The following is a 57,671-nucleotide window of genomic DNA, read 5'->3' as shown; positions in this document are numbered from 1 at the left end:
TGCACCGGGACGAACCGGTCCGGGCCGGTGATCAGGCCGATCCGCCGGTGCCCGAGCGCGACCAGGTGGGCGACGGCCAGCTCGGCCGCCTCCCGGTCGTCGCAGGAGACGAAGGGCGCGCCGATGCCGGGCACGTACCCGTTGATCATTACGACCGGCAACGGCCGGGCGAGCAGCGCCCGGTAGCGGTCGTGGTTGGCGGCGGTGTCGGCGTGCAGGCCGGAGACGAAGACGATCCCGGAGACCTGCCGGTCCAGCAGCATCTCCACGTACTCGTCCTCGGTCACGCCGCCGGCGGTCTGGGTGCAGAGCACCGGGGTGAACCCGCTCTGCGCCAGGGTCGACTCGATGACCTGGGCGAAGGCGGGGAAGATCGGGTTGTCCAGCTCCGGCACCACCAGGCCGACCAGCCCGGCGCTGCGCTTCCGCAGCCGGGCCGGGCGCTCGTACCCGAGCACGTCGAGGGCGGTGAGGACGGCCTGTCGGGTCTCCGGGGCCACGCCGGGGCGGTCGTTGAGCACCCGCGACACCGTGGCCTCGCTGACTTCGGCCTGCTGGGCGATGTCGGACAGTCGAGCGCGCATGGCGGCACTTTAGCCCACCGGCAAGTTCTTGCGGGGTGCTCTGCAAGCCCTTCCATTACTTGCAACGTCTTGCTAACGTCCCCGCAACATGCGAGAGCAGCGGCGCAACATCCCTGCGCCGGATGGCAAGAACTTCCAGAGGTTTCCACTGGCGGGCCGCCCTTCCCCCGGCGGACCCGCCATGACGACAGGAGCACCGATGCGCATCCGTACCGCGGGTGTGGTCGCCCTCTTCGCCCTGGCGCTCGCCGCCTCAGGCTGCGGTGGCGACAGCGACGAGCCGGCCGCGAAGGACACCCCCAAGGCCGCCGGCGGCAAACTGGTGATCTGGGCGGACGACAAGCGGACCGCCGCCCTCAAGCCGTTCGCCGCGAAGTTCGGCCAGGAGAACGGCGTCAGCGTCGAGGTCCAGGCCGTCAGCAAGGACCTGCAGACCAACTTCGTCACCGCGTCCCAGCAGGGCAGCGGCCCGGACGTGGTGGTCGGCGCGCACGACTGGATCGGCAACCTGGTGCAGAACGGCGCCATCGACCCGGTGCAGCTCGCCGCCGAGCAGAAGAGCGCCTTCAACGCGACCGCCATCAAGGCTGTCACCTTCAACGGCCAGCTCTACGGCGTGCCGTACGCGCAGGAGAACCTGGCGCTGATCCGCAACACCGAGCTGGCCCCGGAGGCGCCGAAGACCATTGAGGACATGGTCGCCGCCGGCAGGACGCTCAAGGCGTCCAAGAGGGCCACCGAGACGCTCTGCCTCCAGGTCGGCCAGAACGGCGACGCGTACCACATCTACCCGCTCTACACCTCTGCCGGCGGTTACCTCTTCGGGACCGGCGCCAACGGGGACTACGACCCGAAGGACCTGGGCGTGGGCAAGCCCGAGTCCATCGAAGCCTTCAAGAAGATCGGCGCGCTCGGCGAGAAGGGCGCGGGGGTGCTCAAGCGCTCCATCGCGGACACCAACTCGATCGCCACCTTCACCGGCAAGAAGTGCGCGTACCTGATCTCCGGACCGTGGGCCGTGGCCGACGTCAAGAAGGCCAACATCAAGTACGACGTCTCGGCGATCCCCGGCTTCGCCGGCGGCAAGGAGGCCCAGCCGTTCGTGGGTGTGCAGGCGTTCTACGTCGCCGCCAAGGGCAAGAACAAGGCGCTGGCCCAGGAGTTCGTGGCCAACTACACCACCACACCCGAGCTGGCCGTCGCGCTGTACAACGCCGAACCCCGGCCGCCGGCGCTGACCGCCGCCCTCGACCAGGTCAAGGGCACCGACCCGGACCTGGCCAAGTTCCAGGAGGCGGGCAGGAACGGGCAGGTGCTCCCGGCCATCCCGGCGATGGCAGCGATCTGGGACCCGTTCGGCAAGGCCGAGGCCGCCGTCATCGGTGGGGCCGACCCGACCAGCACCATCACCGCCGCCGGCAAGACCATCTCCGGCCAGATCAAGTAATGAGTACGCCGCTGTCCGGCCCGGGGTCTGCCACGCAGGCGCCGGGCCGGGAGCCCGCCGGCTCCCGCCCTGCGCGCTGGCGTCCGTCGCGCACCCGCGACGACGCGCCGATCACACTGACCGGGCTGGCCGGCAAGGTGCTCCTGCTCGGCCTGACCGCAGGTGTCGCGGTCTGGGCGGCGTTCCCGCTCATCGCCGCCGGAATGTGGGCCGGCCTGGCACTGCTGGCGGCGTCCACCGCCGGGCTGTTCTACCTGTACCTCACCCGTCGACACATCCCCGCCAAGTACCTGGTCCCGGGCACCCTGTTCCTGATCGCCTTCCAGGTCTTCCCGGTGCTCTACACCGCCAGCACCGCCTTCACCAACTTCGGCGACGGGCACCGGGGCAGCAAGGACGACGCGATCGTCGCCATCCAGTCCTCGTCGGTCACCCAGGTCCCCGGGTCCGCCGAGTACGCCCTGTCGATCGCCACGAAGGGCGACCCGGCCACCGGTGCGTTGGTCTTCCTGGTCACCGACCCGGGCACCGGCACGGTCTCCGTCGGCGACACCCACGGGCTGCGCCGACTCGACCCCGCCGACGTCACTGTCGCCACCGGTGGCCGGGTCACCGCCGCCGACGGGTACACAGTGCTCAACGTCGGCCAGGCCAGCTCGCGCAGCAAGGAGATCACCGACCTGGTGGTGCCCACAGCCGGTGGCGCGCTGCGCTCCAGCGGTCTGTCCCGCGCGTACGAGGGCAGGGCGGTGCGGGCGTACGACGCCGGCTGCGACTGTGTCCGGGACGCCGAGACCGGGCGGACCTGGACCGCCGGCGACGAGGCGGGTGCCTTCGTCGCCGCCGACGGTGAGCGGTTGGCCCAGGGCTGGAAGGTCAACGTCGGGCTGGCCAACTTCACCCGGGTGCTCACCGACGAGAAGATCTCCGGCCCGTTCCTGAGCAGTCTCATCTGGAACTTCGCCTTCGCCATCGGCTCCACCGGCGGCACGTTCCTGCTCGGCATGCTGATCGCCCTGGTCCTGCACTCACCCCGCATGCGCGGCACCAACCTCTACCGGGTGGTGCTCGTCCTGCCGTACGCCATGCCGTCGTTCGCGATGCTGCTGGCCTGGCGGGACATGTTCAACGCCGACTTCGGACTGATCAACAGTCTGTTCGGGGTGAATGTGGACTGGTTCGGGCAGGCGTGGTCCGCCCGCTTCGCGGTCATCCTGGTGCAGCTCTGGCTCGGTTACCCGTACATGTTCCTGGTCGCCACCGGAGCGTTGCAGGCCATCCCGCGCGAACTGACCGAGGCGACCTCGGTCGACGGGGCCTCGCCCTGGCAGTCCTTCCGCGCGGTCACCCTGCCGTTGCTGCTGGTCGCGCTCTCCCCGCTGCTGATCTCGTCGTTCGCCTTCAACTTCAACAACTTCAACGCGATCTACCTGACCACGGAGGGCGCTCCCTTCCCCGCCGACAATCCGGCGAACGGCGCCACCGACCTGCTCATCACGTACACCTATCGGCTGGCCTTCGGCGGGCAGGGCGCCCAGTTCGGGTTCGCCGCCGCGATCTCACTGTTCATCTTCGCCATCGTCGCGGTGGTCTCCGCGGTCAGCTTCCGGCGGACCCGCAAACAGGAAGAGGTGTACGCGTGAGCGCGAAGCTCAGCCGGACCGGCCGGCGGCGTAACCGCTGGTTCGCCCAGGTCGGCTGGCGGCATCTGGTGGCGCTGCTCGGCGTGCTGTTCAGCCTGTTCCCGATCGTGTTCGTGCTCTCCGCCGCGCTCAACCCGCTCGGCACGTTGTCCACCACCGAGTTGGTGCCGACCGGCGGGGTGTCCCTCGCCAACTTCGGTGGGCTGTTCGAGCGAACCGCCTTCGGGCGATGGTTCCTCAACTCGCTGTTGATCGCCGGGGTGGCGTCGTTCGCGTCGGTGTTCCTCTCGGCGCTCGCCGCGTACGCCTTCTCCCGGATGCGGTTCCGTGGCCGCCGGGTGGGGCTGCTCTCGCTGCTCCTGATCCAGATGTTCCCGCAGTTCCTGGCGATCGTGGCGATCTACCTGATCTTCGGCACGATCACCGATCTGTGGCCGTCGATCGGCTTCAACACGTCCTGGGGCCTGCTGCTGCTCTACCTGGGTGGCGCGCTCGGTGTGAACACCTGGTTGATGAAGGGCTTCTTCGACACGTTGCCCCGGGAGTTGGACGAGTCGGCGACCATGGACGGTGCCTCGCACGCCCAGGTCTTCTTCCGGATCATGCTGCCGCTGGTGGCACCGATCCTGGCGGTCGCCGGGCTGTTGGCGTTCATCGGCGCCATCAACGAGTTCCTGATGGCCAACGTCTTCCTCACCAGCACCGACTCCAAGACCCTGGCGGTGGGGATGTACGGCCTGTTGGAGGGCAACGAGCGCAACAACAACTTCGGCATCTTCGCGGCCGGCACCCTGTTGACCGCGATCCCGACGGTGCTGGTCTTCCAGTTCCTCCAGCGGTACATCGTCTCCGGGCTGACCTCGGGAGCCGTCAAGGGTTGACACCCGGGGGGCGGCCGATCTCCGGCGGTGCGAGGTAGGGTGCTTCGGCGTCGCGTCGACGCTGCTCCGCGAGAGCGGGTCAGCGAACGCGTGCCGCCCCTGCTTCACTAGCCGCTGGTGGTGCGCCGCCCTTCATCCGCCGTCCGGTGCTGCTCCCGGGGAGACTCTCGTGCAACTGTCGATCTTGATGCCGGTCTACAACGAAGCGGAACGCGTCGCGGAGGCCCTCAAGCAGGCCCTCGCCGTGCCGTACCCGTGTGAGATCGAGATCGTGGTGGTGAACGACGGCAGTACGGACGAGACCGGGGAGATCCTCGCCGGGATGGACGACCCGCGGCTGCGGGTGGTGACGCACCCGCGCAACGCGGGCAAGGGCGCGGCGATCAAAACGGCAGTGGACAGCGCCCGGGGCGAGTACATGGTGATCCTGGACGCCGACCTGGAGTACGACCCCCAGGACATCCCGAAGCTGCTGGCGCCGGTGCTGGAGGGCCACGCGACAGTCGTCTACGGCAACCGCACCTTCGGCAGCCACAGCGCCTACAGCTTCTGGTACGTGGTCGGAAACCGGGGAGTCACCACGGCGGCGAACGTTTTGTTCAACTCCTACATCGGCGACCTGGAGACGTGCTTCAAACTGATGCCGGTGGAGCTGTACCGATCGCTGGACATCCGGTCCCGTGGGTTCGGCATGGAGGCCGAGGTGACAGGCAAGCTGCTGCGGCGGCGGATCCGCCCCTACGACGTGCCGATCACCTACCGGGCGCGGGGCCGCGACGAGGGCAAGAAGATTACCTGGCGGGACGGGGTGGAGGCGCTGTGGATCCTGGGCCGGGAACGAGCCCGGCGTCGTCCCGGTGGCATCCCCGCCAAAACGCTCGCTGACCGATGACGACCACGAAGCACCGGGACCCGACCACCATCGCCCGGGTCGTCGTCGCGCTCCTCGGGGTGGGCTGCCTGCTCCTGACCGTTCAGGGCGCGGTGCAGGCCACCAGCCAGGGCGTCGCCCTGATGAGTGACCGGGAACACGACCTCCACGCACTTCAGCGCCACGTCGACGTGGAGACGCTCTGGCGCCAGTTCGTCGAGCAGGTGCCCCCCGGCAGCCGGATCTCGCTCATCCCGACCCGGACCAACAAGGACCTGTGGCATCAGCGGTTGAGTGAGCTTGCCGCGCTGCGCGGATGTGTGGTCGTCCAGGGAATACAGCAGGACTACTCGGTGGGCGTCGCCTCGGTGCACCGGAAGCGGCCGACGAGCGCCGGCGTGCGGCTGGTCGTACGGAAGGTCGACTGAGACATGGATCCCACCGCGGTCGTCGCCGGACTCGCCCTCCTCGTCGCTGGTTTCCCGCTGGCCCTCGCGATACTGCGCAGCCCCTACCTCGCACTGCTCCTCGCGCCCCTCATGGCGGCGCTCCTGAGCACTGTCGCGGTGGTCCTGATGCTTGTCGTCGGCGGTCCGCTGCCGCTCTGGATCGCCCTGGTGCTGGCCGTCGGGGCGGCCTGCGCCTGGTGGTTGCTGCGCCGCCCCGGCGAGCCGGTGCCGTACGGAGGGTGGTCGCACGCGCTGCTGATCGCTCTACCTCTGCTCCCGCCGTGCCTCATGATCTTCGAGCCGGCCTCCCGCTGGGACGCGCACTCCATCTGGTGGCTGCACGCCGGCTACTTCGCCAACGGGAGCGAGTACGCGCGGGCGGCGATCGGCAGCCCCGCCTTCGTTTTCTCGCACACCGACTACCCACCGCTCGCCTCCGCGCCCGTCGCCGCCGTGTGGAGTGTCGTCGAGCCGGACTTCCGTACCGCCCAGCTCGTTGGCGCGCTGGTCACCGTCTCCGCTGTCGCGATGCTGGTCCACCTGGTCCGGCGGGCGCTGGCTCAGGTGTCCGCGCGGGTGGCCTGGGCACTGGCCATCGCGTTGGGCCTGGCAACCTGGTCGGGCGTCACGTACGGGGTGACCGGCGGGCTCGCCGACGCGCTCTGGTCCGCCGCCTTCGCCGGCGCGGCGGTGGCCCTGCTGCTCAGTCCGGATCCGCTGCGCCGACCCCTGTTGCCGCTGTTGCTGCTGACCGTTGCGGCGCTCAGCAAGAACGAGGGGCTGATCGCCGTCGTGGGCCTCGCCGTGCTTGTCACAGTGCGGGCCCGCGCCGACCTGCGGCGAGCCGCGCTGGTCTGGCTGCCGGTGCTGGCCGGGGGCGCCTGGGCGGCGCTGGTCCGCCTACTGGATGCCCAGTCGGACATCACCAGTGGCAGCCCGGTTGACCGGGGCGCGGACGCGGTGGAGCGGCTCGACCTCACCGTCGAGGCGTTGTGGGACGTGGTTGGCCTGCTGGTGGTGGGCGCCGCCGTGGTGGCGCTGCTCGGCACCGTGTTCCTGCGGGGGCGTCGGCAAGCCGCCGGGTTGGCGGCGGACGGCTGGGTGTGGGCGGCCAACGGCTACTACCTGGCTGTTCTGGTCGGGACCTACGTCTCCGGCCCGAACGACATCGAGTGGTGGCTGGCGACCTCGGTGGATCGGGTGACGTTGCCGGTGACGCTCCTGTCGGCGGTGAGCCTTGCCGGATGGGTGGCTGTCGCGTTCGGCGGTAACAGCCGGGCGGAGTCGCGATCGGTGGACCAGCCCCGTGAGCCGGCCCTGTCGGGTGCCACCCCGACAGCGACCGGTTGATCGACTGATCCGCGCCCGTCGGCGGTTCCCACTACTACAATCCGTCGTTCATGGGGGAGGATGGCGACCGTGGAAGCTCTCAGACTCATCCTTCTCTACGTCCATCTGATCGGGTTCGCCCTGCTGCTCGGTGGCTCGATCGCCCAGTACGCCAGCGGCCGGCTGCGGATCAACCCGGCCATGCTGTGGGGCGCGGTGATCCAGCTGCTGACCGGGCTCGGCCTGTCCGCGCCGCTGCGCGACGGCGACGAGCCCGCGCCGGCAAAACTTGTGACGAAGCTGGTGATCGCACTGCTGATCTTCGTCATGGTCTTCTTCTCGCGGAAGAGGGACGTGGTCAACCGCGGTCATTTCCTCGCGATCGTCGGTCTGACCCTGGTCAACGCGGCGGTCGCGGTCTTTTGGCGGTAACGTCCGAGGAGGAAAACGCCTCCAGAAAACGGACGTTGCGGACGCTGCGGTGCTCGGTTACCAGCACGAAGAGTGACGTGCCCCACGCAAGGGTTACACCCGGGTAACAGGCGCTCAACAGTCGTGCACGATTGTCGGCCGGTGGGTGGGCGCGGGCGTACGCTCCCGTCCGTAACGTGGGACAGCCGGCGGCATACCGCAGGTCGGCTGATGGGCTGCCACCGCATTAGGCGCGGTGTGCAATGGGAAGGAGACGTCTTGCGTTCGGTGCGTGGGATGCGGATCGCCTCGATCTTCGCGGTGGGTGGGCTCGCGCTCACCGCCGCCGCTTGTGGCGAGGCCCCCAAGGATGACAACAACGCCGGCAGTGGCGCCAAGAAGTTCAGCGCCTGCATGGTGACCGACGTCGGCGGCATCGACGACAAGTCGTTCAACACCTCGGCCTGGAAGGGTCTGCAGGAGGCCAAGGCCGCCAACGACAACATCGACATCAAGTTCGTCGCGTCGAAGGCCGAGGCCGACTACGAGCCGAACCTGACGCAGTACGTCAACCAGAAGTGCGACTTCATCCTGGCGGTCGGTGGCCTGATGGCCAACGCCACCTCGAAGATCGCCAAGGCGAACCCGAACCAGGAGTTCGGCATCGTCGACGCGAACCCGGGTGACGCCAACGTCTACCCGATGCAGTTCGACACCGCGCAGGCCGCGTTCCAGGCCGGTTACCTGGCCGCCGGGATGAGCAAGAGCGGCGTTGTGGGCACCTACGGTGGTCTGCCGATCCCGCCGGTCACCATCTTCATGGACGGCTTCGTCGACGGTGTGACGTACTACAACACCACCAAGAAGAAGAGCGTCAAGGCGCTGGGTTGGAACAAGGAGACCCAGAAGGGTTCCTTCACCAACGACTTCGCCAAGCAGGACGAGGGCAAGAAGGTCTCCGACGCGCTGGTTGCCCAGGGCGCGGACATCATCATGCCGGTCGCCGGCGGCTCCGGCCTCGGCACCACCGCCGCGGCCAAGGCCTCGGGTGGCAAGTACAGCACCATCTGGGTGGACGTCGACGGCTGCGAGAGCACCCCGGACTGCTCGGCGATCATCACCACCGTGGTCAAGAACATCCCGGAGGCTGTCAAGGAGGCCGTGCTCAAGGCCGCCGCTGGCGACAAGCTGCCCGCCAACCCGGGCTTCGTCGGCACCCTGGCCAACAACGGTGTCTCGATCGCCCCGTACCACGACTTCGAGAGCAAGGTTCCGGCCGAGCTGAAGGCCGAGGTCGACAAGATCAAGGCGGACATCGCCGCCGGCACCATCACCGTCACCTCGAAGGCCCAGCCGACCAAGTGACAACCGCCCGGCTGCTCCGGTGAGATCATCGGGGAGGTCGGCGGGGGACAGGTACGACCGATCGGCCGCTTCGGCCCGCGGGTGACCGTGGGGTCGGAGCGGCCGATCGCGCACCACGTCAGCCGGGCCGGTCCGGCCAGGTTGACGGCAGCTAGGCTGCACCATCGCTCGCACTCCAGGAGGTTGCGCTGAGACTCGAACTGCGCGGCATCACCAAGCGGTTCGGTGATCTGGTCGCCAACGACCACATCGACCTGACGGTGGAGCCTGGAGAGATTCATGCCCTGCTCGGCGAGAACGGCGCGGGCAAGTCGACCCTGATGAACGTGCTCTACGGGCTCTACCAGCCGGACGAGGGCGAGATCCTGGTCGACGGCGAGCCGTTGAAGCTGAAGGGCCCGTCCGACGCGATCGGGGCCGGGATCGGCATGGTGCACCAGCACTTCATGCTGGTGCCGGTCTTCACCGTTGCCGAGAACATCATGCTCGGCGCCGAGCAGGTCCGGGGCGGCATCGCCGGTTTCCTGGACCGGCGGCGGGCCCGGCGCGAGGTCACCGAGGTGTCCGAGCGCTACAACCTGCGGGTCGACCCGGACGCGGTGATCGAGGACCTGCCGGTCGGCATCCAGCAGCGCGTCGAGATCGTCAAGGCGCTCACCCGCGATGTCGACCTGCTCATCCTGGACGAGCCGACCGCCGTGCTCACCCCGCAGGAGACCGAGGAACTGCTGACGGTCATGCGGTCGCTCAAGGCGGCCGGCAAGTCGATCGTCTTCATCACCCACAAGCTCGGCGAGGTCAAGGCCATCGCCGACCGGATCACGGTGATCCGCCGCGGCAAGACCGTCGGCACCGCCTCGCCGGACGCCAGCCGGGACGAGCTGGCCGCGTTGATGGTCGGTCGCAACGTCCGACTCACAGTGGACAAGGAGCCGGCTACTCCCGGTGAGCCGGTGCTGGAGGTGACCGGGCTGGTCGTCGACGACGACCGGCAGATCCGGGCGGTCGACGGGGTGGACCTGACCGTGCGCGCGGGCGAGGTGCTCGGCGTGGCGGGCGTGCAGGGCAACGGTCAGACCGAGCTGATCGAGGCGATCATGGGCCTGCGCCCGGTGCTCGCCGGCACGGTCAACCTGGCCGGCGACCGCATCGACGGCTGGAAGCCCAAGAAGGTGCTCCGCGCGGGCGTCGGCTACGTGCCCGAGGACCGCAGCGTGGACGGCCTGGTCAAGGAGTTCAGCGTCGCGGAGAACCTGGTGCTGGACATCTACGACCGGCCGCCGTTCGGTTCCGGGCTCGCGCTCAAGCCGGACGCGATCGCCGCGTCGGCGAAGGAGCGGATCGAGCAGTTCGACGTCCGTACGTCATCGGCCGACGCGGCCGTGGGCACCCTCTCGGGCGGCAACCAGCAGAAGGTGATCGTGGCCCGGGAGCTGTCCCGGCCGCTGAAGCTCTTCATCGCCGCCCAGCCGACCCGTGGCGTCGACGTCGGGTCGATCGAGTTCATCCACAGCCAGATCATCCGCGAACGGGACATCGGCACCGCCGTCATGGTGGTCTCCAGCGAACTCGACGAGGTGATCGGGCTGGCCGACCGGATCGCGGTGATGTACCGCGGTCGCATCATCGGCATCGTCGGCCCGGACACCCCGCGTGAGGAGATCGGCCTGCTGATGGCCGGCATCAGCCCGGACGCGGCCCACGACGCCACCGAGGCGACAAGCGAGGGCCCGGCGACCGCCGATGGCTCCGCGAGCGAGGACAAGGCATGAGCGAGCGCCAGCGGGCGAATCATCGTTGTCGGGGTGTGGTGCCTCAGGGCGTCATGCAGCGAAGCGGAGTGACGGCATGACCAACCCCAACCCGCAGTCCGGCTCGCCGGACAAGGAGCCGGCGAGCGAGGCGCAGGCGGCGCAGAACGCGCTCGGCAACACCGAACGGGCCGAGGTGGCGACCGAGCCGGACCGTTCGGTGACGAAGCCAGACCCGGAGCCGGAGTCGAAGCCGAGCCTGGGCCGGTTGTTCCTGGACAACCTCTGGGCGGCCAACACCTTCACGGTGACCCTGCTGTCGCTGGTGCTGGCGATCGTGGTCGGCGCGGTGTTGATGATCATTTCTGATCCCGACGTGCTCTCCACCTACTCGTACATCACCTCCCGCCCGTCCGACGCGATCAACTCCAGCTGGACGCTCGTCAGCGAGGCGTACGCGAACCTGTTCAAGGGCTCGATCTTCGACCCGGAGGCGTTCTCCGGCTGGTTGGACGGCGCCAACGGCTGGCAGGCAGTGCTCGCGCCGATCTCGGAGACGCTCACCTACGCGGCGCCGCTGGTCTTCACCGGCCTGTCGGTGGCGCTGGCCTTCCGTGGCGGCCTGTTCAACATCGGTGCCCAGGGCCAGGCCACCATCGGCGTGATCATGGCGGCGCTGGCCGGCTTCCTGCTGCCGCTGCCGCCGGGCCTGCACCTGCTGGTGGCGGTGCTGGCCGGTGCTCTGGGTGGAGCGATCTGGGGTTTCATCCCCGGCATCCTCAAGGCCCGTGCCGGCGCCCACGAGGTGATCAACACGATCATGCTCAACTACGTCGCCACGTACTTCCTCACCTGGTTGATCGTGCAGAACGGTGTGCAGGACCCGACCCGTACCGACGCGATCAGCAAGGCGGTGGACAGCTCCGCCCAGCTGCCCCGCCTGCTCGGCGACAACCTGCGGGTGCACGCCGGCATCCTGCTCGCCGTGCTGGCCACCTGGGCGGTCGCCTGGCTGCTCAACCGCTCGACGCTCGGTTTCGAGCTGCGCGCGGTCGGCGCCAACCCGGACGCCGCCCGGACCGCCGGCATCAGCGTCACCCGGACGTACATCCTGATCATGGTTTTCGCCGGCATCCTGGCCGGCCTCGGCGGCTCGAACATGGTGCTCGGCTCCACCGCCAGCGCGCTGACCCCGCTGGTGGTCGCGCAGATCGGCTTCGACGGCATCCTGGTGGCACTGCTGGGGCGGGTGAAGCCCTGGGGGGTGCTGCTCGCCGCGCTGCTGTTCGGGGCGCTGCAGGCCGGTGGCAACCGGATGCAGTCGTACTCCGGGATCTCGCTGGAGCTGGTGACAGTGCTCCAGGCGCTTATCGTCATCTTCATCGCCGCGCCGGCACTGGTGAAGGCGATCTTCCAGCTCCGGGCCGCACGTGCCGCCCGGTTGCAGACGAGCCTGGCGAAGGGCTGGTAATTCATGTCCACCATGGCTGTCCCCGACATCGCCGTCGCCCCGGTCGACGAGTGCTTCTGGACCCGCAGCCGCAAGGTCGGCCTCACGTTGCTGGGGCTCGGCCTGCTGTCCGCGGTGCTCTTCGGCGCGCTCGCCACCGACCAGCAGGCCCGGTTCACGCTCAGCGACGACGCGGCCGGCGCCGCACTGGAGATCAACGGCACGATCGGGGCGATCCTGTTCGGGATCATCACGATCGCCGCCGGCGCGGCGCTGCTCGCCGGGGTGCCGAAGCGGTGGTTCCTTCCCGTGCTCGGCGTGGGGCTCGTCGGTTTCGTGCTGTCGTTCCTCTGCTGGCAGGTCTCCGCCGCGCCGGCCGGGCAGAACTTCATGCCGCTGGTCAACATCATCCGGGGCACGTTCATCCTGGCCCTGCCGCTGATCTTCGGCGCGCTCGCCGGGGTGCTCTGCGAACGCTCCGGCGTGGTCAACGTGGCCATCGAGGGCCAGTTGCTGATGGGCGCGTTCAGCGGCGCCCTGTTCGGCAGCATCTCCGGCAGCGTCTGGGTGGGCCTGGTCGCCGCCGCCATCGGCGGCGCGTTCATCTCGCTGCTGCTGGCCGTCTTCGCCATCCGCTACCTGGTCGACCAGGTCGTCATGGGCATCGTGCTGAACCTGCTGGCGGTCGGCGTCACCGGCTTCCTCTACGAGCGGCTGATGCAGACCGACGCGGCGAAGTACAACAGCGCGCCCCGCTTCAGCAACTGGGAGATCCCGCTGCTGAAGGACATCCCGGTGCTCGGGCCGGCGTTGTTCCGGGGCAACATCTTCCTCTACCTCGGGCTGCTCCTGGTGCTGGTGATCCACATCGGGTTGTTCCGTACCCGGTGGGGGCTGCGGACCCGTTCGGTGGGCGAGCACCCGATCGCCGCCGACACGCTCGGCGTCAAGGTGCTGCGGGTCCGCTACCGCAACGTGCTGCTGGCCGGCGTGGTCGCCGGCATCGGCGGGGCGTCCTACACGCTGGCGCTCTACTCGTTCACCAAGAACATGATCGGCGGTAAGGGCTTCATCGCCCTGGCCGCACTGATCTTCGGCCGGTGGAACCCGACCGGCGCGCTGCTCGCCGCGCTCTTCTTCGGTTTCGCCGACCAGCTCGCCACCTACCTGGGCGCGATCAGCAGCTCGATCCCCAGCCAGTTCCTGGCCATGCTGCCCTACCTGGCGACCATCCTGGCCGTCGCCGGGCTGGTCGGTCGGGTCCGGGCACCAGCCGCCGACGGCAAGCCGTACATCAAGGGCTGACCACCATCACCACAGACCGCTGCGCGCCGGGCCGGGGACCGGCCCTGCCCGCTTTTGACCCGGCTACTTCGGCAGAATGATGGCATGACGGACATTGACTGGGCGCAGTTGCGCGCCGCCGCCACCGACGCGATGCGGCACGCGTACGCGCCGTACTCGACGTTCCCGGTCGGCGCGGCAGCGCTTGTCGACGACGGCCGGGTGGTGGTCGGCTGCAACGTGGAGAACGCCGCGTACGGGGTGACGCTCTGTGCCGAGTGCGGAGTCGTGTCCAGCCTGCACGCCACCGGTGGCGGTCGGCTCGTCGCGCTCTCCTGCGTCGACGCGACCGGCGAGCCGTTGATGCCGTGCGGCCGCTGCCGGCAGCTGCTCTGGGAGCACGGCGGGCCGGAGTGCCTGATCGAGAGCAAGACCCGGCCGCTGCGGATGGCCGAGCTGCTGCCGCACGCCTTCGGCGTGGAGGACCTGGAGGCGGTCACCGGGGAGACGCCGGTGCCGGTGGTCCCGGAGCGGCTGGCTGCCTGGCGCGGGCGCGGCACCGTCTTCGTGCACCCAGACATGTCCGCTGGTCAGCAGGTCTGGACGGCGTACTGGGAGCGGTCGGCCGGCGACGACGCCGGCGCCGAGACCGGGGTGCTGGAGGAGGCGCCGAGCTGGAACGACCCGGCCGAGGCGATCACCTGGGGTCTGGCCCGGACGCCCCGGGTGGTCGTGGTGGACGCGACCGGCACCATCTTCTGGGCCGGTGAGGGTGAGCCGCCTGCGGAGATCCCGGCGCGCTGGTCTTGAGTGGTTGAGGTTGGGGGGCGGGGGCCGACCGTGCCCGGCTCCGGGCGGTCAGGCTTGATCCCTCCGCCGGCCCCGGCCCCGTGGTGGTCACCGGCCGTGGGTCGGGATCTGCAATTCGACTAGGAAGATCTTCTGATGGCTTTTGCTGCTGTTGACGTTATTCGGGTGAAGCGGGACGGCGGGGTGCTGTCGGACGCGCAGATCGACTGGGTGGTCGACGCGTACACCCGGGGGGTTGTCGCCGACGAGCAGATGTCCGCGCTGGCGATGGCGATCCTGCTCAACGGCATGACCGGGCCGGAGATCGCCCGGTGGACCGCCGCGATGATCGCCAGCGGCGAGCGGTTGGACCTGTCGGCGGTACGCCGGCCGACCGTCGACAAGCACTCCACAGGCGGAGTCGGCGACAAGATCACTCTGCCGCTCACCCCGTTGGTGGCGGCGTGTGGCGCTGCCGTACCGCAGCTGAGCGGCAGGGGTCTCGGGCACACCGGCGGCACGCTGGACAAGTTGGAGTCCATCCCGGGTTGGCGGGCCACTGTGAGCAACGACGAGTTCATCGCCCAACTGGACGAGGTCGGTGCGGTGATCTGCGCGGCCGGTGCCGGGCTCGCCCCCGCCGACCGCAAGCTGTACGCGTTGCGCGACGTGACCGGCACCGTGGAGGCGATCCCGCTGATCGCCAGCTCGATCATGAGCAAGAAGATCGCTGAGGGGACCGGCGCGCTGGTCCTCGACGTCAAGGTCGGCTCGGGCGCCTTCATGAAGTCCGTCGACCAGGCCCGCGAGTTGGCGCGCACCATGGTGGAGCTGGGCGGTGCGCACGGTGTGCGGACGGTTGCCCTGCTCACCGACATGTCCACCCCGCTCGGCCTGGCGATCGGCAACGCGGTCGAGGTCACCGAGTCGGTCGAGGTGCTGGCCGGTGGTGGACCGGCCGACGTGGTGGAGCTGACCCTCGCGCTGGCGCGGGAGATGCTCGACGCCGCAGGTCTGCCGGACGCCGATCCGGCGGCGGCGTTGCGCGACGGCCGGGCCATGGACTCCTGGCGGGCGATGATCCGGGCGCAGGGCGGCGACCCGGACGCGCCGATGCCGACGGCCGCCGAGGTGGAGGTGGTCCGTGCCGACCGGGACGGGTACGTCGCGGCCGTCGACGCGTACGCCATGGGGGTTGCCGCGTGGCGGCTCGGCGCGGGTCGGGCGCGCAAGGAGGACCCGGTCAGCGTGCCGGCCGGTGTGGTGTTGCACAAGCGGCCGGGTGACGAGGTGCGGGCCGGTGACCCGCTCTACGAGCTGCGTGCCGAGGACGCGACGCGGATTCCGGCAGCGCTGACCGAGGCCGCCGACGCGGTGCGGATCGAGTCGACGGCCCCGGCGGCGACGTCGTTGGTCATCGAACGCATCGGCTGATCGATCCACTGTCGCCCTGGCGTGGTGCCGGTCACCTGGGAGCGCTATTGTCGCAGGCCATAGGGGGGACAACCGGCCTTGCGCCGGCGCGAGCAGACAGGAAGATCCGCCGTGACCGTTGCTGCCCCCGACCCACGTGAGGTGCGCGAGGCGAGCCTGGACGAGCTGTCCCGGCTCGGCCTGCCGTTGCCGCCGGCTCAGTTTCCCCTCGTCTGGGAGCCGGGTGACCAGATCGACCTGCGCCCGACCGTGGAGATCGAGGCGCGGATCGCGGTGCTGCACCTGATCCTGGCCCGCTGCTTCGGGATGCCCCCGCAGGCGGCGATGAGCTGGCTGCTCGGCTCGCACCTGGTCGACATGGTCACCCCGCCAGAGTGGCAGTTCGTGATGGGTGGCAAGGGCGACCACCGCTCGTTCGTGCTGCACCACGACGCGCTCTTCGCGCTGGCCTGGGTGCTGGGGCTGAGCAAGCAGCTCGACCCCACGCTGGCCGTGGACGAGCGGCTGGTCGAGCGGCTGCCGCACATCGCCGAGGGGGAGACCTTCCCGCACTGGCGCTCCCGGATCCTCACGGCGCCGCAGCACCCGGCCGACGCGGCCGCCCTGCTCGACCTGCACTACTGCCTGGACTGGGCGTACCTGGAGACCGAGCGCGGTGGCCGGCGCGCGCCGGGCCTGGTCGACGCGAACGCGATCGGGCAGCGGCGGTGGGCGCTGGAGTGGGCGGTGATCCTGCGCGGGCCGTACCACGACGAGCCGCCCGGCTGGGAAGAGGTCGACCTCTCCACCTGAGGTCAGCGAGGTCGCAGGACGTCGAGTCGGACCGCCACGGTGACCCGGGCCGGTTCGGGCAGCGCGGCCAGCCGGGCGCCGAGGGCGGCCGGGTCGGTGTGCCAGGCGCTGGGCCCCATCCCGACCAGCGTGGCGACCTCCAGCCGGGTCAGTGTCAGCTCCGCCCGGTGCACGGCCGAGCTGACCGGCGTGAAGTGCCCGCCCAGGCTGCCGGCCACCCGGTCGGCCTTGTCCGGGTCCACCCGCAGCAGGTCGAGGGCGTCCACCAGCTCGGCGAGGTGGTCGGTGTCGGGCGTGACCACCAGCAACGTGCCGGCAGGGTCGAGCACCCGGTGGAACTCCGGGCCGTTGCGCGGGGCGAAGACGTTCAGCAGCACGGCGGTCGAGGCGTCCGCGAGCGGCAGCCGCTGCCAGGTGTCGGCGAGCGCGGCGGCGGCCCGGGGATGCGCGCGGGCCGCGCGGCGCAGCGCCGGCTTGGACACGTCCAGGGCCAGACCCACGGCGTCCGGCAGCGCCGCCAGCACCGCGCCGAGGTACCGGCCGGTGCCGGCGCCGGCATCCACCACCAGGGGGTACGCCCCGAGGCCCGCAACGGCCTGCGCCGCGGCGTCGGCGAGGGCGGCCGAGATGAGGTCGTAGTGCCCGGCGGCGAGGAAGTCCGCCCGGGCGGCCACCATCTCGGCGCTGTCCCCGCCGTGCGGGGCGCGGCCGGCGAGGAGGTTGACGTACCCCTGCCGGGCGATGTCGAAGCTGTGCCGGCGTGGGCAGCGCAGCGCACGTGTGGTGCCGGCGGTCGCCTCGGCCAGCGGCTCGCCGCAGACCGGGCAGCGCAGCCGGTCGAGGATGCGGGGGTCCACGTCAGACCTCCGTTGCGGGCTGCGTTCGGGCGGCCCGCAGGCCCGGGTCGGCGAGGTGGTCGACCACTCGGTGGGTGAGCGCGCCGAGGGCGTCGACCTCTGCGGGCGTGAGCAGGTCGATCAGGTGCCGGCGGACGGCGGCCACGTGACCGGGGGCGGCGGACTCGATGGCCCGCCGGCCCGCCGGGGTGAGCACGACGATCGAGCCGCGGGCATCGTCGGCGCACTCCTCGCGGGTCACCAGGCCACGCTGCTGCATCCGGGTCAGGTGGTGGGAGAGCCGGCTGCGTGACCACAGCATCCTGTCCGCCAGCTCGCTGAGGCGCAGCCGCCCCTGGGGTGTCTCGGAGAGGTCGGACAGCACGTCGTAGTCCGGCTCGGAGAGGCCGGCGTCCTGGGTCAGCTCACGGGCGAGCTCCAGGTCGAGCAGCCGGCGCATCCGGCGGTAGCCGCGCCAGGCACGGTCCTCCCGTTCGTCCAGCCACCGGGGTGCGTCCACACGTCGAGTCTAACGCTTTCGTTGACATGTCATCGATCTGCCCCTAGATTCGATGACATGTCAACAAACTCCCTCCAGGGTGACCGGACCAGCCGCCGCCCCGGGGTGCCGACGTGAGCGAACGACTGTGGGAGCTGTTCGGTGAGCGGGGGCGCGGGGTTCTGGTCACCCTGCGGCGGGACGGGCGACCCCAGCTGTCCAACCTCGACTACCTGGCCGAGCCGGGGTTGATCCGCTGCTCCACCACCGGGGGCCGGGCGAAGGTGCGCAACCTGCGCCGCGATCCCCGGGCCAGCTTCCACGTGACCACGCCGGACGGCGGCGCGTACGCGGTCGCGGAGGGAACCGTCACGCTCACCGAGCCGGCCACGGCCACCACCGACGAGACTGTCGATGAACTGGTCGAGGTCTACCGCCGGATTCGTGGCGACCACCCGGACTGGGCGGACTACCGCGCCGCCATGGTCGCCGACGGGCGGCTCGTCATCCGCCTCGACGTGCACCGGGTGTACGGCTGGCGGCCGTGACGCCGGCCGGTCCCGTACCGGTCCGTCCAGGCCGCTGACTAGGGTCTGAGCATGGTCGCAACTATCCGGTACGAGGACATCGTCAAGGTCCCGAAGGCGCTGCTGCACGACCACCTCGACGGCGGGCTGCGGCCGGCGACGATCGTCGACCTGGCCGCCGAGGTGGGCCACGAACTGCCCACCACCGACCCGGAGGCGCTCGGGCGCTGGTTCGCGGACGCGGCGGACTCCGGCTCCCTGGAGCGCTACCTCGAGACGTTCGCGCACACAGTGGCGGTCATGCAGACCGCGCCCGCGCTGCGTCGGGTGGCCCGCGAGTGCGCCCTGGACCTGGCCGCCGACGGAGTGGTCTACGCCGAGGTGCGCTTCGCTCCGGAGCAGCACCTGGAACGGGACCTCAGCCTGGACGAGGTGGTCGAGGCGGTGCTGGCCGGGTTCGCCGAGGGCACCGCCCAGGCGGTCGAGGCGGGCCTGACCATCCGGGTGGGCACCCTGCTCACCGCGATGCGGCACGCCGCCCGCTCGCAGGAGATCGCCGAGTTGGCCGTGCGGCACCGGGACGCCGGGGTGGTCGGCTTCGACATCGCCGGCGCCGAGGCGGGCTTCCCGCCCACCCGGCACCTGGACGCCTTCGAATACCTGCAACGGGAGAACTTCCACTTCACCATCCACGCCGGCGAGGCGTTCGGTCTGCCGTCGATCTGGCAGGCGATCCAGTGGTGCGGAGCGGACCGGCTCGGCCACGGGGTGCGGATCGTCGACGACATCGCCCCCGACGGTTCGCTCGGCCGGTTGGCCGCGTACGTCCGGGACAAGCGGATCCCGCTGGAGCTGTGCCCCTCGTCGAACGTGCAGACCGGCGCGGTGGACTCGATCGCGGACCACCCGATCGGCCTGCTGCGGGACCTGCGCTTCCGGGTGACAGTCAACACCGACAACCGGCTGATGAGCGGCACTTCGATGTCGCGGGAGATGTCGCTGCTGGTGGAGACATTCGGCTACGGCTGGAAGGAGTTGCAGTGGTTCACCATCAACGCGATGAAGAGCGCCTTCATCCCGTTCGACGAACGGCTGCGGATCATCGATGAGGTGATCAAGCCGGCGTACGCGAAGTTGCTGGCCTGACCTCAGCCATGTGGGTGGCCGGCGAGCAGGCCGGCCACCCGGCGCAGCACCTCCCGCGCTCGGGCCGCCTCCGCGCCGAGGCCCATCTGCCGACGCAGCACGGCCGGCTCGGCCCGCAGCAGCGCCACCCCGCGCCGAATCAGCACCCGGGGTGCCTTGCGCTGCTCGGACAGGTCACGGGCGAGTCGGCGCAGGAAGGTCGCCCCGCGCGGGCGGCGCAGCGCGTACGCCCCGGCGAGCAGGCCCCGGCGGCGGCACTCCTCGACAATCTCGGCGGCGAAGATCCCTTCGGCCACGAAAAGTGGCGATCCGGCGACATCAAATGGCCGGGTGGCTACCCGCCGATCCGCGCCGATCGCATAAACCGGCACATCGGCTCGGCCCTCGAGGGCAAGTCGGGCAATGATTTCCACCGCACCGGAGGCGTCCCAGGACAGCGGCGATTCCCAATCCACCTGGCCGTTTCGTCTTGGCAACGTAGGGTCATCGCCGTCTTTGTAGAAGTCGTCCAAGCAGAGCACCGGCAACCCGGTTTGCTGCGCTATGTACGACTTTCCAGACCCAGATGGGCCGGCCAGTAGGACAACTCGGTGCGGATGTTTCATTACCTTCAGTTACTCCGGCCAGACAGACTGCTATCAAATCGCATCAACATCTCATCACACCTTCGGTCGGGGACAACCTGGGCTTTCTTCTTGTCGACCGGCGTGATGGAATCTCGGGGGTCCGACCCGCCGGGTCGGTCGCTGGGCGTTGCCCGGGGCAACGCGTTCAAGCTGTAATCGCGAGGGCGGTGACGTGAGCAAACGGCCAAAGACGGCGGGCTCCTTCCTGTCGCGGCTGCGCCGGCCGGCCAGCCGGCTCCGGGACATGCCGATCTGGTCCAAGCTCGGTCTCATCATGATCGTGCCGACCATCGCCACGGTCGTGGTGGGCACCAGTGGTCTTGTCGACCACGTGGAGACGCTCAACAATGCCAACCGAGCTGGCGACCTGGCGAATCTGTCGAGCTATTCAGGTGACCTGGTCGACGCTCTGCAGGACGAGCGCACCGCCGCCGTGCTGCTGCTGGGCGCGGACGGGACGCAGCCGACGGCGCAGTACCAGGAGGCCTACAACCGGGTGAACTCCCGGGTGGACCAGGAAGCGGGCCCCTACCGGCAGCAGCGGGCCGAGATCGAGGACCTGCCGAGCAGCCTGGAGAGTCTGCTCGACAGCATCGACCAGAACCTTCAGGACCTGTCGGGCGTCCGCAGCCAGGTGTTCAACGGAAAGCTCGCGCTCACCGAGACCGTGCAGGCGTACGAGGGTCTGATCAGCGACCTGCTCGCCATCCGCGACTCGTCCACCCAGCTCGCCGGTAACAACCAGCTGAGCGACCGGATGCGCGCCGCCGCGGCGGTCGCCCGGGAGAAGGAGTTCCTCGCCGTACGCCGGGTCGTGGTGCACCGCGCGCTGGGCGTCAAGGGCGGGCAGCGCCTGACCCCGGCGCTGCGCAGGGACTACGTCGCCAGCGACACCGGCCAGCAGCAAGCCCTGCAGAGCTTCAAGGCTGTCGCCACCCCGGACGACGCGAAGTTCCACGACCAGACGGTCGCGGGCGGCGACCGTCGGCAGGCACAGAACTACACCGGCTGGATCGACGGCAACACCACCGGCAACATGCGCGGTGCGCCGTTCGGCCCGGACCAGTGGGAAGCCGCAATGACGGCCAACGCCAAGCTGATCCGCACCGTCGAGACGAAGCTCGACCGCGAAGTGGTCGACCAGGCCGACACCATCCGGTCGGATGTCCAGCGCCAGGTCTTCCTGGAGACCGGCCTGCTGCTCAGCATGCTGCTGCTGGCCATCCTCTTCGCGTACCTGGTCGCCCGCTCGATGGCCCGCTCACTCCGTGAGCTGCGGCAGGGCGCGCTCTCCGTCGCCCAGTACGGTCTGCCGCAGGCGGTGGCCCGACTGCGCGACCCGCAGGTCGTCGGGCAGCTCTCCCCGGTGCAGCTGGCCAACCAGATCGCCGAACCGCTACCGGTGCGCAGCAAGGACGAGTTCGGCCAGGTGACCGAGGCGTTCAACGCCGTCCACCTGGAAGCCGTCCGTACGGCCGCCGAGCAGGCGGCACTGCGCGCCTCCGTCGCGACGATGTTCGTCAACCTGGCCCGCCGTTCGCAGATTCTGGTCGACCGCCTCATCGGGCACCTCGACCGGCTGGAGCGCGGCGAAGAGGACCCGGACCGGCTGGCCGAGCTGTTCCAGCTCGACCACCTGGCCACCCGAATGCGCCGTAACGACGAGAACCTGCTGGTGCTCGCCGGTGCCGACTCCACCCGTGTGCAGCGTGAGCCGGCTGCTCTCATCGACGTGCTGCGCGCCGCGCAGTCCGAGGTCGAGCACTACACCCGTATCGAGTTCGGCGTCATCGACCGCGACATCGAGGTCGCCGCGCACGCGGTCAACGACCTGGTGCACCTCGTCGCGGAGCTGTTCGACAACGCCACCGCGTTCTCCCCGCCCGACTCGCAGGTCATGGTCGAGGCTCGCCGGGTCGGTGACCGCTCCTCGCTGTACGTCGAGGACCGCGGCATCGGCATCAGCGCCGACCAGCTGCACGACCTCAACGAGCGGCTCGCGACGCCGCCGCAGGTGGATGTGGCCGTCTCCCGGATGATGGGCCTGGTCGTGGTCGCCCGGCTGGCGTCCCGGCACGGTGTCCGGGTCGAGCTGCGCCCCGGCAACGACCGCGGCACGGTCGCCGAGGTGACCCTGCCCACCTCGGTGCTGGTGCCCCGGGCGCTCTCCGGTCGGGTGCAGCAGCCTCCGGCGCTGCCAGCGGCCGGTGCTCCCCAGTTCGGCGCTCCACAGTCCGGTGGGCCCGCGCCGGTCTTCGGCGCGCTGCCCGCTCTGGGCAACGGCCCTCGCCCGAGCGAGTCCGGCAACCAGGTCACCCTGGGCGGTCGTCCGTTCGAGCCCGCGACGCGCAACGGTGCCGGCACCCCCGCCAACGGCGGCGGCTACCGCTCGATGCCGGCCTGGTCCGATCTGACCGGCGCGGCCGGGACGAACGGCGGCGACGGGTTCACCCCCCGGTCGGCCAACGGCCAGGGGACCGACCCGCTGCCGCAGCGCCGGGCCGGGGACGAGACCCCGACCACCGGCCAGCAGCCGTCCATCCCGCGTCAGCTGCCGAGCAGCCCGGAGGCGCACCCGTACTCGGCGCCGCCGGTCTCCGCGCAGCCCTACTCCGGCGCGCCGGTCTCCGCCTCGCCGGCCTCCGGCCAGCCCTACTCGGGGCAGCCCTACTCGGGTGCCCCGTACGGCGGCGCGCCGGTGTCCGCGGCTCCGGCCTCCGGGCAGCCGTACGCCGGCCCGCCGGTCTCGGCGTCTCCGGTCTCCGCCTCGCCGGTCTCGGCCTCGCCGGCTTCCGGTCAGCCGTACTCGGGTCAGCCGTACTCGGCGCCGCCGGCCACCAGCCAGTCGTTCAGCGGCTTCGCACCCCGATCGGCACCGCCCGCGCAGGCACCCAACGCGCCGGCGCCGCCGGCGTGGCCGCCAGTGCCGGGTAGCGACCGGGACACGGCCACCCCGCCGGTGCCCGAGCGACTTGCCGCCGCGCTGGACATGACGACGGAGTTGCCGCGGGTGCCGCGACCCGGCGAGCAGCCGGCCGCAGCACAGTCCCCGGCCCCTGCGCCGACCCCGGCAGCAGCGCCGGCTCCGGCTCCGGCTCCGCAGACTCGGCCGGCACCGCAGCAGCCGCAGGCACAGAACCGTCAGCGGTACGCGGACGAGACGATGGAGCTGCCGATCTTCCGGGAGCTCGAGTCGGCCTGGTTCCGTACCCGTCGCCCGGGCTCCGAGGAGACCGCGGCCGGTGCACAGCCAGCGACGAACGGCGACTCCGCGACCCAGCAGTTCGCCACGGTCGAGGCCACCGGTCGGGCAGTCCACAAGACACCACCCGGGACGACAGGTAACACACCGATGGCAGACACTCCGACGGTCGGAGGAGCGCCGCGGGACAACGGCTCCACAGCGAACGAGGGCACCCGCCCCAGCCTCGCCGAGAGCCTGCCGAACCGCCGGCCCCAACCGCAGAGCAACGGCTGGCAGACCGCCGCCGACGACGGCTGGCGTGCTGCCTCCGCGGCGGCCGGCGCGGCGCCGGTGAGCGAGACCACCACTACCGGTCTGCCGAAGCGCAAGCCGATGGCGCAGCTGGTGCCCGGCGCGGTGGAGAAGCCCACCACCTCGGTCCAGCGGCGCTCCCCGGAGGCGGTTCGTGGCCTGCTCTCCGCCTACCACCGGGGCGTGCAGCGAGGGCGTAGCACCTCGGACAACCCGACCAGCCCGGAGGCGACTCCGGGAGGGAAATCCTCGCAGTCTGGCTCAGGCCCGGTGGCCGGGAGCGGGCAGAAGGAGCAAGAAGGATGACAACTACGCAGGATCTTGGTTGGCTGCTCGCCAACTTCGCCGACCGGGTGCCCGGCGTCGCGCATGCGGTCGCCGTATCGGCGGACGGCCTACTCCTCGCGTCGTCACGGGATCTGCCGCGCGACCGGGCAGATCAGCTCGCCGCGATCTCGTCGGGTCTGGTCAGCCTGACCCAGGGGGCAGCACGCTGCTTCGAGGGAGGCGCGGTGTTGCAGACCGTCGTGGAGATGGACAATGGCTTCCTGTTCCTGATGTCCATCTCGGACGGCTCGTCCTTCGCCGTGCTGGCGGCCCGCAGCTCCGACGTGGGCCAGGTCGGCTACGAGATGGCGCTGCTCGTCGACCGGGTGGGCGACGCGCTGACCCCGCAGCCGCGTGCGGCTGCGGGCATGCTGGGCTGACGTTACGCCGATCGTGAGGTCGGCACGACTACAACAACGACAACGACGGGTTTCACCGGTGGGAGCCGGTAACGGGTGCGAAGGAGGTGAGCGGCGAGATGGCCGATCGTGACGAACCAACCGGAGCGTTGGTCCGTCCATACGCCGTGACCCGTGGTCGCACCCGTCCCCGGCTCGACATCGCGCTGGAGGCGCTCGTCGAGACGACGGTGCGCGGCCGGGCCGCTGCCAATGGCAACGGCGGCCAGGGCCGCGAACACCAGTACATCGCCGCGCTGTGTGACGGACGCGTGCAATCGCTCGCGGAGATCGCGGCGCGGATGCAGCTCCCGCTCGGTGTGGCCCGGGTGCTCATCGCCGACATGGCGACGGACGGCCTGGTCGCGGTCCACGAGCCGACCATTTTGGACGACTCCGACGACGCGGTGGGCACTGAACTGCTGGAGAGGGTGCTGAGTGGACTTCGCAGGCTCTGACATGTCGCACCGCCCGCCGAACCCGAGCGGCCGCGTGACGTCGGCGAAGATCGTTATCGCCGGTGGATTCGGCGGCGTCGGTAAGACGACGCTGGTCGGCTCGGTCTCGGAGATCACGCCGCTGACCACCGAGGCCATCATGACCTCCGCTGGCGTGGGCGTCGACGACACCCGGCAGGTGCCGGGCAAGACGACGACCACGGTGGCCATGGACTTCGGCCGGATCTCGATCGACCGTGACCTGATCCTGTACCTGTTCGGTACGCCGGGTCAGACCCGTTTCTGGTTCATGTGGGACGAACTGGTGCGGGGTGCGATCGGTGCGGTCGTGCTGGTGGACACTCGCCGGCTGGCTGACTGCTTCGCGGCGATCGACTTCTTCGAGCACCGACGCCTGCCGTACCTGGTGGCGATCAACTGCTTCGACGGGATGCAGTACCACGACCCGCAGGACGTCCGGGACGCCTTGGCGATCTCGAGCGACGTGCCGGTGGTGGCCTGCGACGCCCGTAACCGGGAGTCGACGAAGCACGTGCTGATCTCGCTGGTCGAGTACGTGCTCACCATGCGCCGTACGCGCGCCGTCGCCCCGGCCTGACCGCGGCGCTGCACGCCCCGGTGGTGGCTCCGGCCGCCACCGGGCGTTGCCAGCCGCCCCGGTGAGTTCCTCCGCGCTGGCTCGTCGCCTGGACGAGCCGGCGCGCCGCCAAGCCGCCTCCTGACGTCCTGGAAGCTGTCAGCCCCTTCCCCGGGGCAGAAGCCCACCCACGGTCCTCGCGAGGCGGCTTCTGCCTGCCCGGGATCGCCCCGCTGACGCAGAAGCGCCCCCAGCCAGCTGGCTGGGGGCGCTTCTGCGTGTGAAGAAGGGGTCAGGACTGGTAGCCGGCCGAGCGGTACTCGTACTCCCGGTCGTCGTCGCGGTCCCCGTGGTCGCGGCTGAAGTCCCAGCCGCCGGCCGCCTCGCGGCCGGGTCGGCCACCCACCGCGAAACCGCCGATCTCCTGACCGCGACGCCAGCCACGGAAGTAGCCGGTGGTGTTCTCCGCGAGGCTTGCCGCATCACGCACTATCCGCAATGGGCGCTCCTCGCGTAGCGGGGAACCCGGCACCAGGTTGGCCTGCGGCACGCGCTTCGGCAGCCCGGCGTTGGTTTCGGCGCCCACCGCCGGGCGGGCGGCCTGCTCCGCGGCCTGCCAGCCGGTGTCGGCAGTGGTCGACCAGTCCAGATCGGACTCCTCGGCCTGACCGACGAACCACGCCGACTTGGCCTGCGCGAAGATCAGCAGGTCGCCGTCGCCCTCGTCGGCGACCGGCGGCGGGCGGTGCTCCACCGGCGGTGGACGGTGCTCCACCGGGGGCGACGGCCGGTGCTCGGCGGCACGCTCGGTGCGGGCTGCCGCGCGACCGTTGCGAGCGGCCTGCTCGCGGTCGACCAGGCGCAGCGGTGGCGTCTCCAGGTGCTGGTCCGCAGGAGGGTTGAGCCCCTCGCGCAGCGCCCGGTCGGCCAGCGGCGGTGGCTCCACCAGCCGCAGCATCGGTGGTTCCGGTGGCAGGTCGTCCGCCAACCAGGGCGGGGTGACCCGACCGTCGGCCCGACCCGGGTCGGTCGGGGCGTCGACACCGCGGCTACCGCCGTACGAATAGGCCACCGGGTTGTTCGGTGAGCTGTCGGACGGGTCCTCCGGGTTGTTGACCAGCGGCCAGTTGGCCCGGGAGCCGGGTGGCGCTGCCTCCTGCTCGGGTCGGGGGGTCGGCACCGGAATGCTGAGGTCGGTGGCGCTGAACCCGCCGGTGGGTGCCTCGTCGACCGGGCGTTGCTGGTGGCTTGGCCGGGGCTCACCGTTGGTCTTGGGGCGGGGCGGAATGACAGTACGCTGCCGCTCGGCCCGCGCGTTGTTGATCGCGGCAGTGGTCAGCGTCGGCCGGAACGGCTCGCCGGCCTCGGCCGGAGGCACCATGCCCCGCTGTGCCGGCGCGATCGGGGTGATCCCGGGCGGCGGAGGCGGCGGCGCGGAGACCGGCCGGTTGGTCGGGCCGTCGATCCGGCTGGGGAGCGGCTCGCCGCGGGTGGGCAACGTGGAGGCTGGCGGCGCAGCCATCGCCGCCGGGGTCATCGGCGCGGGTGCGACAGGCGGCGGCGTGACCGGCGCGGGTGCGACCGGCGGCGGCCCGAGCGGGCGGGGCGACGCCAGCGGGGCGTTACCGGGGACCGGCTCGGGACGACTGCGCCGCCCGCCGGCGGGTGCCGGCTCGGCACCCGACGGGGTGGGTCGGACCGACCGCAGCCCGGCGTTGGTGCCGGCCAGGCCGGTCAAGCCGGCGTTGGTGCCGGTCAAACCGGCGTTGGTGCCGGCCAGGCCGGTCAGCTCACCGACGGACTCGCCACGGCGGGCAGCGGCACGGCGGCCGGGTGCTTGAACAGGAGCGCTGACGCGTGAGCTGAGCGCGCTGACCAGCGCCTCGCACCCGGCGTCGCAGGCCCGTACCGAGGCGACGGCTTGGCGGACCGTCTCGGCCACCGCGGACGTGAGCGCCCGGTTGACCGCGGCGCGTCGGGGTGTCTCGGAGATGGCGACCCGCAGGGCGGTGACCGCCTCGTTGATCTCATCGGCGTCGGCGACCCCGTCCGCGGCGAGGTGCGCGGCGATGGCATCCGCCGCGACCGACACCTCGCGGCCCCGGGCCACGGTGCCCCCGAGCATGCCCGGCTCGGGCAGCGCGTCCAGCACGGCGAGGGAGACCGGCTCGGCCGGATCCGGGTATGCGCGTAGGGCCGCTGGGTAGAGCTCCCGCAGCACCTCGCGCAGCGCCACGGCGGCGGAGTGCCGACCGCTGGCCAGCGCGGCGTGCGCGGAGAGCACCTGCTTGTAGCCGGCGAGGTCCCGGGGCGCCGGCAGGGTGACGGCGGAAAGCGCCCCCGCCTGCAGCGCGCGGGCCAGGCCGACCGCCCGTCGTTCGGCCGGAGGTGACTGCATCTCCTCAAGGGAGTCGTCATCGGCGAACCGCTCGGCGAAGTCGTCCACCGAGTCGTCGTCGGCGATCGCCAGGGGTCGTCCCGCCGCGCTCAGCAGCGAGGTGACCGTGTGGTCGTCGCTGTCGGCGGCGATGGCCGCACCGCTCGGCCCGCCCGACCGCTCCACGAGCAGCGAGACGAGCTGGGCGTAGCCAGCGGCGTCATCGCTGATCTCGCAGACATGCAGCAGACGGCCTGCGTCGTCGACCACAGCGGACGTCAGCGTCGAACCGGCGGAGGCCGGTCGGTCAGCCGGATCCGCCGAGGCCAGACCGCAGTAAACGCGCACGAGCGCCACGGCGTCGTCCTCCTCCCGGGACAGGTCTTTCCTCTGCCAGCAACTGATGCTCCCCGGTACGGGTCAGTCGCGCCAGTCCACGACCGCAGAGATCTTGCCGACAATGGTGCGCCAACCCAAACTCGCGGTCTGCGCACCGATCTTCTTCAGCCGTCGCCGACCCATGAACGCGCCGATCCCACCGTTGGCGGTGGCGCGCAGTGCCTCGTCCAGGTCGTCGAGGCTGGAGCCGGCGGAGAGCATGTCGAGTACCGCAGGCAGCCGCAATGCGTACGAGAGGTCACGAGCGACCTCGCCTGCCTCGATCAGCAGGGTCGAATCCCACGTGTCGTGCCCGCCGCGCAGGTTCTCCACGACCAGGTCGAGTTCGTAGGTGTCCTCGTCCAGCGGAGCGATATCTGCCGGCTCCACCCGTTCGGACAATTCATTCCAGCTGTCCAGTTGGGACAGATCGTTTGGCGCACCGGATCGGATGAAACTGACGAGCGACTCGGGGGTCTTGAACAGCAGCAGCTTGCCCCGGTTGCTGAGGAAGACCGGCACCTCCTCGTCGTCCGCCTCGTCCGCCTCGTCGGTGACGGCCTCGTCCGACTCGTCGTCGGTGTCTGCGGCGCCGTCGCGGCGACGACGGGTGGACTCCTCGTCCTCGTCCTCGGCGGCGAACTCCCCGGCCAGCTCCTCGTCGAGGATGACGACGGTCTCGTCGTCCTCCTCCTCCTCGATCGCCTGGCGGCGGGCGAGGAACGGGTCGTCCTGGTCGCGCTCGGTCACGTCGGTCGGGGTCAGCGAGCTGGCCGGCCGGTACGCCCGGAGGGTGAAGCCGGTGCCGGCGGGCAGAGCGATCTCCACTGGGTCGATACGCAGCTCGTCCCAGAGTGAACGGTCGATCGACGCCGACGGGAGGTCGGTCTCCTCGGTCTCGTCTGGCTCGGCCGCGCCGGTGGTGTCGTCGAGCTCGGGCTCGTCGGCGTCGGGCCGTTGGGGCGACTGGCGGGCCACGCTGACCTCCGTGTGCTTCGGGTTGCCCACCCACCGGGGTCTGACCGGCGAGTGACTCTGGGCACACACCCTAGTCGGCGGCCCTGGGTGACCGATGCCCGCACCCCGGTGGCCGGCTGGCGCACGGGTCCGACCTGCTGGTCGTCACCGCTGGCGAAGCGGCCGTTCGACAAGTAGCGTAGCTACGCATGAAGGCCCAGGCGCTGCACGGCCATCTCGACGCTCTCCTGCTCGCCGTTCTCGAACAGGGCGCGCTGCACGGCTACGCGATCATCGAGGCGCTGCGCGCCCGCAGCGACGGCAGTCTGGACCTGCCCACCGGCACCATCTATCCGGCGCTGCGCCGCCTGGAACGCGCCGGCCACGTGGCGAGCACATGGAGCACTGTCAGCGGCCGGGAGCGGCGGACGTACCAGCTCACCGACTCGGGCCGGCGGGCGTTGGCCGGGGAGCGCGCGGGTTGGCGCGAGTTCCAACTGACCGTAGGGCGGTTCCTCGATCCGGGCAGCCCGCCCAGCCCGGCCTGACCCGCTCGGGTCGGGCCGCCGATCAGCGGGCGGTGGCCAGCAGCCAGCCGCGCGCCGCGCGGGTCAGCGAGAAGTATCCGCCGCCCACCAACACCGCCCCGATGATCATCGGGGGCCAGTGCAGCGCCGCGTCCCAGAGGTGGAGTGACCAGGCGAAGAGGGCGCATCCGGTCAGCATGGCGAGGGCCAGCAGGCCGGTCAGGCCGGCGCCCACCGCGCGTTGCGCCAGGGCCAGGCCCGGTCGTGCCGAACGGGCGCTCGCCCCGACCACCAGCAGACCGACCACAGCGAGCAGCAGCGTGCCCATCCAGATCCAGTCGACCGAGTGAGAAAGCAACAGGTAGCCGGCCGGCGGGCGGGGGCCTTCGCTCCAGCTCGCGCCGCGCCAGGTCAGATCGCCAGCGGCCGCGCCCACCCCGGCGACAGCCAGCATCCGCAGGGAGAGCCCGCGCAGGGCGGCCACCGCCAGCTCGGCCTGCCAGGAGGGAAGCAGCTGCGCCGGCGAGCCGAATTCGGCCACCGCCCGGCGCTGCGCCTCGGTGGGTGACACCCCGCTCTCGCGGTACGCCTCGACGGCGTCCAGCAGCCCGTGCCGGGCCTCGGTCAGCAGCTCGGACTTGAGTCGCGCCGGCCCCTGCAACCGAGCGGCCAGCTCCCGCAGGTGCTCGTCGACCATCACGTCCTCACCGCGCGCCATGGCACCACAGTGCCACGGACGTTGGCGGGCCGACGTCCGGGAGAACCCTGGTCCGCCCCCGAGCCGGGTCAGGGGGTGAGCGCCAGGTAACCCCGTTCGGCAGCGGCCTGGAGCTGCCACTGGTCCCGGTACCAGCCCGGGGCGGCGACCAGCTCGGCGTGCCGACCGCGCTGGATCACCCGGCCGCCGTCCAGGACCACGATCTCGTCCAGCTCGGCCAGCCCGCTGAGCCGGTGGCTGATCAGCAGCACCGAGTGCCCGGCGGGGGTGGCGGCGAGGGCGGACGCGAGCACCGCGTCCGCGGCGGCCGGGTCCAGACCTTCGGTGGGCTCGTCGAGCACCAGCACCGGCGGCGCGGCCAGCAGGGCCCGGGCGAGCGCGAGCCGCTGCCGCTGCCCGCCGGAGAGCTGCCCGCCCTCCTCACCGACCAGCGTGTCCCAGCCTGCCGGCTGGGCGCGCACCCAGTCCAGCAGGCCGGCGGCGGCGACGGCCCCGGTCAGCTCCTCCTCGCCGGCTGCGGCCCGCCCGAGCAGCAGGTTCTCCCGCACCGTGGCGTGAAAGACGTACGCCTCGGCCAGCAGCCCGCCGACCGCGCGGGGCAGCGCCTCCTCGGCGTACGTCGAGAGGTCGTGTCCGTCCAGGGTGACCCGGCCGGACGCGGGCCGGACGGTTCCGGTCAGCACGGCGGCCAGGGTGCTCTTGCCGGCGCCGCTCGGGCCGACGACCGCGATCCGGCGTCCCGCTGGCAGGTCCAGGCTGACCCCGTCCAGGGCGGGTGCCGCGCCGGCCCGGTACCGCACTGTCACGTCGACGAAGCGCAGTTCGTGGGGGCCGGCCAGGTCCGTCGGACCGGTCGCGGGCGGCGGGGTCGGTTGGTCCGTGTCGAGCAGGTCGGCCACCCGGGTCAGGCCCTGCCGCAGTTGCGTCCACTGCCGGGCCGCCGTGACCAGTGCCAGGGTCACTTCGACGGCGGCCAGTGTGCCGACGGCGAGGACGCCCACCAGCACCCCCGGCACGTCGGTGGCGAGCGCGACCAGCACCACCGCCGCGGCGGTCACACCGGCGGTCAGCACGCCGGCCGCGTCCACCGCGAAGCCGGTGGCGGCCAGCCGACGTTCCAGCCGGGCCAGCCGGTGGGCGCGCTGCTCGGCGGCGCGCAGCGTGCCGGCGGTCGCCCCGAACGCGGCCAGGTCGGCGGCGCCGTGGGTGAGGTCGATCGCGTCGGTGGCCAGCGCGCCCCGCAGGGGGGCCACCTCGGCCGCGCTGCGGCGGGTGACCGCGGTGGCCAGGACGGGCAGCGCCACCCCGGCCACCAGCAGCCCGACGGCGAGCGCACCGGCGGCCGGTGCCGAGATCAGCGCCGCCACGGCGACCGCCAGCACACCGACCAGGGCTGCCGCCGAACCGGGAACCAGCACCCGGAGCAACAGGTCCTGGACGGCCTCCACGTCGGAGACCAGGCGGCTCAGCACGTCTCCCGAGCGGTGCGTCGTGCCACGGCGGGCCGCCAGGGTGGCGAAGACCCGGGCCCGGACGTCGGTGATCATGCGAAGCACCGCGTCGTGCCCGGCGAGCCGTTCGGTGTAGCGGAACACGCCCCGGCTGATCGCCAGCGCCCGGACCGCGACGATCGCCACGGTGAGGCGGTCCAGCGGAGGCTGACCGGCGGCGCTCATCAGCAGCCAGGTGGCGGTGGCCATCAGCGCGAGGCCGGCGAACTCGGTGGCGGCCGCCAGCAGCCCGGCTCCGACCAGACGGCTCAGGTACGGCCGGGCCAGTCGCAGCACGGCCCGCTCGGCGGCGACCCGCCCGGCCGGCGTCGGGTCGGCCACCGCCGCCGGCGGGTGTTCGGCGGTCATCCGGCGGCCTTCCCGGTCGGTTCGGGCGTCAACTCGGTGACCCGACCGTCCTCGATGCGCAGGATCCGGTCGGCGTCGGCCAGCAACGCCGGTCGGTGCGCGACCAGCAGCGCGGTCCGCCCGGCGACCAGGCGACGGGTGGCGTCGAGCACCACCGCCTCGGCCGCCGTGTCGAGTCGGGCGGTGGGTTCGTCGAGCAGCACCACAGGGGCGGCCCGCAGGAACGCCCGAGCCAGCGCCACCCGCTGCCGCTGCCCGCTGGACAGCCCGTGACCGCGCTCGCCGAGCAGGGTGTCCACACCGTCGGGCAGCCCGGCCACCACGTCGTCCAGGGCGGCGTCGTGCACGGCGGCGGTGAGTGCGTCGGCAGGGGTGTCCGGTGCGCCGAGGCGGATGTTGTCGGCCAGCGAAGCGGCGAAGAGGTGCGCCCGCTGCGGCACCCAGGCGAGTTGCCGACGCCAGGCGTCCGGGTCGGCGGTGGCGAGGTCGACCCCGTCCACTGTGATTCGGCCGCTGGTCGGCACCACGAAGCCGAGCAGGAGGCCGAGCAGGGTGCTCTTGCCGGCGCCGCTGGGCCCGATGACGGCGATCCGTTCACCGGGCCGGATGGTCAGTGTCACGTCGCGCAGCGCGGTGGTGCGCTCGTACGCCACTGTCACGCCCTCGAACCGGATCTCCCCCCGCGCGTCCGGGGCGGAGGCGCCCTCGGCGGCCCGGGGCGCGACGGGTGCGGCGGAGACGGTCAACGCCTCGTCCAGCGCGGCCAGCCCCTCCATGCTGGCGTGGAAGCGGCTACCGGCGGCCCGCAGCGGCAGGTACGCCTCCGGGGTCAGCAGCAGCACCAGCAACGCGGTCTGCAGGGCCAGCCCGCCGCCGAGCAACCGGATGCCGACCGGCACCGCGACAAGTGCCACCGAGAGGGTGGCGACCAACTCCAGCACCAGCGCGGAGAGGAACGCGATCCGCAGCGTCTTCATTGTGGCGACCCGGTGACCGTCGGCCATCCGGCGCACCACGTCGGTCTGTGCCCGGGCCCGTCCGAACGCGCGCAGCGTGGGCAGCCCGGCCACCATGTCCAGGAAATGCCCGCCGAGCAGCGCGAGCCGGCGCCACTGCCGTTCGGTGGCGGCCTGCGCCTGCCAGCCGAGCAGGGCGCCGAAGACCGGGATCAGCGGCAGGGTCAGCGCGATGATCACCGCCGAACTCCAGTCGGCGAAGACGACCCGGGCCAGCACCGCCAGGGGCACTGTCACGCTGAGCACCAGTTGTGGCAGGTACCCGGTGAAGTACGCGTCCAGCGCGTCCAACCCACGCCCGGCCAGGGTGGCGATCTCACCGGCCCGCTGCCCGGCCACCCAGCCCGGCCCGTGCCGGCCCACCGCGCCGAGCAGGTCGGCCCGCAGCGTGGCCTTGACCGTGGCGGCGACCCGCGCGGAGACCGTGCCCTGCGCCCAGACCAGTGCCGAGCGGGCGGCGACCGCCACCACGAAGCCGGCCAGCGCCGGTCGGTCCAGCCGACCGTCGATGGCGGTGGCCAGCAGCGACGCCAGCGCGGTGGCCTGCGCCACGATCAACCCGGCGGCCAGCACCCCCAGGAGCCCGAGCACGGCAAGGTCGCCCCGGGCCGCAGGGACCCGGCGCAGCAGACGCGGGTCGAACGGACGGCGGCTCACCAGTACACCGGTGCCCTACCGTCGGTCCGTCCTCGGAAAACCCACCAGCACATCGCCTGGAAGCCTAGTAGGGCCGGAAGTAGCGGCAGCGCCACCCAGCCCAGCAGCCGCAGGGTCGGCGCGCTGGCGGCCGCGTCGGCCACCCGAAGCGAGGCGTCCGGGTCGGTCGTGGACACCAGCACGTAGGGCCAGAGAGCGGCTCCGACCAGCACCACCGGCAGCGCCAGGGCCGCGCCGGTGGCGACCAGGGCCCACCCCGGCCGCCGCCGGGTCAGCGCCGCGCGGGCCGCCAGCAGCGCCGCCACGAGCAGCACCGGCAGGAGTACGGCCACCGCCGGCCGCTGCACCGCGTCGCGTACCCGGGCGGAGAGCAGGCCCACGACGGTGGCCACGGCGACAGCGGTGAGCGCCACCGGCACCAACCGGCGGGCGGTACGACCGACCACGGCGGCGGCCTCGGCGGGCAGGCGCAGGGTGAGGAAGGTCGCCCCGTGCACCGCGACCAGCGTGACCATGGCCAGGCCGGCGGCGGCCGCGAACGGGGTGGCCAGGTGCGTCACCCCGGCGACGTGCCCGTCGGCCTGGAGGGGGACGCCCTGCAACAGTCCGGCGAGCAGCACCCCCCAGCCCAGCGCGGCGAGGGCGCTGCCGATCACCACGACGCGGTCCCAGCGGGCGCGGATCCGCTCGTCGTCGGGTCGGCTGCGCAACTGCACCCCGACGGTGACCAGGATGACGCCGACCAGGGCGCCGACAACTGCCGGGTAGCAACCGGCGAGCAACTCGCCCTCCAGGAGGGGGAACGCGCCGAAGAGGATGCCCATGGCGGCCACCAGCCAGACCTCGTTGCCGAGGAAGAACGGGCCGAGGGCGGTGAGCGCCTCCCGCCGCCCGGCCGGGCCGACGCCGCGGGCGAGCAGCAACCCGACGCCGTAGTCGTAACCGGCGAGCACCAGATAACTGGCGAAGAAGAGGCCGAGCAGGGCGTACCAGGCGAGGTCCACGGTCTACTCCTCAGGCGAGGGCGGGTTCGGGGTGGGCCGGCTCGCTGGGCGGTGCCGGTGGGCGGCCGAGCGCCGGGTCGGCCGCACCACGCCTGGCGTGCCGGGCGAGCAGCATCCAGTTGGTGACGGCGAGGGTGCCCAGCAGCAGGCTGAACCCGATCAGCGAGGCGAGCATCAGCGGTGCGCTGACCGGGGAGACGGCCTGCTCGGTGGGGAGCAGCCCGTACGCCACCCAGGGTTGACGGCCGACCTCCCGGGAGATCCAACCGAGGATGACAGCGACGAACGGCAGCGGCAGGGCGAGCAGGATCAGCCAGAGCGGAAAGCGCAGTCGGATGATCCAGTCCCGGAAGAGCAGGGGCAGCAGGAGCCAGACGCAGCCCAGGGTGAAACCGATCAGGATCATGAAGCCCAGACCGACGCTGGCCAGCACCGGCGGGGTGTAGTCGCCGGGGCCGAACCGGGTGGTCCACTCGGCGATCAGCGCCTGGCTCTCCGGGCCGTCGCCGCCGAACTTGGTCGGCTGCACCGCGCCCACCGGACCGAACTGGGCGAAACCGAAGCCCTGCACCATCGTGATGGCCAGCGCGGCGGTGACCAGACCGATCCGTAGCGAGGTGCGGAAGAGCACGAAGTCCGGGGTATGCCGGATCAGGTGCCCGGCGCTGACCGCCGCCATCAGCATCCCGCCGACCAGCAGTGCCGCCGAGACCACATGCCCGAAGGCCATGCCGAGGCTGGGGTTGGTGAGCAGCGCGCCGAAGTCGGTGAGGTGGGCGACCCCGTCGCGGACCTCGTAGCCGACCGGGTTCTGCAGCCAGGAGTTGGCCACCATGATCCAAAATGCCGAGGCGTACGCGGTGATCGCCACGCCCCAGAGCAGCGCGAGGTGGACGCCCTTGCCGAGTCGGTGCCAGCCGAAGATCCACATCCCGAGGAACGTGGACTCCAGGAAGAACGCCACAAGCGTCTCGATGGCCAGGGGTGCCCCGAAGACGTTGCCGACGTAGCGCGACAGGCCACTCCAGTTCAGCCCGAACTGGAACTCCATCACGATGCCGGTGGCGATGCCGAGCACGTAGTTGATCACGTAGAGCTGGCCCCAGTAGCGGGTCAACCGCTCCCACTTGGGGTTGCCGGTGAGCACCCAGGCGGTCTGCATGCCGACCAGCAGGGTGACCAGCCCCAACGTGACGACCACGAAGAGGAAGTGGATCGAGGTCGTGGTGGCGAACTGCAGGCGGGCGAGGAGCAGGGTGTCCATGACCGGCCCTCCATAGCGTTGGCTCCCTTGTCGTAGCCACCCTACACGTAGCATCGCTACACGTCTGCCTACTACGCCCTGTCGTAGATAACGGTACTACGTCACGTAGTAGTAGAGGGAGATCGCACTCGATCCTGGATGTAGTGGCCTCGCGGCCCCGGGATGCCCCTCGATCCTGGATCGAGTGCGATCTTGCGCGGGGGGCGGACGCACGCGAGGCTGCCGCGTGGCTCAGCGGTGCCCGGTGGGCGTTAGTTCAGGAAGAGGGTGACCGGGAGGGCGACCAGGGTGGTGGCGACGGCGAGGGCGGTGGCACCGAGCACCCGGGGCGGCCGGTCGCTGATCAGCAGGCGCTGCACCCGTACATCGATATCCCGGTCGCCCATGCCGAGCGCGCCGGCCGGGGTGATCCGGTGCCCGGCGGCGGCGAACCGGCGTAGCGCCCCCGCCAGCGGGGCGTCGGCGTGCAGCTCGCGGGCCTTGTCGTCGGCGCGCATCTCGACGAGCAGGGCGACCCGCTCGTGCGCGTCGCGGACCCAGCCGAACCACGGCAGCGCCCGGCACAGCGCGGTGAAGGGCAGCAGCACCAGGTCGTGCCGCTCGTTGGCGTGCGCACGCTCGTGACTGAGGACCGCGGCCAACTCGGCCCGGTCCAACAGGCTCAGGGTGCCGGCGCTGACCACCACCTGCGGCTTCACACCCGGCAGGCAGTACGCGGCGGCGCTCGGATGATCCAGCACCAGCGCGCCCGGCGCGGCCGGGTCGTCCCGGGCGACCAGGGAGAGCAGGTCCCGGTGCCGCCGCTGGGCGCGTACGGTGCCGTGGATGCTGCGCACGGTCGTCGTGACCAGCACCGCCCCGATGCCGAAGCCCACGCCGACGCCGGCCAGGTGGAAGGTGCCCACCCCGATCGGCAGGGCGCCGTGGGCGAGGTCGTTGGCCAGGGCGAGCAGGGCGCTACCGGTCGGCCGGTCGTACGCGCTCAACCCGAGCGCCATCGGCAGGCCCATCGCGGAGAGGCCCAGCGCCAACCCGACGGCCTGCCAGCAGACGATCGCCACCCGGGGGCTGCGCCACGTCCAGGTGGAGCGGGCCAACACCTGGGCGGTCAGATAGCAGGCCAGCATCGTGGCGGCGAAGTGCACGGCGTAGGCCATGGCGTGCGCCCTACCGCTCCGCAGCCTCGCCGGCGGGTCGTCGGCCCGCCGGCCCGTCCACCCGATCGGTCAGGGCGTCGGCCCCGCCCGCGTCGCGGCCGGTGGAGCCCGGACCGGGCAGGCCGGCCTCGCTGCCCAGGGCCGCCCGCAGCACTTCGGCCTCGGTGCCGGTCACCGAGCGGGCGAATCGCACCAGCGCGGCGTCCCGGCTGCCGCCCAGGTCGAGGGCGTCGAGCATGAGTTGGGCGATGTGCGCCTCACGGCTGGCGGCCGGCCGGTACCGCCAGGCCCGACCCTCCCGCTCCCGCTGCACCATGCCCTTGCCGGCGAGCCGGTCCAGCACTGTCATCACAGTGGTGTACGCCAGCTCGCGGCCATCGAGCGCGTCGGCCACCTCGCGCACGGTCACCCCGTCCGACGTGCCGGGAACCACGTCCCACAGCACGTCCATCACCGCACGCTCAAGATCGCCCAACCGAGTCACACCGCAATCCTACCCCCGGTAGTAGACCCCCGAGGCAGCGCAGCCGGCCACGGCCCGCAAGACCCCGCCGACCGGCAACCCATCCCAAGGCATAACCCGTGAGCTGACCCACCCGACGGGCCGAGGCCACGTCAGGTTTTCCGGGGGAGCCCGCCCACGCAGGGATCAAGCCTGACCGCCCGGAGTGGGCGGGCTCCCCCGGAAAACCAGAAAGCCGAGAAACGATCACACCCCCTTGGGATGCCACACCGTCTTCGTCTCCAACAGCGCGGTCATCGGCGCCACCCCCGGGTCGGCGGTCCAGTCGTGCTCGCCCGGAGCCGGTCGGAGCACCCGCTTGAGGTTCTCCGCCGCCTTGACCTCCAGGTCGGTGGCGAGCGCGGTGTCGGTGACCCCGGTCAGGTCGATCGCGTTGACGTCCATGTGCGCGGCCAGCGTCGGCGCGGTCTCGGTGATCGCGCCGGTGAGGATGTTGACCACACCGCCGGGCAGGTCGGAGGTGGCCAGCACCTCGGCCAGCGTCACCGCCGCCAGCGGCTCACTCGGGGAGGCCGCCACCACCACCGTGTTGCCGGTGACGATCGCCGGGGCGATCACGCTGACCAGGCCGAGCAGCGCCGGGCGTTCCGGGGCGACCACAGCGACCACGCCCGTCGGCTCGGGCGCGGAGATGTTGAAGTACGGGCCGGCGACCGGGTTGGCGCCCCCGTACACCTGGGCCAGCTTGTCGGCCCAGCCGGCGTACCAGACCCAGCGGTCGACAGCGGCGTCCACCTCGTCGCCGGGGATGCCCAGTGCGACGAACTGCTCGCGGCGGCCCTCCAGCATCTCGGCGGCCCGGTAGAGGATCTGACCCCTGTTGTACGCGGTCGCGCCGGCCCAGCCCTTGACGGCGGCGCGGGCGGCGACCACCGCGTCCCGGGCGTCCTTGCGGGAGGCCAGTGACACATTCGAGGACTGCACGAGATACGACCGTCCCGACTCGCTGCGCGGGAACTTCCCGCCGATGAAGAGCTTGTACGTCTTGCGTACCGCGACCCGCTCAGACATTGAGGTAGCCCTCCAGCCCGTGCCGGCCGCCCTCGCGACCGTAGCCCGACTCCTTGTACCCACCGAACGGCGAGGTGGGGTCGAACTTGTTGAAGGTGTTGGCCCAGACGACGCCGGCGCGCAGCCGGTCGGCCATCCACAGGATCCGGGAGCCCTTGTCGGTCCAGATCCCCGCCGACAGCCCGTACGGCGTGTTGTTGGCCTTCTCCACGGCCTCGGCCGGGGTGCGGAAGGTGAGCACCGACAGCACCGGGCCGAAGATCTCCTCGCGGGCGATCCGGTGTGCCTGGGTGACGCCGGTGAAGATGGTCGGCGCGAACCAGAAGCCCCGGTCGGGCAGGTCGCACGGCGGTGACCAGCGCTCGGCGCCCTCGGCGGAGCCGGCGTCGGACAGTTCGCGGATCCGCTCCAACTGGGCGGCGGAGTTGATCGCGCCGACGTCGGTGTTCTTGTCCAGTGGGTCGCCGACCCGGAGCTGAGCCATCCGTCGCTTCAGCGACTCCAGCACCCGGTCGGCCACGTTCTCCTGGACCAGCAGCCGGGAGCCGGCGCAGCAGACGTGCCCCTGGTTGAAGAAGATGCCGTTGACGATGCCCTCGACGGCCTGGTCGATGGGCGCGTCGTCGAAGACGATGTTGGCGGCCTTGCCGCCCAGCTCAAGGGTGAGCTTCTTGCGGGTGCCGGCGACGGACCGGGCGATGGCCCGGCCGACCTCGGTGGAGCCGGTGAACGCGACCTTGTCCACGCCGGCGTGCTCGACCAGCGCCCGACCGGTGTCGCCGGCGCCGGTGACGATGTTGACCACTCCGGCCGGCAGTTCGGCCTGCTGGCAGATCTCGGCGAAGAGCAGCGCGGTCAGCGGGGTGGTCTCGGCCGGCTTCAGCACCACCGTGTTGCCTGCGGCGAGCGCCGGGGCGATCTTCCAGGCGAGCATGAGCAGCGGGAAGTTCCACGGGATGACCTGCGCGGCCACGCCGATGGGTCGCGGGTTCGGGCCGAAGCCCGCGTGCTCCAGCTTGTCGGCCCAGCCCGCGTAGTAGAAGAAGTGCGCGGCGACCAGCGGCAGGTCGACGTCGCGGGACTCGCGGATCGGCTTGCCGTTGTCGAGCGATTCCAGGACGGCCAGTTCGCGGGAGCGCTCCTGGATGAGCCGGGCGATCCGGTACAGGTACTTCGCCCGGTCCCGGCCCGGCATCGGACCCCAGACCTTGTCGTACGCCGTGCGGGCGGCGCGCACCGCGCGTTCCACGTCCTGGGCGCCGGCCTCGGCGATCTCGGCCAGCACCTCCTCGGAGGCGGGGTTGATCGACTTGAAGCTGCCACCGTCGGTCGGGTCGACGAACGTGCCGTCGATGAACAGCCCGTACGAGGGTTTGAGGTCCACCACCGAGCGGGACTCCGGGGCGGGGGCGTATTCGAACATCGGCTATCAGTCCAGGGTGAAGTAGTCGGGACCGGAGTAGACGCCGGTCGTCAGCTTGGTGCGCTGCATCAGCAGGTCGTTGAGCAGGCTGGACGCGCCGAAGCGGAACCAGTCCGGGTCGAGCCAGTCCGGGCCGACGGTCTCGTTGACCATCACCAGGTACTTGATGGCGTCCTTGGTGGTCTTGATGCCACCGGCGGGCTTCACGCCCACCTGCCGCCCGGTCGCGTCGCGGAAGTCGCGGACCGCTTCCAGCATCACCAGAGTCACCGGCATCGTCGCCGCGACCGGGACCTTGCCGGTGGAGGTCTTGATGAAGTCACCGCCGGCCAGCATGGCCAGCCAGGAGGCCCGCCGGACGTTGTCGTAGGTGGCCAGCTCGCCGGTCTCCAGGATCACCTTGAGGTGGGCATCCCCGGAGGCTTCCTTGGTGGCCACGATCTCGTCGTAGACCTCCTTGTACCGCCCGGCCAGGAACGCACCCCGGTTGATCACCATGTCGATCTCGTCGGCGCCGGCCGCGACGGCGGCCCGGGTGTCGGCCAGTTTGATCTCCAACGGCGCCTGTCCCGACGGGAACGCGGTCGCCACGCTGGCCAGGTGCACGTCCGATCCGCGCAGCACCTCGGCCACGTGCGGGACCATCGCCGGGTAGACGCAGACCGCGCCGACGTGCGGGCAGGACGGGTCGGCCGGGTCCGGACGCAGCGCCTTCGCGGCGAGCGCGCGCACCTTGCCCGGGGTGTCCGCCCCTTCCAGGGTGGTCAGGTCGACCATCCGGATCGCCAGGTCGATCGCCTGGGCCTTGGCGGTGGTCTTGATGGAGCGGGTGCCGAGCTGTGCCGCCCGCTGCTCCGCGCCGACCTGGTCCACGCCGGGCAGGCCGTGCAGGAAGGTCCGCAGAGCGGTCTCGGATCGTCCCAGCTCGGAGAGCTCCGACCGGGCCGACGTCGTTGTCGCCGTCATGCCGAGAAGTCTACGCACCGGACCGCCGAGTGATCTTGCTCACGAGCGCTCGGTGACGCTTCGACGTGAGCGGCGTCGCTGGTCCGACCGCACCCGCACCGCCGCGCGCTACGGACCGGTAGGTTGAGCGATCGTGGACGTACACGTCATTGACCACCCGCTGGCCCAGTCCAGGTTGACCGCCATGCGGGACGCGCGCACCGATTCCTCGACGTTCCGGGCGGCGCTGCACGAACTGACCACCATGCTGGTGTACGAGGCGGCGCGCTCCTTCCCCGTCGAGCGGTACCCGGTGCAGACGCCGGTCACCGGCACCGAGGGCACCCGGCTGGCCAACCCGCCGCTGCTGGTCCCGGTGCTGCGCGCCGGGCTGGGCATGGCGGACGCCGCGCTGGGCCTGCTGCCCGAGTCCTCGATGGGTTTCGTGGGCCTGGCCCGGGACGAAGCGACCTACGAGCCCCGCGCGTACATGGAGTCGCTGCCGCGCGACCTGGCCGGGCTGCCGGTGCTGGTGCTCGACCCGATGCTGGCCACCGGCGGTTCGCTGGAGCACTGCTGCCAGCTGCTGGCCGACCGCGGTTGCACCGACATCACGGTGCTCTGTGTGCTCGCCGCCCCGGTCGGCATCGAGCGGCTGGAGCGCTCCGGCCTGCCGTTGCGCCTGGTCACGGCCTCGATCGACGAGGGGCTGAACGACCGCATGTTCATCGTCCCCGGGCTCGGCGACGCCGGTGACCGCCAGTTCGGTGGCATGCCCCGCTTCTGAGGCGATACCCGGTCGGTGCCGGGTCCGGCGGGTCCGTGCGCGGGGTGCGCGAACCCGCTACCGTCTCCGGCCATGACTGGTGTTGCGCTCGCCGAGGAGTTGCTGCTCCTCGCCTACGACGACACGACCGGCAAGGCGACCATGCCGCGGATCAGCCTGGATCTGGGTATGGCCGCCGCGGTGCTGGTCGAGCTGGCCCTGGCCGGCCGGATCGCGTACGCCGACGGGTCCCTGACGGTGATCGACCCGACGCCGACCGGCGAGCCGTTCAGCGACGACGTCCTCAGCCGGATCGCCGCCGACACCCCGCACACCCCGGCGTCGTGGGTGCAGCGTCTGCGACACGGCCTGCGCGACCGGATCCTCGCCGACCTGTGCCGGCAGGGCGTCGTCCGGGACATCGACGAGACCGAGCTGGGCTTCATCCACGTGCACCGTTACCCGGTCGTGGACACCTCCGTCGAGGCGGAGACCCGCCAGCGGCTGGCCGAGGCGCTGACCGGCGCGGCAGCCCCGGACGAGCGGACCGCCGCGCTGGCCACCCTGGTCGTGGTGCTCCGGATGGAGTCCGCGCTCGGGGTGAGCGGCGAGGCCGCCGCCGACGCCCGCCGCCGGTTGACGGAGATCGCCACCGGCGCCGGGTTCTCCGGCGAGGTGAGCACCGACGACTCGGTGGTCCGCCCGTCGGTCGGCCTGGTCGTCGCCGCCCTGGCCGTGGCCGTCGACCAGGCCCTCGGCCCGCGCCGCTGACCGTCGGGTCGACCGCGCTCGACGCGTCCTTTGCTCTGCACCCGCCGAGGCGCCACCCACCGGCAGCCGCATGGCGCTTCCGCGGGTGCAGAGCCTTCCGCGGGTGCAGAGCAAAGGACGGTCGTGTTGTTGGTGGAGCGCGCCCGGCCGGGCCGGGTCGACCAGGAAGCCGCTGCTCCGGTGCTCAGATGCCGAGGGCGGCGCTGACCTCGGCGCGGAGCGCGGCCACGGCCGACGCCGCAGCGCTGCGGGCCGTCCGCACGTCACCGTCCACGACCGATTCCACCACCTCGAGGTACGCCTTGAGCTTCGGCTCGGTGCCGGACGGGCGGATCACCACCCGGGCCACCCCGGTTCGCAGGATCACCACGTCCGACTCCGGCAGCAGGTCCCGGACGCTGTCCACCGGCTGCCCGAGCAGGGTGGCCGGGGTCTCCGCCCGGATCCGGGCCATCGCGTCGACGATGACCCGCAGGTCGTCCACCCGGACGGAGAGCTGGTCGGTGTGGTGCACGCCGAACTCGGCGGCCAACTCGTCCAGCCGGTCGGTAAGCGTGCGACCCTGCGTCTTGAGGCCGGCGGCCAGCTCGGCCACGGTCAGCGCGGCGGTGATGCCGTCCTTGTCCCGGACGTGCTCCGGGGCGACGCAGTAGCCGAGCGCCTCCTCGTAGCCGAAGACCAGCGGCGCGCTCCCGCCGCCGGCCCGCACGATCCACTTGAAGCCGGTAAGCGTCTCGTCGTACGGCAGGCCCCGGGCCGCGCACATCGCCCGCAGCAGTGACGACGACACGATTGTGGTGGCGTAGAGCCCGGTCACCCCCCGGCGCATCAGGTGGTCGGCGAGCAGGACGCCCACCTCGTCGCCGCGCAGCATCCGCCAGCCGCCGCCGTCCCGCACCACCACCGCGCAGCGGTCGGCGTCCGGGTCGTTGGCGATGGCGAGGTCCGCGCCGGTGGAGTCGGCCAGCGCGATCAGCCGGTCCACCGCACCCGGCTCCTCCGGGTTCGGGAACGACACGGTGGGAAACGCCGGGTCCGGTTCGGCCTGGTCGGGCACCACCCCGGGGGTCGGGAAGCCGGCGCTGGCGAAGGCGGCGGTGAGCACCGCCGCGCCCACCCCGTGCAGCGGGGTGTACGCCACAGTCAGGTCGCGTGGCCCGTCCGGGTCGATCACCGCGGTGGCCCGTTCGACGTACGACGCGACCAGGTCGTCGCCGAGCACCTGACCGGGTTCGCCCAGCGGCACCCGGGTCAGCGGTCCGACCGATCGGATGGCCGCCTCGATGCCGGCGTCGGCGGGTGGCACGATCTGCGCGCCGGCCCCGAACTCGCCGCCCAGCTCCGCGCCCAGGTAGACCTTGTAGCCGTTGTCCTGCGGAGGGTTGTGGCTGGCAGTGACCATCACCCCGGCGACGCCGCCGAGGTGCCGCACGGCGTACGCCAGCACCGGGGTGGGCAGCGGGCGGGGCAGCAGCAGCGCGGGGCGGCCGGCGCCGGTGGCCACCTGGGCGGTGCGCTCGGCGAACTCCCGGGAGCCGTGCCGGGCGTCGTACCCGATCACCAGCGGGCCGGTGCCGCCCTGGGCCGCGAGCCAGGTGACCAGGCCGGCAGCGGCCTGGGTGACAACGGCGAGGTTCATGCCGTTCGGGCCGGCGCGCAGCGGGCCGCGTAGGCCCGCCGTGCCGAAGGTCAGCGGGCCGGCGAACCGGTCGGCCAGCTCCGGGGCGCTCGCCGGCAGCCCGTCGAGCACCGCCGTCAGCTCGTCCCGGCTGGCCGGGTCGGGGTCGTCGGCCAGCCAGCGCCGGGCTTGCTCGCGAATGTCGTCGATGTCAGTGGTGTCCGCCGCCATGCCCCTTGATAGCACGGCGGCGGATCACCCCTGTGGGTTCCCTCCGGCTCAGCCGTTCCCGGTGAGCTGGAACGTCCGCGCCATCTCGTCGAAGATCGGCTTGCTCTCCGCGAACTTGGCGTCCGTGGCGGTGAGGTAGAACGAGTACGCCTTGCCGTCCTGTGCCACGCCCCGCCAGACGCCGTGCCGCATCGTGTCACCCTCGCCGCAGGTGTACTCGAATTCGGCGGCCGGCTTGCTGGCCAGCTCGGTCTCGGTGGAGGAGACCTGGTTGTACGGCTTGACGCAGGAGGTGCTCCGGGTCTTGAGGCCGTTCTCGGCCGTCTCGGCCCACCGGGTGGAGCTGCTGGTCCACTTCTCGGTGATGATGCGGACCTTGCGGCCGCTGTCCGCCGGGTCGATGTAGTCGGTGTACGAGCCGCCGGTGGCCTTCTTCCAGCCCTTCGGCACCATGACCTGGATCCCGCGGGCCGTGTGCTCCTGCATCTCGATCGTGGGGGTCGCCGGGGCGGACGCGCTGGGCTGCGCCGCCGGGGTGCTCGGCGGGGCGTCCTCGCCGCCGGAGAGCGCCACAGCGGTGAGCAGCAGCACCACGACCAACCCGCCGGCCGCGGCGAGCTGCACCTTGCGCGGCCAGCCCTTGACCGTGGTGACGAGCTGACCACCGGTGGCCCGGACCTTGTCCAGCGCGCTGCCACCCGACGCGGCGGGCGCGGTGGCCCAGGGCTGGCCGGTGCCCGGCACCGACCACTGGTTGCCGCCGCCGTAGGTGCCGCCGATGCGCTGGGTGGCTTCCGGTGCGCCGCCGTACCCGACCTGCTGGGTGGCATCGGCCGGGCTGCCGTAGCTGACTCGCTGGGTGGCGTCCGGGTGCCCGCCGGCGTCCACCCGCTGGGTGGCGTCCGCGTTGCCGCCGTAGGTGCGCCCGGCCGCCGGTCGGCCAGGTGCCGGCATCGCGCCGGTCGGCGTGTGCAGTGGGCCGGCCAACGCGTCGGCGCTGGTCTCGTCGAGCCCGCCGGTGGTGCCGGCGGGGCGGGCCGCCTGGGGGCGCTCGCCCCGGCGAAGCGCGGCCAGCCGGTCGGTCAGCGACTCACCCGGGGCCAGCATCGCCGGGCCACCGATCTGGCTGTCCGGCTTCGGCTCCGGCTGGGCCGGCGGGAGGACGGGAACGGGACGCTGCTGCACCGGCACCACGGCGTACGGGTCGGTGACCGAGTGCACCGCCGTCGCCGTGCTGCCCAGCGGGCCGGCGAGCAGCTCGCGCAGCATGGCCCGGGAGGTGTGCACGTCGAGTCGGCGCGCCGGGTCCTTCTCCAGCAGGCCCATCAGCACCCGGGTCAGCGGGCCGCTGCGCTGCGGCGGGGCGGGCGGGTCCTCCACCACGGCGTGCATGGTCTCGATCGGGTCGCCCTTGTCGAACGGGGGCCGCCCCTCCACCGCTGTGTAGAGCGTCACACCCAGCGAGAAGAGGTCGCTGGGCGGGCCGAACTCCTGGCCCATGGCCCGCTCGGGGGAGATGAAGTGCGGCGAGCCGAGCACCATGCCGGGGGTGGTGAGCTGCACGTCGGTGGGCATCCGGGCGACCCCGAAGTCGGTCAGCACGCAGCGCCCGTCGGTGCAGATCAGCACGTTGGCGGGTTTGACGTCGCGGTGCAGCACGCCGATCGCGTGCGCGACCTCCAGCGCGCCGAGCAGCGCGATGCCGATCTTGGCGACGGCGCGGGGGGCGACCGGCCCGTCCTCGATCACCATGTCGGCGAGGCTGCGGGCGTCCAACAGCTCCATCACGATCCACGGGCGACCGGCCTCGGTGACCACGTCGTACACCTGCACCACAGCGGGGTGCTGGATGGCGGCGGCGGCGCGGGCCTCGCGCAGGGTGCGCTCGTACATTGCGTCACGGTCGCTGGGGGCCAGCCCCGGGGGGAGCACAACCTCCTTCACCGCCACGTCACGGCGCAGCAGGGTGTCTGTGGCGCGCCACACCGTGCCCATGCCGCCGTTGCCCACCGAGGACCGCAGCGAGTACCGGCCACCAATGGCGGTGCCGGGCGCCGCTCGTCCGTTGGCGGGACTAACTGGTCCGCCGCTCCACGTCGGGATCTGAGTCACAGAAAAGCCACCGGGGGAAATCGAGGGGGGCTGGGACACAACCCCCCTATCTTGCTGGTTCCGACGCCCGATGCGAAAGCCGACGCGACGGACGTTTATCGAAGTCGACAGAACGTGCCCTGTCGTTCACCAGGAGTCGACGGCTCGGGACGCACTGTGCGGTATCCCTCACCCGACGACGTGGCCAGGCGTCCTACCATCCGGGGATGAACCAACGGCGGTCAAGTGAGTCCGGTTTCCTGATCAACGGCGTCTACACGGAGGCCGACCTTCCGGAGGACCTGGACTCCCGGCTCGGCAGCCCGGGCGAGTTCCCGTACACCCGGGGTGTCTACCCCACCATGTACACCTCCCGCCCGTGGACGATGCGCCAGTACGCCGGCTTCGGCACTGCCACCGAGTCCAACGCGCGGTACCACCAGTTGTTGCGGGCCGGCACGATGGGCCTCTCGGTCGCGTTCGACCTGCCGACGCAGATGGGCTACGACTCGGACGAGCCGATCGCGCACGGCGAGGTCGGCAAGGTGGGCGTCGCGATCGACTCCATCGAGGACATGCGGCTGCTCTTCGCCGACATCCCACTGGACAAGGTGTCCACCTCGATGACCATCAACGCGCCCGGCTCGGTGCTGCTGCTGCTCTACCAACTCGTCGCCGAGGAGAACGGGGTGCCGGGCGCGGCGCTCAACGGCACCATCCAGAACGACATCCTCAAGGAGTACATCGCCCGGGGGACGTACATCTTCCCGCCGAAGCCCTCGCTGCGCCTGGTGGCCGACACGTTCGCGTACTGCCGCAAGGAGGTGCCGAAGTGGAACACCATCTCCATCTCCGGCTACCACATGGCCGAGGCCGGCGCGACGCCCGCGCAGGAGATCGCGTTCACCCTGGCCAACGGCGTGGAGTACGTGCGGGCGGCGCTGGCCGCCGGGCTCGCCGTCGACGACTTCGCGCCCCGGCTGTCGTTCTTCTTCGTGGCCCGCACCACGCTGCTGGAGGAGGTGGCGAAGTTCCGCGCGGCCCGGCGGATCTGGGCCCGCCTGATGCGTGACGACTTCGGCGCCAAGGACCCGAAGTCGATGATGCTGCGGTTCCACACCCAGACCGCCGGCGTGCAGCTCACCGCGCAGCAGCCGGAGGTGAACCTGGTCCGGGTGGCGGTGCAGGGGTTGGCCGCCGTGCTCGGCGGCACCCAGTCGCTGCACACCAACAGCTTCGACGAGGCGATCGCGCTGCCCACCGAGAAGGCGGCCCGGCTCGCGTTGCGTACCCAGCAGGTGCTGGCCTACGAGACGGACCTGACCGCCACCGTCGACCCGTTCGCCGGCTCGTACGTGGTGGAGGCGATGACAGCCGAGATCGAGGCCGCCGCCGTCGAGTTGATGGAGCGGGTGGCCGACCACGGCTCGGCGGTGGACGCGATCGAGGCCGGGTTCCAGAAGCGGGAGATCGAGCAGTCCGCGTACCGGATCGCCCAGGAGATCGACTCGGGGGAGCGGGTGGTGGTCGGGCTCAACCGGTTCACCGTGGACGAGGAGGAGCCGTACGAGCCGCTGCGGGTCGACCCGACGATCGAGGCGGCCCAGGCCGACCGGCTGGCCCGGCTGCGCTCCGAGCGGGACGCCGACGCTGTGGCGCGGGCGCTCGCCGATCTTCGCGCCGCTGCCGAGGGCACTGACAACGTGCTGTACCCGATGAAGGAGGCGCTGCGGGCCCGGGCGACAGTGGGTGAGGTCTGCGGGACGCTGCGTGAGGTGTGGGGGTTGTACCGGCCCACCGACCGCTTCTGAGCGCCCGATCGCGGCTGCGGCCCTCCGGGCGCGGTGTGTCCGGGGGTCGCAGCGGGTACCCGGCGGGTTGAGCCGGGACGCACACCGTGTGCGCCCACGGGGTGTGGGTGCGTGTGAGCGTCCTTATCCGGCTCGTTGCTGAGTGTGGTCGGCTAATTGTCGGAGTGTCAGTTCACCACCCCGACTAATGCGACAATTTGGCAACGGTGCTCCGACTGGCGCCGGGATTCGTGACCGCCGCGATCGGTTACGCGTTGTAGGAGGTGAGGGGCTGATGACGGCGTTCGACCGTGATCTACCTGCTGTCCCCCGCCTTGAGGAGCGCCCTCAGCAGGGCATACGTGACTCTGTGCGCTCCGATCATTACCGTAACGAGGTTGCGCAGCGTCACCGTCGGAGGTCTAGGCTGTCTGCTGTCCCCGATGATCCATCCATTCCTAGTGATCGAGAATTCGACGTGACGAGTGCGTTGACGCTGCCCACGAGTGGCCAGCTGGCGTCGTCCTGGCCGGAGACGCCACCGGGATCCCAACCTCTGCCCCGCGAGCTGGACCACCTTCTCGCGCTCCGGGTGCCGGGGTTGATCGCTACGCGCCGTCACCTCCACTCGCACCCTGAGCTCTCCGGCAACGAGTTCGAGACGGCCGCGCTGATCGCCCGGGAGCTGTCGCTGGCCGGGTTGAACCCGCGCCTGCTGCCCAAGGGCAACGGCGTGATCTGCGACGTCAACGGCAGGCCGGACGGCCCGGTCGTGGCGCTGCGCGCCGACATCGACGCCCTGCCGCTGGACGACCCCAAGGACGTCCCGTACCGGTCGACCGTGGAGGGCGTCTGCCACGCCTGCGGGCATGACGTGCACACCTCGATCCTGCTCGGCGTCGGCATGCTGCTGGCCCAGCTCGCCGACCTCGGCGAGCTGGACGGCCGGGTCCGGCTCATCTTCCAGCCGGCCGAGGAGATCCTGCCCTGCGGTTCGCTGGAGGTCATCGAGGCCGGCGGCCTGGACGACGTGGTGCAGATCTTCGCGCTGCACTGCGACCCGAACCTGCCGGTGGGCCAGGTCGGCCTGCGGGTCGGCCCGATCACCGCGGCCGCCGACAACGTGACCGTCCGGCTCTCCGGCCCAGGCGGTCACACCGCCCGCCCGCACCTGACCGTCGACATGGTCGACGCGCTCGGTCGACTGATCACCGAGGTGCCCGCCCTGGTCAGTCGCCGGGTGCCGGCCAACAGCGGCCTGCTGTTGGTCTTCGGCCACGCCTCGGCCGGCACCCGCTACAACGTCATCCCGTCGGAGGCGAGCGCCTCCGGCACCCTCCGGGTGATGGACCGCGACACCTGGGAGCAGGCTCCCAAGATCGTCGCTCAGGTGGTGCGGGACGTGATCGCGCCGACCGGCGCCACTGTCGACCTGGAATACCTGCGCGGCCGGCCGCCGGTGTGCAACGACTCCCACGCCATCCAGGTGCTGACCGCCGCCACCGCCGCCGCACTCGGCCCGGACGGGATCGCCGAGACACCGCAGAGCATGGGCGGTGAGGACTTCTCCTGGTACCTGGAGTACGTCCCCGGCGCCCTCGCCCGGCTCGGTGTGGGTCGCTCCGGCCCCAACGTCGACCTGCACCGCGCGAGCTTCGACGTGGACGAGCGGGCCATCCCGGTCGGCGTCCGCGTCATGGTGCAGACCGCGCTGCGGGCACTGGCGGCGGCCCGCTGACCGGCGCGACCAGAGCGGGGGCCTTGCGTCGCCGGCGCAGCACCACCAGCAGCACCGCCAGCGGTACGCCGAGCGCCACCAGCCAGGGCAGCAACGCGCCCAGCACCGTGAGCAGGACGGTCATCGAGACGACGAACGCCTTCCAACCGCCCCTGAGCCCGACCAGGAAGCCGGTCTCGGCCTTCTTCTCGGTGGCCGTCGCCTTCGGCCCCGCCAACGACACGGTGATCGTGGAGAGGGCGGCCAGATCGGCCAGGCGTCGCTTCTTGGCCTCCAGCGAGGCCAGGTCGGCCTCCCGGCGACCCAACTCGTTCTCCAGCGACACCAGGTCGGTGATCGAGGTGGCTCGGGCCAGCAACCGGCGGGCGCTCTCCACCCGGGCCCGCTGACTGGCGATCCGGGCGTCCAGGTCGACGGTCTCCTCGGTGACGTCCTGAGTGTCGATCTCCCGGCTCTGCTGCCGACCGAGTTTCGCGATCTCGTCCACCACGTCGGTGAACTTCGTCGCCGGCACCCGCAGCTCCAACTCCGCCACCGCGTCGACGTCGGCACTGCGCCGCTGGTCGCCGCCGACGAAGCCGCCGGCCCGGGTGGCCAACGCAGTGGCCTGGCGGGCGGCCGAGTCCACATTGTCCACCTGCACCCGCATCGTTCCGGTGTAGATGATCGCCCGCTGGTCGACCCGCAGGTCCGGTGCTCCGGCGCCGGCCCCCTCCGGTGCGCCCGCGGCGGCGTCCCGGCCCGCCTCGCCGCCCTTTGCCGCCGGCGCCTCGGCTGCCGAACCAGCGGTGTCCTGCGCGCCGCTGTCGCCGGCACCGCATCCCGTCAACGCGAGCGCCGCCGCCAGTGCTGTCGCCGCCAGCAGCGCACTGCGGCGTCGTCCCACCTGTCCGTCCATCCCCGCTCCCATCGTCGTCAACCGGTGTGGCGATAGCTCGGACGCGACGCGCACGCCGGCTGGTTCCGGCAGACTGCGCTGAGGACGTCACGATTCGATAATCGAGGAGTCACAATGCGACTCACCAAGTACGCCCACTCCTGCCTTCGGGTGGAACACGACGGGGGAGTGCTGGTCGTCGATCCCGGGGTGTTCAGCGACCCCGCGACGGCGCTGGACGGTGCGGACGCGGTGTTGATCACCCACGAACACCCCGATCACCTCGACCTGGCGGCGGTGCGCCTCCAGCTCGACCGACGGCCGTTCCCGATCCACGGGCCCACCTCCCTCGCCGAGGCCCTGGGCGACGCGGCCGACGCACTGCGCCCGGTCAGCGTCGGTGAGTCGTTCACCGCCGCCGGAGTGGCCGTGCGCGCGTACGGGGGACGGCACGCCGTGATCCACCCGGACATCCCGGTGATCGACAACCTCGGCTACCTGATCAACGATGTGGTCTACCACCCGGGCGACTCGTTGGTGGTGCCCGACGAGACCCCCGTCGACACGCTCTTCGCGCCGATCCACGCCCCCTGGTCGAAGTTCTCCGAGGTGGTCGACTTCATCCGCGCGGTCGCGCCGCGGCGCGCGTACGCCGCGCACGACGCGTTGCTCAACGACAAGGGGCTGGCCGTGCTCGACAGGCAGTACGCCGCGCTGTCCGGCACCGAATACCAGCGACTGGAGCCCGGTAGCCGGGTCGACGTCTGACCCGATGCCCGGCCTCTCCGCGGAGCTGGTGCAGCAGCTCTACCGCACCCCACCGGACCGGTTCGTGGCCGCCCGCGACGCCGCCGTGGCCGAGGCCCGCCGGGCCGGCGACCCGACCACCGCCCGGGAACTGGCCCGGCTGCGTCGCCCGACGGTGGCCGCCTGGTTGGTCAACCTGCTCGCGATCCGACGCCCGGAGCTGGTGGCCGATCTGGTGCAGCTCGCCGACGCCCTGCGATCCGCCCAGCGGGAGCTGCGCGGGCCTCGACTGCGGGAGCTGTCCGCGCAGCGCCGGGCGGTGGTCAGCGCACTGGTCGCCGAGGTCCGCAAGCTCGCCGCGGCCGAGCCGGACGCGCCACCGGCGAGCCGGCTACCGCTGGCCGAGGTGGAGGCGACGCTGAACGCGGCGTTCTCCGACGTCGAGGTCGCCGAGCAGGTGCGGGCGGGCCGCCTGCTCCGGGCGGCCAGCTACGCCGGCTTCGGTGAGGTGCCCCGGCCACAGCTGCGGCTGGTCACCGGCGAGGACGAGGAACGCGAGCAGGAACGGCCGGCCCGCCGACCCAGCGCCCAGCGGGGCCGTCCGGAGGCGGCGCCTCGCCCGGACCGGGCGGCCGAGCGAGCCGAGCAGGCCGAACGGGCTGCGCAGCGGGCGGCCCGAGCCGAGCGGGCCCGGCAACGTCGGGCCCTGGACCGGGAGTTGGCGAAGGCCCAGGCCGACCAGGAGCGGGCCGAGGCCGAGCTGACCGAGGCGACCGGGCAGGAACGCGACGGTGCGGCCGTACTCGATGGTCTTGAGGCCGAGCTGGCCGAGCTGGAGCGGCGGCGCGCGGTCGCCGAGCAGGATCTCAGTCGGGCCAAGCTCGCCCGGCGGGCCGCCGAGCGGGCGGTCACCGTGGCCCGGCGGCGCGCCGGTGAGGTCGAGGCGGCGGTCGAGGCACTGGCGGCCGAAGAGGGGAATGCGGACGCGGGCGGTGGCGCGGCAGACTGACCATCGATGGACGACGACGAGTATGTGGGCCGCGCACGGCGGGTGGCCCCGGGTCGGGTCGTGGTCGTGGTCGGCGGGTCGGGTTGCCCGAGCGGGGCCCCGCGGTGACTCCGGAGCAGGTCGCGGCCGCCAGCAAGCCCGTCGTGCTCGACCTGGGCGACGCCTTCAGCCGGGACCCGACCACGTTGCGCCGGGCCCGACTGCTCGGCATCTCCGGCTGGGCCTTCTACATCAGCGGCCGGGCCGGCGCGCTCGGCGGTGTGCGGGCCGAGACGGCTGCCGCCGCCCTCGGGTTCCTCGCCCCGGACGCGGTCGCCGACGGTTGGGACGCTGCCGCCCGGGTCGTCCCGCCGTTCGAGGTGGCCGCCGCGAGCCTCGCCGAATGCTGCCGGTGGGGAGCGCAGCAGCTCGGCCCCCTGCCCGGCACCGAGCGCCTGTCGGCGCTCGTCGAGCGGGCCGTGGTGGCGGCCGAGGCCAGTGGGATGCCGCTCTTCGCCGCGTGGCGGGCCATGCCGCTGCCGGATCTCTCTCCCGGGGCCCGCAGCGCCGCCGGGCTGCGGCTGCTCCGGGAACACTTCACCGGCGCCTACCTGCTGGCGGTACGCGCCGCCGGGATGACCCCGCTGGAGGCGGTGCTGGCCGGGCCGGAGGGTGAGGCGGGGGCGGTGGCCTGCGGCTGGCCGCCGCCGTACCCGCCGATCGGGCCGCTGGTGCGTCGCCGGCTGTGGGCGGAGGCGGTGACCAACCGGTTGGCCGCGTCGGCGTTCACTGCTCTCGGTCCCGCTGACGGCGCGGAGTTCGTGGAGTTGCTGCACCGCACCCGGGCCGACCTCGGCTGAGCCTCCCGCCGGCCAGAGAGCTGAGCCTTTCGCCGGCCAGAGAGCTGAGCCTCCCGCCGGGCAGAAAATGGGCGGCGGCCGAGCCGATCGGCTGCCAGGATGTCCTGCCGTGACCCTTCCCGCTGGTTGGACGACGCGCCGGCCCACCCTCGACGACGTGCCAGCGATCCTCGCGGTGGTGCACGCCGCGGACACCTTCGCCATCGGCCATCCCGACTTCGACGCCGAGGATGTCGAGGCGTCGCTGACCGCCCCCTGCTTCGACCCGACCCGGGACTCCTGGCTGGCCATCGACCCGGACGACACAGTGGTCGGCTGGGCGACGGTGGACAACCCGACCGGGGTGGGTCGGGAGTTTGTGGAGGTCTACGTCGATCCGGTACGGGGCGCCACCGTCCGCGCGCCGTTGCTGGTCCGCCAACTGGACCGGGTCGCCGAGCGCGCTGCCGAGCGGGGGTTGCCGTCGCTCACCGTCCGCTGCGCGGTCTTCGCACCGGAACGTGACTGGGAGCTTGCCCTGCGCCGGCTCGGGCTCGCCCTCGTCAAGCGGTACGTCCGGATGAGCCGGCCGTTGGACGACCTGCCCGACGACCCGGCCGGGACGCCTGCCGTGACGGTCCGACCGGTCCGCCCAGACGACGAGGCCGACCTGGTGGAGTTCCACCGGATCTACGAGGCCGCCTTCGGCGACACCCCGGACCACGAGCCGTTGTCGTACGAGCGGTGGCGCGCCCGGATCGGCGACCTGACCGCCTGGGACGAGTGGTTCGTCGCCGAGGTGGACGGGGTGCCGGTCGGCGCGTTGCAGTCCTCGGATCAGGCGCTCGACCAGCAGTCGGGCTGGGTGAAGAGCCTGTCGGTGCTGGCCGCGTACCGGCGCCGGGGGGTGGGTGCGGCGCTGCTGCGCCGCGCCTTCGCCAGGTACGCCGAGAAGGGACGGCGGGCGGCCGGGCTGGGCGTCGACCTCACCAACCCGACCGCCCCGGTGTCGCTCTACCGGTCGGTGGGCCTGCGGGAGACCCACTGGACCGACATGTACGAGCTTTCCGTCCCGGCGGCCGGTGTGTGATTGACGACCCCGGTCCAGCCCGACCGGCGCTCCGGTCGACGGCGGTAGCAGACTGGGGGCGTGCGATACGCGCTGCTACGCCGACGCGGTGCCGGTGGGGCGGGCCCGCAGCTCGGTGACGTAGTCGTCCGGGGCGCCCGCCTTCTCGGCGGCGTTTGCGATCTCCGACAGGTACCACGAGGTCGGCAGGCCACCCTCGTACCCGTTGAAGACGTAGATCCACGCGGTCACGTCGCCGTCGAGGGTGGAGACCCGGACGTGCAGCTTGCGGTACGTGCCGGCGGTCACCCCCTCGATCTCGTCGAGTTGGCCAGCGTCGTACGGGTGGATGTCGTAGAGCGCCACGAAGACCCGGTCGCCGGGAGACTCGACGAGGGTGCTCACCGCACCCTCCCAGCCGATCACGTCGGCTCCGGCGAAGGTCAGCCGCCAGCCCTCCAGCCAGCCGGTGCCCACCATCGGCGAATGCGGACAGTAGGCGCGCATCCGGGCGGGGTCGAGATTTGAGCCGTAGGCGGCGTGATGACGCACGGCGATGACGATAGCCCGGCCGACGGGTGGGGGAGAATACGACAGTGCGTGTCGAATGCGCTCGGGAGAAGAAAGTCACTGTGAGCATGGACGAAGGGCGAACGCTGTGAGCCGGATCGTGATCATCGGTGGGGGGCCGGCCGGGTACGAGGCGGCTCTGGTCGCCGCCCAGCTGGACGCCGATGTCACAGTGGTGGAGGCCGACGGCGCCGGTGGCGCCTGCGTCCTTTCCGACTGCGTACCGTCGAAGACCTTCATCGCCAGCTCCGGGGTGGTCACCGGATACCGCGACACGGAGGAGTTCGGGGTGCACTCGGACGGCCTGGAGGCGGTCACCGTCGACGCCAGTGCGGTGCACGAGCGGGTCAAGCGGTTGGCCCTGGCGCAGTCCGCCGACATCCACGCCAAGCTGCTCAAGGCGGGGGTCACCTTCGTGGCCGGCACCGCCCGGCTCGGCGAGGATTCCCTCGGGCACACCCACCGGGTCGTCGTCACCCCCGCCGACGGTGGCGAGGAGTATTCGATCGACGCGTCCACCGTGCTGGTGGCCACCGGCTCGACTCCCCGCCAGCTGCCCACCGCCGTACCGGACGGTGAGCGCATCCTGACCTGGCGACAGGTGTACGACCTGCCGGAGCTGCCCGAGCACCTGATCGTGGTCGGGTCCGGCGTGACCGGCGCGGAGTTCGCCAGCGCGTACCTGGCGATGGGGGTCGAGGTGACCCTGGTCTCCAGCCGGGACCGGGTGATGCCCCACGAGGATGCCGACGCCGCCTCCGCCATCGAGCGGGTGTTCCGCAACCGGGGCATGGAGATCCTCAACAACTCCCGGGCGGACGCGGTCCGGCGTACCGCCGACGGGGTGGAGGTGGAACTCTCCGACGGCCGTAAGGTGACCGGCTCGCACGCGCTGATCACCGTCGGTTCGATCCCGAACACGGCCAACCTGGGCCTGGCCGAGTACGGGGTGGAGCTGGGCCGGGGCGGTTACGTGACCGTCGACCGGGCTTCCCGGACCAACGTGCCCGGCATCTACGCCGCCGGCGACTGCACCGGTGTGCTGCTGCTGGCCAGTGTCGCCGCCATGCAGGGCCGGATCGCCATGTGGCACGCGCTCGGCGAGGCGGTTCGCCCGCTGCGGCTGCGTACCGTCGCGGCGAATGTCTTCACCGACCCGGAGCTGGCCACGGTTGGTGTCTCACAGGATGAGGTGGACGCGGGCAAGGTGCCGGCCCGGCAGGTGATGCTGCCGCTGTCCGGCAACGCCCGGGCCAAGATGGACGACCTCTCCGACGGTTTCGTGAAGCTGTTCTGCCGGCCGGCCAGCGGTCAGGTGATCGGTGGTGTGGTGGTCGCTCCGAAGGCCAGCGAGCTGATCCTGCCCATCACCATGGCGGTGGAGAACAACCTCACCGTCAACGAGCTGGCGCAGACCATCACCATCTACCCGTCGCTGTCCGGCTCGATCACCGAGGCGGCGCGCCAGCTCATGCTGCACGAGCTGGAGTAGCAGCACCCTTCTCGTCGATCATGGAGTGGTGGTGGGCGGTTCACGCCGCTATGCCCGTTTGATGGGCTGCCACCACTCCATGATCGACGGCCGCGCGGGTCTGGGTCAGCGCGACGGTTGCCAGCACCGCCACCTCGGTGAGGATGAGCAGCCGCTCGGCCAGGCCGATCAGCAGACGGTCGCCGGGGTAGGCGGACCAGATCATCGCCGCCGCCAGGGTCAGGCTCAGCAGGACGAGGGTGCGTAGCGTCCGGGCGACCGGCGCCAGGTCGGACCGGCTGGCGAGCAGCCAACCGGCCGCCGGCAGTGCCAGAAAGGCGATCACCGAGGCGTACCGGTGCACGTAGGCCGCTGTGGTCATGGCGGTGCCCGGTTCGTTCGTCGGCACCACCGCGGCCAGCAGCAGCCCGGTCGCCCACGCTACGAGCAGCAGTTCGGCTGCCCGGCCGGGCCGTGTCGGCGCGGTGCGGCGCAGCCCGTACAGCAGCGCCACGGTGGCGAGCGCGAGCACCACCATGGCGACGTCGATGACGCCGCCCCGGTCGGAGACCGCGAAGTCGCTGATGGTCAACGCCCACGGGTTGAGGTCGTCGTTGACTTCGAGGTGGCCGATCACGGTGAGCAGCGCCGCCAGGGCGATCCCGCCCAGCGCCAGCAGGCCGGTACTCCGGGAAACAGGCATGCCTCAGCCTGTCGCCGCAGCCACCCCAGCCGAATCCGGGACAGCCACCGAAATCGTCCCCCGGGACCACCCCTAGAGGACCGCCGGCAGTTGCGGCAATCTTGGACAGTTTCCGTTCGCAGGGCGGGCTCAACCGGTGGTTGCAACACCGAGGAGCTGGGTCATTTTCTCACCGGGGGTGGCCCAGTTCAGGGTCATGCGGGGGCGGTCGTTGAG

General features: G+C 71.7%; 51 protein-coding genes (1 of these 51 running past the window's edge). 30 read left to right on the top strand and 21 right to left on the bottom strand.

Features of this window, described 5'->3' with window-relative positions:
• Positions 1–584, bottom strand: the 5' portion of a protein-coding gene (locus ABZU74_RS26470; protein WP_355429034.1) for a LacI family DNA-binding transcriptional regulator. Its footprint begins 463 nt before the window's first position; the window shows 584 of its 1,047 coding nt (coding positions 1–584); its start codon is at positions 582–584; its stop codon lies off the left edge, out of view.
• 199 nt (positions 585–783) lie between these two features.
• Between ABZU74_RS26470 and ABZU74_RS26465 the strand changes: the two genes are divergently transcribed.
• The 14 genes from ABZU74_RS26465 (at position 784) to ABZU74_RS26400 (ending at position 16,480) form a co-directional block, all read left to right on the top strand.
• Entirely contained in the window at positions 784–2,031 is a 1,248-nt protein-coding gene (locus ABZU74_RS26465) for a maltose ABC transporter substrate-binding protein (protein ID WP_355429031.1), read from the top strand.
• Positions 2,031–3,674: an ABC transporter permease subunit gene (locus tag ABZU74_RS26460; protein WP_355429028.1), complete on the top strand. Its 1,644-nt coding sequence runs from the start codon at positions 2,031–2,033 to the stop codon at positions 3,672–3,674. The genes ABZU74_RS26465 and ABZU74_RS26460 overlap by 1 nt, the downstream gene beginning before the upstream one ends.
• Positions 3,671–4,555, top strand: coding sequence for a sugar ABC transporter permease (locus tag ABZU74_RS26455; protein ID WP_355429025.1), 885 nt, complete (start codon positions 3,671–3,673; stop codon positions 4,553–4,555). The genes ABZU74_RS26460 and ABZU74_RS26455 overlap by 4 nt, the downstream gene beginning before the upstream one ends.
• A 169-nt stretch (positions 4,556–4,724) precedes the next feature.
• Positions 4,725–5,447 carry a glycosyltransferase family 2 protein gene (locus tag ABZU74_RS26450; RefSeq protein WP_355429022.1) on the top strand — a complete coding sequence of 241 codons (723 nt, stop codon included), beginning with the start codon at positions 4,725–4,727 and terminating at the stop codon, positions 5,445–5,447.
• A complete protein-coding gene (locus tag ABZU74_RS26445; protein ID WP_355429019.1) occupies positions 5,444–5,854 on the top strand; it encodes a hypothetical protein in 411 nt (136 codons plus the stop codon). Before ABZU74_RS26450 ends, ABZU74_RS26445 begins: the two co-directional genes overlap by 4 nt.
• A 3-nt stretch (positions 5,855–5,857) precedes the next feature.
• Entirely contained in the window at positions 5,858–7,225 is a 1,368-nt protein-coding gene (locus ABZU74_RS26440) for a hypothetical protein (RefSeq protein WP_355429016.1), read from the top strand.
• A gap of 69 nt (positions 7,226–7,294) precedes the next feature.
• On the top strand, positions 7,295–7,636 hold the full coding sequence (locus ABZU74_RS26435) for a hypothetical protein (protein WP_091397247.1): 342 nt from the start codon (positions 7,295–7,297) through the stop codon (positions 7,634–7,636).
• 276 nt (positions 7,637–7,912) lie between these two features.
• A complete protein-coding gene (locus tag ABZU74_RS26430) occupies positions 7,913–8,980 on the top strand; it encodes a BMP family ABC transporter substrate-binding protein (protein ID WP_355429067.1) in 1,068 nt (355 codons plus the stop codon).
• Between the two features lie 188 nt (positions 8,981–9,168).
• Positions 9,169–10,752, top strand: coding sequence for an ABC transporter ATP-binding protein (locus ABZU74_RS26425; RefSeq protein WP_355429065.1), 1,584 nt, complete (start codon positions 9,169–9,171; stop codon positions 10,750–10,752).
• Positions 10,753–10,828: 76 nt separating this feature from the next.
• A complete protein-coding gene (locus tag ABZU74_RS26420) occupies positions 10,829–12,202 on the top strand; it encodes an ABC transporter permease (protein ID WP_355429013.1) in 1,374 nt (457 codons plus the stop codon).
• A gap of 3 nt (positions 12,203–12,205) precedes the next feature.
• Positions 12,206–13,486 carry an ABC transporter permease gene (locus ABZU74_RS26415; protein WP_355429010.1) on the top strand — a complete coding sequence of 427 codons (1,281 nt, stop codon included), beginning with the start codon at positions 12,206–12,208 and terminating at the stop codon, positions 13,484–13,486.
• Between the two features lie 84 nt (positions 13,487–13,570).
• Positions 13,571–14,275 (top strand): cytidine deaminase, encoded by a 705-nt coding sequence (locus ABZU74_RS26410; RefSeq protein WP_355429007.1) that lies wholly within the window; start codon positions 13,571–13,573, stop codon positions 14,273–14,275.
• Between the two features lie 132 nt (positions 14,276–14,407).
• The gene (locus ABZU74_RS26405) at positions 14,408–15,688 is read left to right on the top strand and encodes a thymidine phosphorylase (RefSeq protein WP_355429062.1); all 1,281 of its coding nucleotides are present in this window, start codon (positions 14,408–14,410) and stop codon (positions 15,686–15,688) included.
• 111 nt (positions 15,689–15,799) lie between these two features.
• Positions 15,800–16,480 (top strand): DUF4272 domain-containing protein, encoded by a 681-nt coding sequence (locus ABZU74_RS26400; protein ID WP_112677367.1) that lies wholly within the window; start codon positions 15,800–15,802, stop codon positions 16,478–16,480.
• A gap of 2 nt (positions 16,481–16,482) precedes the next feature.
• Here ABZU74_RS26400 and ABZU74_RS26395 read toward each other — a convergent pair whose 3' ends face one another.
• Both ABZU74_RS26395 and ABZU74_RS26390 read right to left on the bottom strand, forming a co-directional pair.
• A complete protein-coding gene (locus ABZU74_RS26395) occupies positions 16,483–17,337 on the bottom strand; it encodes a putative RNA methyltransferase (protein WP_355429003.1) in 855 nt (284 codons plus the stop codon).
• A 1-nt stretch (position 17,338) separates the two neighbouring features.
• Positions 17,339–17,836 (bottom strand): MarR family transcriptional regulator, encoded by a 498-nt coding sequence (locus ABZU74_RS26390; protein WP_355429000.1) that lies wholly within the window; start codon positions 17,834–17,836, stop codon positions 17,339–17,341.
• 113 nt (positions 17,837–17,949) lie between these two features.
• On the opposite strand from ABZU74_RS26390, the gene ABZU74_RS26385 reads away from it, so the two are divergent.
• Both ABZU74_RS26385 and ABZU74_RS26380 read left to right on the top strand, forming a co-directional pair.
• Entirely contained in the window at positions 17,950–18,363 is a 414-nt protein-coding gene (locus ABZU74_RS26385; RefSeq protein ID WP_355428997.1) for a PPOX class F420-dependent oxidoreductase, read from the top strand.
• Between the two features lie 51 nt (positions 18,364–18,414).
• Positions 18,415–19,488, top strand: a complete 1,074-nt coding sequence (locus tag ABZU74_RS26380) for an adenosine deaminase (RefSeq protein WP_279515119.1) — start codon at positions 18,415–18,417, stop codon at positions 19,486–19,488.
• A 2-nt stretch (positions 19,489–19,490) separates the two neighbouring features.
• On the opposite strand, the gene ABZU74_RS26375 is transcribed toward ABZU74_RS26380, so the two are convergent.
• On the bottom strand, positions 19,491–19,784 hold the full coding sequence (locus ABZU74_RS26375; RefSeq protein WP_238410792.1) for a hypothetical protein: 294 nt from the start codon (positions 19,782–19,784) through the stop codon (positions 19,491–19,493).
• A gap of 502 nt (positions 19,785–20,286) precedes the next feature.
• On the opposite strand from ABZU74_RS26375, the gene ABZU74_RS26370 reads away from it, so the two are divergent.
• The 4 genes from ABZU74_RS26370 (at position 20,287) to ABZU74_RS26355 (ending at position 25,391) form a co-directional block, all read left to right on the top strand.
• Entirely contained in the window at positions 20,287–23,916 is a 3,630-nt protein-coding gene (locus tag ABZU74_RS26370) for a nitrate- and nitrite sensing domain-containing protein (protein ID WP_355428993.1), read from the top strand.
• The gene (locus ABZU74_RS26365) at positions 23,913–24,317 is read left to right on the top strand and encodes a roadblock/LC7 domain-containing protein (RefSeq protein ID WP_030329023.1); all 405 of its coding nucleotides are present in this window, start codon (positions 23,913–23,915) and stop codon (positions 24,315–24,317) included. Before ABZU74_RS26370 ends, ABZU74_RS26365 begins: the two co-directional genes overlap by 4 nt.
• A 98-nt stretch (positions 24,318–24,415) precedes the next feature.
• Entirely contained in the window at positions 24,416–24,793 is a 378-nt protein-coding gene (locus tag ABZU74_RS26360; RefSeq protein ID WP_030329021.1) for a DUF742 domain-containing protein, read from the top strand.
• A gap of 1 nt (position 24,794) precedes the next feature.
• On the top strand, positions 24,795–25,391 hold the full coding sequence (locus ABZU74_RS26355) for an ATP/GTP-binding protein (protein ID WP_355428990.1): 597 nt from the start codon (positions 24,795–24,797) through the stop codon (positions 25,389–25,391).
• Positions 25,392–25,662: 271 nt separating this feature from the next.
• Here the strand turns inward: ABZU74_RS26355 and ABZU74_RS26350 are convergent, their stop codons facing one another.
• Positions 25,663–28,128, bottom strand: coding sequence for a transposase (locus tag ABZU74_RS26350; protein WP_355429060.1), 2,466 nt, complete (start codon positions 28,126–28,128; stop codon positions 25,663–25,665).
• A gap of 39 nt (positions 28,129–28,167) precedes the next feature.
• A complete protein-coding gene (locus ABZU74_RS26345) occupies positions 28,168–29,133 on the bottom strand; it encodes a DNA primase (protein ID WP_355428987.1) in 966 nt (321 codons plus the stop codon).
• 158 nt (positions 29,134–29,291) lie between these two features.
• Here ABZU74_RS26345 and ABZU74_RS26340 point away from each other — a divergent pair, with 158 nt between their 5' ends.
• Positions 29,292–29,630 (top strand): helix-turn-helix transcriptional regulator, encoded by a 339-nt coding sequence (locus tag ABZU74_RS26340; RefSeq protein WP_355428984.1) that lies wholly within the window; start codon positions 29,292–29,294, stop codon positions 29,628–29,630.
• A 22-nt stretch (positions 29,631–29,652) separates the two neighbouring features.
• On the opposite strand, the gene ABZU74_RS26335 is transcribed toward ABZU74_RS26340, so the two are convergent.
• The 10 genes from ABZU74_RS26335 to deoC form a co-directional block, all read right to left on the bottom strand.
• The gene (locus tag ABZU74_RS26335) at positions 29,653–30,327 is read right to left on the bottom strand and encodes a permease prefix domain 1-containing protein (protein ID WP_355428981.1); all 675 of its coding nucleotides are present in this window, start codon (positions 30,325–30,327) and stop codon (positions 29,653–29,655) included.
• A gap of 68 nt (positions 30,328–30,395) precedes the next feature.
• The gene (gene cydC, locus ABZU74_RS26330) at positions 30,396–32,186 is read right to left on the bottom strand and encodes a thiol reductant ABC exporter subunit CydC (RefSeq protein ID WP_355428978.1); all 1,791 of its coding nucleotides are present in this window, start codon (positions 32,184–32,186) and stop codon (positions 30,396–30,398) included.
• The gene (gene cydD, locus ABZU74_RS26325; protein WP_355428975.1) at positions 32,183–33,859 is read right to left on the bottom strand and encodes a thiol reductant ABC exporter subunit CydD; all 1,677 of its coding nucleotides are present in this window, start codon (positions 33,857–33,859) and stop codon (positions 32,183–32,185) included. Before cydD ends, cydC begins: the two co-directional genes overlap by 4 nt.
• Positions 33,856–34,863 (bottom strand): cytochrome d ubiquinol oxidase subunit II, encoded by a 1,008-nt coding sequence (locus ABZU74_RS26320; protein ID WP_355428972.1) that lies wholly within the window; start codon positions 34,861–34,863, stop codon positions 33,856–33,858. Before ABZU74_RS26320 ends, cydD begins: the two co-directional genes overlap by 4 nt.
• Before the next feature lie 10 nt (positions 34,864–34,873).
• The gene (locus ABZU74_RS26315; protein ID WP_355428970.1) at positions 34,874–36,127 is read right to left on the bottom strand and encodes a cytochrome ubiquinol oxidase subunit I; all 1,254 of its coding nucleotides are present in this window, start codon (positions 36,125–36,127) and stop codon (positions 34,874–34,876) included.
• Between the two features lie 251 nt (positions 36,128–36,378).
• Positions 36,379–37,284, bottom strand: a complete 906-nt coding sequence (locus ABZU74_RS26310; RefSeq protein ID WP_355428967.1) for a M56 family metallopeptidase — start codon at positions 37,282–37,284, stop codon at positions 36,379–36,381.
• Positions 37,285–37,294: 10 nt separating this feature from the next.
• Positions 37,295–37,768 (bottom strand): BlaI/MecI/CopY family transcriptional regulator, encoded by a 474-nt coding sequence (locus tag ABZU74_RS26305; protein WP_355428964.1) that lies wholly within the window; start codon positions 37,766–37,768, stop codon positions 37,295–37,297.
• A 225-nt stretch (positions 37,769–37,993) separates the two neighbouring features.
• Complete coding sequence (locus tag ABZU74_RS26300) at positions 37,994–38,818, bottom strand: aldehyde dehydrogenase family protein (RefSeq protein ID WP_355428962.1); 825 nt, start codon at positions 38,816–38,818, stop codon at positions 37,994–37,996.
• The gene (locus ABZU74_RS26295; protein ID WP_355428959.1) at positions 38,811–40,241 is read right to left on the bottom strand and encodes an aldehyde dehydrogenase family protein; all 1,431 of its coding nucleotides are present in this window, start codon (positions 40,239–40,241) and stop codon (positions 38,811–38,813) included. Before ABZU74_RS26295 ends, ABZU74_RS26300 begins: the two co-directional genes overlap by 8 nt.
• Before the next feature lie 6 nt (positions 40,242–40,247).
• On the bottom strand, positions 40,248–41,207 hold the full coding sequence (gene deoC / locus ABZU74_RS26290) for a deoxyribose-phosphate aldolase (RefSeq protein ID WP_355428956.1): 960 nt from the start codon (positions 41,205–41,207) through the stop codon (positions 40,248–40,250).
• Positions 41,208–41,340: 133 nt separating this feature from the next.
• Between deoC and upp the strand changes: the two genes are divergently transcribed.
• Together upp and ABZU74_RS26280 are read left to right on the top strand one after the other, a co-directional pair.
• Positions 41,341–41,973, top strand: coding sequence for a uracil phosphoribosyltransferase (gene upp, locus ABZU74_RS26285; protein ID WP_109819875.1), 633 nt, complete (start codon positions 41,341–41,343; stop codon positions 41,971–41,973).
• Between the two features lie 72 nt (positions 41,974–42,045).
• Positions 42,046–42,723 carry a GPP34 family phosphoprotein gene (locus tag ABZU74_RS26280; protein ID WP_355428953.1) on the top strand — a complete coding sequence of 226 codons (678 nt, stop codon included), beginning with the start codon at positions 42,046–42,048 and terminating at the stop codon, positions 42,721–42,723.
• Between the two features lie 184 nt (positions 42,724–42,907).
• Here the strand turns inward: ABZU74_RS26280 and ABZU74_RS26275 are convergent, their stop codons facing one another.
• Together ABZU74_RS26275 and ABZU74_RS26270 are read right to left on the bottom strand one after the other, a co-directional pair.
• Positions 42,908–44,572: a phospho-sugar mutase gene (locus ABZU74_RS26275; protein ID WP_355428950.1), complete on the bottom strand. Its 1,665-nt coding sequence runs from the start codon at positions 44,570–44,572 to the stop codon at positions 42,908–42,910.
• Between the two features lie 48 nt (positions 44,573–44,620).
• Positions 44,621–46,684 carry a protein kinase gene (locus ABZU74_RS26270; protein WP_355428947.1) on the bottom strand — a complete coding sequence of 688 codons (2,064 nt, stop codon included), beginning with the start codon at positions 46,682–46,684 and terminating at the stop codon, positions 44,621–44,623.
• A 206-nt stretch (positions 46,685–46,890) separates the two neighbouring features.
• On the opposite strand from ABZU74_RS26270, the gene ABZU74_RS26265 reads away from it, so the two are divergent.
• Positions 46,891–48,474: a methylmalonyl-CoA mutase family protein gene (locus tag ABZU74_RS26265; protein WP_355428944.1), complete on the top strand. Its 1,584-nt coding sequence runs from the start codon at positions 46,891–46,893 to the stop codon at positions 48,472–48,474.
• Between the two features lie 457 nt (positions 48,475–48,931).
• The gene (locus ABZU74_RS26260) at positions 48,932–50,191 is read left to right on the top strand and encodes an amidohydrolase (RefSeq protein WP_355428941.1); all 1,260 of its coding nucleotides are present in this window, start codon (positions 48,932–48,934) and stop codon (positions 50,189–50,191) included.
• Here ABZU74_RS26260 and ABZU74_RS26255 read toward each other — a convergent pair.
• Positions 50,148–51,110, bottom strand: a complete 963-nt coding sequence (locus ABZU74_RS26255; RefSeq protein ID WP_355428938.1) for a DUF4349 domain-containing protein — start codon at positions 51,108–51,110, stop codon at positions 50,148–50,150. The two genes, ABZU74_RS26260 and ABZU74_RS26255, sit on opposite strands and share 44 nt — an antisense overlap.
• Before the next feature lie 93 nt (positions 51,111–51,203).
• Between ABZU74_RS26255 and ABZU74_RS26250 the strand changes: the two genes are divergently transcribed.
• From ABZU74_RS26250 to ABZU74_RS26235, 4 genes are all read left to right on the top strand, one after another.
• Positions 51,204–51,836: an MBL fold metallo-hydrolase gene (locus tag ABZU74_RS26250; RefSeq protein ID WP_355428935.1), complete on the top strand. Its 633-nt coding sequence runs from the start codon at positions 51,204–51,206 to the stop codon at positions 51,834–51,836.
• A 4-nt stretch (positions 51,837–51,840) separates the two neighbouring features.
• Positions 51,841–52,824 carry a hypothetical protein gene (locus ABZU74_RS26245; protein WP_355428932.1) on the top strand — a complete coding sequence of 328 codons (984 nt, stop codon included), beginning with the start codon at positions 51,841–51,843 and terminating at the stop codon, positions 52,822–52,824.
• 104 nt (positions 52,825–52,928) lie between these two features.
• Positions 52,929–53,663: a hypothetical protein gene (locus ABZU74_RS26240; RefSeq protein ID WP_355428929.1), complete on the top strand. Its 735-nt coding sequence runs from the start codon at positions 52,929–52,931 to the stop codon at positions 53,661–53,663.
• A 109-nt stretch (positions 53,664–53,772) separates the two neighbouring features.
• Positions 53,773–54,732, top strand: a complete 960-nt coding sequence (locus tag ABZU74_RS26235; RefSeq protein WP_355428926.1) for a GNAT family N-acetyltransferase — start codon at positions 53,773–53,775, stop codon at positions 54,730–54,732.
• A gap of 75 nt (positions 54,733–54,807) precedes the next feature.
• Here the strand turns inward: ABZU74_RS26235 and ABZU74_RS26230 are convergent, their stop codons facing one another.
• Positions 54,808–55,263, bottom strand: a complete 456-nt coding sequence (locus tag ABZU74_RS26230) for a gamma-glutamylcyclotransferase (RefSeq protein ID WP_112588201.1) — start codon at positions 55,261–55,263, stop codon at positions 54,808–54,810.
• A gap of 106 nt (positions 55,264–55,369) precedes the next feature.
• On the opposite strand from ABZU74_RS26230, the gene ABZU74_RS26225 reads away from it, so the two are divergent.
• Positions 55,370–56,773 carry an NAD(P)H-quinone dehydrogenase gene (locus tag ABZU74_RS26225; RefSeq protein WP_355428923.1) on the top strand — a complete coding sequence of 468 codons (1,404 nt, stop codon included), beginning with the start codon at positions 55,370–55,372 and terminating at the stop codon, positions 56,771–56,773.
• A gap of 40 nt (positions 56,774–56,813) precedes the next feature.
• On the opposite strand, the gene ABZU74_RS26220 is transcribed toward ABZU74_RS26225, so the two are convergent.
• Complete coding sequence (locus ABZU74_RS26220) at positions 56,814–57,455, bottom strand: DUF998 domain-containing protein (RefSeq protein ID WP_355428920.1); 642 nt, start codon at positions 57,453–57,455, stop codon at positions 56,814–56,816.
• Positions 57,456–57,671 lie beyond the last annotated feature (216 nt).

Source organism: Micromonospora sp. NPDC005171 (assembly GCF_040608575.1).
Lineage (GTDB): Bacteria > Actinomycetota > Actinomycetes > Mycobacteriales > Micromonosporaceae > Micromonospora.
This window is presented reverse-complemented; position numbering and strand designations above follow the sequence as displayed.

What these genes read in the sequence shown, in the direction of transcription:
- ABZU74_RS26465 (WP_355429031.1), top strand. Translation starts at nt 784, where the DNA reads ATGCGCATCCGTACCGCGGGTGTGGTCGCCCTCTTCGCCCTGGCGCTC.
- ABZU74_RS26460 (WP_355429028.1), top strand. Translation starts at nt 2,031, where the DNA reads ATGAGTACGCCGCTGTCCGGCCCGGGGTCTGCCACGCAGGCGCCGGGC.
- ABZU74_RS26445 (WP_355429019.1), top strand. Translation starts at nt 5,444, where the DNA reads ATGACGACCACGAAGCACCGGGACCCGACCACCATCGCCCGGGTCGTC.
- ABZU74_RS26440 (WP_355429016.1), top strand. Translation starts at nt 5,858, where the DNA reads ATGGATCCCACCGCGGTCGTCGCCGGACTCGCCCTCCTCGTCGCTGGT.
- ABZU74_RS26430 (WP_355429067.1), top strand. Translation starts at nt 7,913, where the DNA reads ATGCGGATCGCCTCGATCTTCGCGGTGGGTGGGCTCGCGCTCACCGCC.
- ABZU74_RS26420 (WP_355429013.1), top strand. Translation starts at nt 10,829, where the DNA reads ATGACCAACCCCAACCCGCAGTCCGGCTCGCCGGACAAGGAGCCGGCG.
- ABZU74_RS26415 (WP_355429010.1), top strand. Translation starts at nt 12,206, where the DNA reads ATGTCCACCATGGCTGTCCCCGACATCGCCGTCGCCCCGGTCGACGAG.
- ABZU74_RS26410 (WP_355429007.1), top strand. Translation starts at nt 13,571, where the DNA reads ATGACGGACATTGACTGGGCGCAGTTGCGCGCCGCCGCCACCGACGCG.
- ABZU74_RS26380 (WP_279515119.1), top strand. Translation starts at nt 18,415, where the DNA reads ATGGTCGCAACTATCCGGTACGAGGACATCGTCAAGGTCCCGAAGGCG.
- ABZU74_RS26365 (WP_030329023.1), top strand. Translation starts at nt 23,913, where the DNA reads ATGACAACTACGCAGGATCTTGGTTGGCTGCTCGCCAACTTCGCCGAC.
- ABZU74_RS26360 (WP_030329021.1), top strand. Translation starts at nt 24,416, where the DNA reads ATGGCCGATCGTGACGAACCAACCGGAGCGTTGGTCCGTCCATACGCC.
- ABZU74_RS26355 (WP_355428990.1), top strand. Translation starts at nt 24,795, where the DNA reads ATGTCGCACCGCCCGCCGAACCCGAGCGGCCGCGTGACGTCGGCGAAG.
- ABZU74_RS26340 (WP_355428984.1), top strand. Translation starts at nt 29,292, where the DNA reads ATGAAGGCCCAGGCGCTGCACGGCCATCTCGACGCTCTCCTGCTCGCC.
- ABZU74_RS26335 (WP_355428981.1), bottom strand. Translation starts at nt 30,327, where the DNA reads ATGGCGCGCGGTGAGGACGTGATGGTCGACGAGCACCTGCGGGAGCTG.
- cydC (WP_355428978.1), bottom strand. Translation starts at nt 32,186, where the DNA reads ATGACCGCCGAACACCCGCCGGCGGCGGTGGCCGACCCGACGCCGGCC.
- ABZU74_RS26315 (WP_355428970.1), bottom strand. Translation starts at nt 36,127, where the DNA reads ATGGACACCCTGCTCCTCGCCCGCCTGCAGTTCGCCACCACGACCTCG.
- ABZU74_RS26310 (WP_355428967.1), bottom strand. Translation starts at nt 37,284, where the DNA reads ATGGCCTACGCCGTGCACTTCGCCGCCACGATGCTGGCCTGCTATCTG.
- ABZU74_RS26300 (WP_355428962.1), bottom strand. Translation starts at nt 38,818, where the DNA reads ATGTCTGAGCGGGTCGCGGTACGCAAGACGTACAAGCTCTTCATCGGC.
- ABZU74_RS26295 (WP_355428959.1), bottom strand. Translation starts at nt 40,241, where the DNA reads ATGTTCGAATACGCCCCCGCCCCGGAGTCCCGCTCGGTGGTGGACCTC.
- deoC (WP_355428956.1), bottom strand. Translation starts at nt 41,207, where the DNA reads ATGACGGCGACAACGACGTCGGCCCGGTCGGAGCTCTCCGAGCTGGGA.
- ABZU74_RS26280 (WP_355428953.1), top strand. Translation starts at nt 42,046, where the DNA reads ATGACTGGTGTTGCGCTCGCCGAGGAGTTGCTGCTCCTCGCCTACGAC.
- ABZU74_RS26275 (WP_355428950.1), bottom strand. Translation starts at nt 44,572, where the DNA reads ATGGCGGCGGACACCACTGACATCGACGACATTCGCGAGCAAGCCCGG.
- ABZU74_RS26265 (WP_355428944.1), top strand. Translation starts at nt 46,891, where the DNA reads ATGAACCAACGGCGGTCAAGTGAGTCCGGTTTCCTGATCAACGGCGTC.
- ABZU74_RS26250 (WP_355428935.1), top strand. Translation starts at nt 51,204, where the DNA reads ATGCGACTCACCAAGTACGCCCACTCCTGCCTTCGGGTGGAACACGAC.
- ABZU74_RS26245 (WP_355428932.1), top strand. Translation starts at nt 51,841, where the DNA reads ATGCCCGGCCTCTCCGCGGAGCTGGTGCAGCAGCTCTACCGCACCCCA.
- ABZU74_RS26220 (WP_355428920.1), bottom strand. Translation starts at nt 57,455, where the DNA reads ATGCCTGTTTCCCGGAGTACCGGCCTGCTGGCGCTGGGCGGGATCGCC.